This is a genomic window from Pedobacter sp. KBW06 (genome assembly GCF_003852525.1).
Taxonomy (GTDB): domain Bacteria; phylum Bacteroidota; class Bacteroidia; order Sphingobacteriales; family Sphingobacteriaceae; genus Pedobacter.
This window is the reverse complement of record NZ_QAJL01000005.1, coordinates 502,551-560,221: the sequence shown is the minus strand read 5'-3', so window position 1 is coordinate 560,221 and position 57,671 is coordinate 502,551. Positions and strand designations below refer to the sequence as shown.

Here is a 57,671-nt window from a genome sequence, read left to right as displayed (position 1 = left end):
AAAAGCTCCTTTTTAATACCGCCTTTAACAACAGTAAATCAATGTCCCTCAGTAAGACCATAAACCTGAAATCCCTGGGGATGAAACCAGGTGATGAGCTCTATTTTTTTGTAAAGGCCCTGGATAATCACGGCCAGACCAGCAGGTCAGATGTATACTTTGTTTCTATTGTAGATACGGCTGAGCTCATGAGTATGGCAGGGATGACCAATGGCATTAACCTGGTACCGGAATATTTCAGAAGTCAGCGGCAGATCATTATGGATACCGAGAAACTCCTGAATGAAAAGCCGGGGATTACGGAAGAAAGTTTCAAAAACAGGAGTAATGCATTGGGAATAGACCAAAGGCTTTTACGCCTGCGCTATGGCAAATTTCTCGGAGAAGAAACGGAAACAGCGATTGGGGCAGATCACGACCATGACCACGGGGAAGGACATGTGCATGAAGAGGGGCATGCACATGAAGAGGGCCATGAGCATGAGGGAGAAGAACATCACGAAGAAAAGGAAACGAAGGCGACCCCAAAATTTGGGGATGTAAAGGCCATTATGGACAGTTATGCCCATAAACATGACATCGCTGAAGATGCTACTTTTTTTGAACCCGAATTAAAAGCACAGCTAAAGGCCGTACTTACAGAAATGTGGAGCTCCGAATTACAGCTGAGGACTTATAAAACAAGGGAGGCTTTGCCTTTTGAATATAAAGCGCTCCGATTGCTGAAAGATCTGCAGCAAAAGTCCAGGGCTTATGTGGCCAAGACTACGGTTAAAGTGGCACAGCTAAAAGAAGAAAAGCGCCTTTCCGGAGAGTTGGATAAGATAGCTCAGCCTTTACAAAAGAGCAGTTCTGAGCCTTTGGATAAAAAAACTGCCCTGTTAAAGCGGGCACTTAGCGCATTGGAAAGCAGAAAGGCGGGCGCTGCGTTTAATACGGAAGAACTCAGTTTACTTAGAGAAACCGAAAAATATATGGTCGTTGCGGCCTCAGATAACCCGGCTGTTTTCTTACCTGCATTAAAGGGATGGAGGAAACTGATGACCGGAAGCAATAGTCCGGAAAAAGAAATCGAAAAGGTCCAGGGCGCGATTGGAAAGATAATCGGACAGGAACAGGCTGTCCCGCAACTGCCTTCAGCTCCTCCGGCATCCAACCTTTACCGGAAATATTTTAATGCGCTTAAAAAAGGAGAGGGGGCAAATGGAATTTAAATACATTGCGATCGGTTTATGCCTGATCCTGGCTGCATTTCTATCGCTGAAGGAATGGCAAAGGGCAAACAAAGCCAGAAAGATCTGGAGATTGCTGGCCAGCAGTGTCGCAGTACTTTGTTTTGCCCTATTTATATTTCCGATATCTTATCAGGTGAAAAGGCCGGAACGTCCGCATGAGATTAACCTGCTCAGTACAGGAGCAATAAAAGATAGCGTTAAAAACCTGAAGGGGCGCCTGCTGACCTCGGATGCCAGGCTTTTTCAATCCTTAAAGGTGCCAAAGCTGAACCTCATCGCCGACCTTCCTTATTTTCTGAAATCCCAACCTGAAATCAACCAGTTAAATATTTATGGCTATGGCTTAAATGCCGATGAACTTCCTGCGCTGCGGGACTATCGGCTTAGTTTTCATCCTTCAGCAATACCGGAGGGCCTGATTTCTGTAAGCTGGAATTCCCGGCTGAAAAGTTCGGAAACTTTGGTGATACAGGGAATTTACAAGCAGGAAGGGACAGTTCCGGTTAAGCTTCTGCTCCAGGGTTTAGGTGAAAATCCCGACTCCCTGATCATAAAAACAAAAGGAGAAAATACATTTTCTTTAAAGGGGAGACCGAGGCAAACCGGGCAGGCGGTGTATCATTTGATCGCATTGAGGGGGAAAGATACCCTGGCAAAAGAACCTGTGCCGGTAGAAGTACAGCCGGCAATGCCGCTAAAAATACTGCTGCTTGCAGCTCATCCCGATTTTGAATATAAGTTTCTCAAAAACTGGCTTTTTGAAAAGCAATACCCGCTGATCTTCAGGAGCAGAATCAGCAAGGATAAATACAGCACGGATTTTCTCAATAAGGAAAACACCAATGTCAGCAAGATCAACGCCAGCCTGTTAAATAAAATGGACCTCCTGCTGATCGACGAGGAAGAACTGGCCGCACTTAGTGCCGAAGAGCTGACCTCCATTCGCAGGGCAGTAGATTCCGGTCTTGGACTGGTCCTCAGGATAACGGGCTTAAAAGCCACAACAGTTATCAGTAAGCCTTTTGGACGATATGAATCACCGGAGCTTAAAAACAAGACATTAACGGTTCAACTTCCGGAACAAAATCGTCCCTTCGGGCCTTTACCTTCTGAACAAGCTGTTTTCCTGAGGACAAGCGAAGGTGCTCAGCCAGTGCTGATAGAAAAGACAGGTAAGGTGCTGGTCGATAGCCGAATTAGTGGAATGGGCAAAGTAACGGCCACAGTTGTCCCTGCCACTTATCATTGGCTGCTAAATGGTCGGAAAGAGGATTATTCAGACTTTTGGTCGACCCTGCTGACCCGTACTGCTAGAAAAGCGGCATCCGAAGCGAGCTGGAGTATAGACCCTGCCATTCCGGTGCACAGAGAAAGGATCAACATAACGGTAGATCTGCAGGACCAGCAAAAAGCACCACTCATCAGCAGGAACGGGCTCCGGTTGAGCCCTTTACAAAACATAGCACTTCCCTTCCAGTGGCAGGTAAGCAGCTGGGCAACCGAACAGGGCTGGAACAAGGTTAACCTCAATGGCAGAACAGCATCTTTCTATGTTTATGGAGATCAGGACTGGAAGCAACAAAGAAACATGGCGAAGCTGAAAGCTACTTCTGCATTTGTGAAAGGACAAGAAAACATAGCCAATCCACTGGAAACAAATGTTTTGATCACAAAGAAGGTCTCGATATGGTGGTTTTTCTTCCCTTTCCTGATGGCGGTAACTTTTTTATGGTATGAAACTAAAATGTTATAAAAGTTCTTAGCCATTCCTTTTCAGAATAGGTAAATTGGGAATATTATTAACCTAACCAACCGAACCACTTGAAAAGAAAAGACTTTCTCTACTTATCCGGAATAGGGATGGGCGCATTGATGCTTCCTGACCTCTCTGCTTTCGGAAATCCAATAGATCCCTTACAAGCACTGGAGGGAGTAGATGTAAAAATTAAAAAAGAACTGGCCGATGTGGCATTAAATGCGGCAAAATCTAAAGGTGCAACTTATGCTGATATCCGGATTGGACGTTACCTGAATCAATTTGTCGCCACGCGTGAAAAACGGGTTCAGGGGGTAGCCAATACCGAGTCTTATGGCATCGGCGTACGGGTGCTTGCCAATGGATGCTGGGGTTTTGCAGCCACGAATAAAGTGACCAAAGAGGATGTCGCAAAAGCAGCAGAACAAGCGGTAGCCGTGGCAAAGGCAAACGCTAAAATACAGGGCGAACCTGTGCAGCTGGCACCACAAAAAGGTTTTGGGGAAGTGAGCTGGAAAACGCCTATAGAAATCAATGCTTTCGAAGTTCCGGTAAAAGAAAAAGTGGACCTTTTATTGAATGTGAACGACATCGCAATGCAAAATGGCGCAAGCTTCGTCAACTCAGTCATCTTCGCGGTCAATGAACAGAAATATTTTGCCTCTACAGATGGTTCTTATATAGATCAGGACATTCATCGCATCTATCCCTCGTTTAATGTGACAAGGATAGACCGGGAATCCGGGAAATTCCAGACAAGATCGGCACTGAGCTCCCCAATGGGAATGGGGTATGAATACATGAACGCCCGTCCTCAGGACAAAGTTCAGGGGGTAGTAACCCGGTATAAAGGCCGTTACGACATGCTGGAAGATGCTAAATCTGCCGCACTTAACGCCACAGAAAAAGTGAAAGCAAAATCTGTTGAGCCTGGAAAATATGACCTGGTACTCGATCCTTCACATTTATGGCTCACGATCCATGAGTCTGTAGGTCACCCGACAGAGCTGGACAGGGTATTGGGATATGAAGCGAATTATGCAGGAACAAGTTTCCTCACCCTCGATAAATGGAAGTCTAAGAAATTTAAATTCGGTAGTGATCAGGTAAATGTAATAGCGGATAAAACCCAGGTAGGTTCATTGGGTGCAGTAGGATATGATGATGAAGGTGTGAAATGTAAAAAATGGGACATCATTAAAGATGGGGTTCTGGTGAACTATCAGGCCATCCGCGATCAGGCACACATCATTGGACTGGAAGAATCGCAGGGCTGCTGCTATGCCCAGGGCTGGGATGATGTGCAGTTTCAGCGCATGCCAAACATCTCGCTGGAAGCAGGAAAGCAAAAGCTAAGTGTAGATGATATGATCAGGAACGTCGAAAAAGGAATCTATATCATCGGAAACGGCAGCTTTTCCATTGATCAGCAACGCTATAACTTCCAGTTCGGCGGACAAACATTCTATGAGATTAAAAATGGAAAAATCGCAGGCATGCTGAATGATGTGGCCTACCAGTCGAATACCCAGGAGTTCTGGAATTCCTGCTCGGCAATATGCGATCAGAGCGATTACCGTCTGGGTGGCTCTTTCAATGATGGTAAAGGACAACCTTCACAAAGCAGTGCCGTATCGCATGGTAGTGCAACCACCCGTTTTAATGGAGTTAACGTTATTAATACAGCAAGAAAGATTTAATTATGGCGATTTTAAATAAAGAAGAAGCCCAGGCAATCCTAAAAAAAGTACTTAGCTTTTCAAAAGCAGAGTTCTGTGAAATCAGTCTGAATGGTTCAGATGGCGGAAATATCCGTTATGCCAGAAATGCAGTATCTACCGCCGGACAAATCAGCGTGATGGACCTGGCAGTAAGTTCCACTTTTGGTAAGAAAACAGGAACGGCAACGATCAATGAGTTTGATGATGCCTCCCTGCAGAAAGTAGTGAAAAGAGCGGAAGAACTGGCAATGCTGGCCCCGGAAAATCCGGAGTTTATGCCGCTGCTGGGTGCCCAGGATTTTGAAGAATCCCCAACATATAATGAAAATACAGCGGCAATGACGCCGGATACCAGAGCAGAAATGGTAGGTAAAAGCCTACAGGTCTCTAAAGCAGCTAACCTGGAAGCCGCCGGATTCCTGGAGAACTCCACACGGTTTGCTGCGGTCATGAACTCCAAAGGCCTGTTTGCCTATAATAAGAGAACAAATGTCTCTTTCTCGGTAACGGTAAGAAACCAGGCAGGGACAGGTTCAGGTTATATCGAACAGCAATTCAATGACCTGGACAAAATGGATACGCTGGCTTTAAGCAAAATTGCGGCATCAAAAGCCTTAGGCTCTGCCACAGCAAAAGCGATTGAACCAGGGAAATATACGGTGATCCTGGAACCACTGGCAGCGAGTGATATGCTGGGAAACATGTTCAGAGGATTCGATGCGCGTAGTGCTGATGAAGGCAGAAGCTTCATGAGTAAAAAAGGAGGGGGAACCCGCCTTGGCGAACAACTGTTCTCTGAAAATGTAAATATTTACTCGGATCCAATGAACCCGGATGTTCCTTCAGCAGCATGGAGCGAGGATGGGTTGAAAGTGAAAAGAACCCAATGGGTGGAAAAAGGAGTAGTGAAAAACCTGGCCTATTCCAGGTATTGGGCAGGACAAAAAGGAGTCGCACCGGTTCCGTTTAACCGAAGTATTGTGATGGAAGGTGGTACGCAGACTTTGGAAGAGCTGATAAAAAGTACGGAAAAAGGAATATTGGTCACCCGGTTTTGGTATATCCGCTCTGTGGATCCGCAGACTTTATTGCTGACCGGGCTTACCAGAGATGGTACGTTTTATATTGAGAATGGAGAGATTAAGTTTCCGGTGAAGAATTTCAGGTTCAATGAAAGTCCGGTGATTATGCTGAACAATGTTGAAGCATTGGGTAAGCCGGTTAGAACTGGAAGCGGAATGATTCCGCCAATGAAAATCAGGGACTTCACTTTTACTTCTTTGTCTGATGCGGTTTAGTTTTTGTTTTTAAACGAGCAGGATTGCAATAGTAGGGTTTCAGGAGCAGGATTGCAGGAGCAGGGTTTCAAGAACAAGATTGCAATAGTAGGATTTTAAGAGCGGGATTGCAGGCGCAGGATTGATAAAGCAGGAATGAAAAAGAAGCATTACTATTCAAAGGCTGGAATCTTTGCCCTGAAGGGGGCAAATCTTCCTAGGCCTTTTCTTAGAACGCATCTTTTTCCTGGGCGGCCCCTCGATGTTGCAAAAAATAGCATCCGATTTGGTTAGACATTCCATTTTGCTGCGCATCATTATGATTAATAATTTATAGAAATTGAGAAGAAGAGACTTTTTATACATGACCGGGGTAGGCATTGGTGCCTCTATGGTTCATTTACCGCTTTTTGGGAAAGAGATCAGTGTGGAGGAAGCATTAACGCCTGTTGATGTTCAGTTGAAAAAGAGAATGGCTGATGTGGCCCTCAACACGGCCCGTTCGAAGGGAGCAACTTATACAGATGTACGTATTGGCAGGTATTTGAATCAGGTGATCGCCACCAGGGAAAGTCAGGTGCAGAACATCGCCAATTCGGAGTCTTACGGGATGGGGGTAAGGGTCATTGCCAACGGAAGCTGGGGTTTTGCAGCAACCAATAATCTGGATGATGACAGTATCGCTAAAGCAGCGGAAATGGCGGTAGCAATTGCTAAAGGAAATGCCAGGCTTTTGGTCGAGCCGGTACAACTTGCCCCACAGAAAGGCTTTGGTGAGGTGAGCTGGAAGACACCAGTGGAAATCAATGCATTTGAGGTTCCAATTACGGATAAGGTGGCTATGTTGTTGAATGCAAACAATGAAGCCATCAAGGGAGGGGCTAAATATGTGAATTCTAATCTTTTTATGGTGAATGAACAGAAATATTTTGCTTCTACGGATGGTTCATATATTGACCAGGATATCCATCGGATCTGGCCAACATTCACCGTGACCAGGATTGATCCCGCGGGAGGGAAATTTGAAACCAGAAATGCTTTGAGTGCACCGATGGGGATGGGATTCGAATACCTTACACCTAAAGAATCAGAGAAGATTAAAGGTGGCCCGGTGACGATGTATAAGAAACGCTATGATCTGCTGGAAGACATTAAAGAGGCAACGGTTCATGTGGCAGAAAAGCTGAAAGCGAAGCCGGTACTGCCAGGTAAGTATGATTTGGTATTGGATCCAACACATTTATTTCTGACGATTCATGAATCTGTAGGTCATCCCACAGAACTGGATAGAGTACTGGGCTACGAAGCGAATTATGCAGGGACAAGCTTCCTGACGCTGGATAAATGGGAGAGTAAAAAGTTCAATTTTGGAAGTAAAGTGGTGAATGTCATTGCAGATAAAACAGAATCCGGATCGTTGGGCGCAGTAGGATACGATGATGAAGGGGTGAAATGTGGCAACTGGGATATCATCAGGGATGGAATTTTGGTGAATTATCAAACAATCAGAGATCAGGCACATATTCTTGGGCTTAAAGCTTCCCAGGCCTGCTGCTATGCAGACAGCTGGGAAAGCATTCAGTTTCAAAGGATGCCAAATGTTGCCCTTGCACCGGGAAAAGGTACTTTAAGTGCTGCCGACCTGGTGAAAAATGTTGAAAAAGGAATTTATATGTTCGGCCGCAACTCTTATTCTATCGATCAGCAACGCTATAACTTTCAATTCAGCGCGCAGCTGGCGTATGAGATCAAAGAGGGCAAAATAGTGGGCATGCTTAAAGATGCATCCTATCAGGCCAATACCCAGGAATTTTGGAATTCATGTACTCAGCTTTGCGACAAAAACGACTATCGCTTAGGTGGGACATTTGCCGATGGAAAAGGACAACCTGGTCAGGTGAGTGCCGTTTCCCACGGAAGTCCGACCACCAGATTTAATGGTGTAAATGTGATCAATACAGGAAGAAAATTAGGCTAAAAACCGGGGAGAGTTCTGGTACTTAACTTGTAACTTTTTCAGGCCATTAGCGTCTTATTGTTATTATTAATTAACCTTAAACCCACCTTAACTTGAAACGAAGAAATTTTATTTACTTAACAGGCGTTGGGGCAGCCGCAGCAATGCTTCCTGCTATTCCTGTTTGGGGGAACGAAATCTCCCCGGAAAGGGCCCTCGAATACATTGATCCGGCGGCCAAAAAGATCCTGAGCGATGTAGCCATGAATGCGGCACGTTCAAAAGGAGCAACCTATACGGATGTCCGCGTAGGCCGTTACCTGAACCAGTTTGTGATTACCAGGGAAGATAAAGTGCAGAATATTGTGAATACCGAATCCTATGGGGTTGGTATCCGGGTCATTGCCAATGGATGCTGGGGCTTTGCTGCCACAGATAAAATGGACAAAGACAGCATCGCTAAAGCGGCAGAGCTGGCAGTATCTATTGCCAAAGAAAACAGTCGCCTGCAGTCTGAGCCGGTAAAACTTGCACCGCAAAAGGGCTATGGGGAAGTCAGCTGGAAAGCACCAATCGAGAAAAATGCTTTCGAAGTGCCGATTAAAGAGAAAGTAGACTTGCTGCTCTCTGTAAATGATGCCGCCATGAAAGGTGGAGCAGATTACATCAACTCGGTCATCTTTACCGTCAACGAACAAAAGTATTTCGCCTCAACAGACGGCTCTTATATCGATCAGGACATTCACCGCATCTGGCCAACATTCTTCATCACTAAAATCAATAAGGAAACCGGAAAATTTGAAACTAGAAACTCTTTAAGTGCACCTGCAGGTAAAGGCTATGAATACCTGGATGCCAGACCGGAAGATAAAATAAAAACAGCCTCAGGAACGCTTTACAAAGGAAGGTATGACATGCTTGAAGATGCCAAACAAGCGGCCGCTCAGGTGGGTGAAAAATTAAAAGCCAAATCGGTTGAACCCGGGAAATATGACCTCGTGCTGGACCCTTCACACCTTTGGCTAACGATCCATGAATCCTGTGGACACCCTACTGAACTGGATCGCGTATTGGGCTATGAAGCCAATTTCGCAGGAACGAGCTTCCTTACGCTGGACAAATGGGAGTCTAAGAAATTCCAGTATGGAAGCAAAGAAGTGAACATTACAGCAGATAAAACTGAATTAGGCTCACTGGGTGCCGTAGGTTATGATGATGAAGGTGTAAAATGCGGTCAATGGGATGTGATCAAAGATGGGGTACTGGTAAATTATCAGGCCATCCGCGATCAGGCACACATCGTTGGCCTGGACCATTCTCAGGGATGCTGCTATGCGGATAACTGGAGTAGTGTTCAGTTCCAGCGTATGGCAAACATCTCCCTGCAGCCGGGTAAAAAAATATTGAGCATCGCAGATCAGATCAGGAATGTAGAAAAAGGAATTTATATCGTAGGGGACGGCAGCTTCTCCATTGATCAGCAACGCTACAATTTCCAGTTCGGCGGACAGCTTTATTACGAGATTAAAGCAGGTAAAATCGTGGGAATGCTTAAAGATGTCGCCTATCAGGCCAATACGCAGGAGTTCTGGAATTCCTGTGTTGCAGTTTGCGATAAAAGTGATTACCGTTTAGGTGGGTCATTCTTTGATGGCAAGGGACAACCAAGCCAGTCGAGTGCAGTATCTCATGGATCTGCCACCGCGCGTTTCAATGGAGTTAATGTAATCAATACAGCTAGAAAAATCGGATAGGAATCATGGCAATACTAACTAAAGAACAAGCGAAAGCACTTTTAACGAAAGTCCTTAGCTACTCAAAAGCAGAACAATGTGAAGTAAACCTCAGCGGATCCGATGGTGGTAACATCAGGTATGCGAGAAGTTCGGTATCTACCAGCGGTGGAATCAGCACGAACAGCCTGGTCGTGAACTCTGCCTTCGGAAAAAAATCCGGTGTAGCGACAATCAACGAGTTTGATGATGCTTCACTCGAGAAAGTAGTGAGAAGAGCGGAAGAACTGGCACAGCTGGCACCCGAAAATCCGGAATTTATGCCTTTCCTGGGTCCACAGGAGTACGGACCGGAATCGCCTACGTTTTCTGAGGCTACTGCCGCCATGGGCCCCAAAGAAAGAGCTGATGCAGTGCAGGAAAGCCTGAATCAGGCAAAGGAAAACAAACTGAATGCAGCTGGATTCCTATCCAACAGCGCCGGTTTTTCTGCCATGATGAACAGCAATGGCTTATTTGCCTATAACAAATCTACCGATGTGGCCTTTAACATTACCATCAGAACAGAGGACGGTAAAGGTTCCGGATATGCAACCAAAGGCTATAATGATTATACCAAACTCAATACAAAAGCCGATACCGCCATCGCTGCAAAGAAAGCCCTTGCATCCGTAACGGCAAAAGCCATTGAGCCGGGAAAATATACGGTTATCCTCGAACCCACGGCTGTTGCAGTAATGCTCGAAAACTTATTCTTCGATCTTGATGCCAGACAGGCAGATGAAGGTCGGAGCTCCATGAGCAAACCAGGAGGGAAAACAAAAGTGGGAGAACAGCTGCTGGACGAAAGGGTCAATATTTACTCTGACCCCTGGAATCCGGAACTTCCTACCTCTAACTGGAATGGGGATGGAAGACCTCAGGGAAAAGTCAACTGGATTGAAAAAGGAGTAGTGAAAAACCTGTATGCTTCCAGATACTGGGCACAGAAGACAGGGATAAAATCACTTCCTTCTCCGGATGGAGCAATCATGGTTGGTGGCACCAAAACGCTTGAAGAGCTGATCAAAGGCACGGAAAAGGGAATTCTGGTAACAAGGTTATGGTATATTCGCCCTGTTGATCCGCAGACTTTATTGGTCACAGGACTGACCAGGGATGGTACGTTTTATATAGAAAATGGAGAGATTAAATTCCCTGTTAAGAATTTCAGATTCAATGAAAGTCCAATCATTATGTTAAATAATCTTGACGAAATGGGACGATCGGAAAGGACAGTTAGCGCAGAGTCAAATACAAACTATCTGTTGCCTCCGTTGAAAATCAGGGATTTCACATTTACTTCTTTGTCTGATGCGGTTTAGTTTTTTATTTGTTTGTTTAAAAGATTGAACTGAAAAAGAAGCATTACTATTCAAAGGCTGGAATGTTTGCCCTGAAGGGGGCAAATCTTCCTATGCCTTTTCTTAGAACGCATCTTTTTCCTGGATGGCCCCTCATAGTTTTCATAGAAAAGTGTTTAGCTTTTTTGGAGATTAAAGATTTAGGCAGGCTCCAGGATTAGGTTTACTAAGCCTTTCTACAGGCTGTCGTTGTTTGAATTTCTCAAAAAAATCATCATTTAGGCCGACCTGACAGCGTTTGTTTTTAACTTAAAGCTATTTAAGTGGAACTCAGTTGATCTGGGTTGACCTGACACGTTTGCTTTAATTTAGAACTATTTAAGCGGAACTCATTTGATCTGGGTTGATCTGACACGTTTGCTTTAATTTAGAACTATTTAAGTGGAACTTAGGTGATCTAGGTTGATCTGACACGTTTGCTTTAATTTAGAACTATTTAAGCGGAACTCATTTGATCTGGGTTGATCTGACACATTTGCTTTAATTTAAAGCTATTTAAGCGGAACTCATTTAATCTGAGTTGATCTGACACGATTTGTTTTAGTTTAAAATATTTATGAACCCATCTAATATATCTTGACACGCCCAGTTTACTTCGATTTAAAGCTGCATAAGCCAAGCTCATCTGAATTGAGATATAATATTGATCAGATATTACTTGAAATTATTGAGCAGTATTTTTCGTGATAATTTTGAATAAAAAAGATCCCTGCTCAGAAAAGGCCTAGGAAATTTGCCCCCTTCAGGGCAAAGATTCCAGCCTTTGAAGAGTCAGGGATCTTTTTTAAATAAGAGCAATATTAAAACCAGCGCTCCATTCTAATTATTAATATTAGGATTATTATCTAATTCTGCCTGTGGCAAAGGGATCAGGTAATATGGACTATTCGGTACAAAGTTCGGTTTATCTTTATCAGCAAACTTAAGCGTAGTATGCTGTTTCGCCAATACTTCTTTAGCTTTCCCGTCAGGACCAATCACCGTCACTTTTAGTGGTTGTCCATCTGCACCCAGTGCAGGAAGTCTGACTACTGCAGATTGCGTTCTCAGGATGTCTGATAAAGAGAAACCTTCTCCCCATAATTCTTTTCTTCTTTCTATCAGAATGGTGGCAATCACTTCTTCTTTAGATTTCGAACCCAATACAAACGGACTCGCTTGTCTCGCGCTGAGTAATTCATTCAGAATTAATGCTGCTCTGGAAAGATCGCCATTTCTGGCGTAACCCTCTGCTGCGATCAGCGTCATTTCTGCCGACCTCATCAGAACAATATCACCCGTTACATCAGGGCGGAACTTGAATTTCTGATAGCGCAGGTAACCTTCTCTTCCTGGTAAACCATCCCATAAGAACAATTTAGTCCTGATATCCGTGTTATCAAAAAGCTTTAGAAAGTTTGGATCAGCCATAAAGCTGTAATAATAAGCTGCACTCGTCGCTACATCAAGATAATGAAAAGTATAACTGGCATTACTTTGATCTGCCTGTTGTCCCTGACCCCAGATCCATTCACTGTTTTTAAGGTCATTAAATCCATTGGCATATTCAGCCGCAGACATGTAATTATAGTTTTTCTTAGCTTCCAGCGCCTCTTGAGCGGCAAGATCCCATTTGCCCATGTTCAGATAAGTTCTGGCCAGCAAACCATGTACAACATCGATATTGATTTTGTATTTTGTCGTATTCGGGCGATTGTAACTCGGTAGGGCTTGTGCCGCCTGAGTTAAATCCGATACGATCAGTTTATAGATCTCTTCCAACGTTGATTTTGCTTTGGGAACTGTAGCAGGAGTGGTCGGTTCTGTATAAAGCGGAACTCCTTTTGCCAGGGGATTGACCTGGTAATTGAACTGATAATAAGTAACCAGGTTCAAATAACTATTCGCCCTTAAAGCCATGGCTTGTCCTTTGATCCTTGCTTTGTCGGCATCAGATCCGGATGCTGCATCAATTTTGGTGATGATGTTATTGCAATTGTCGATCACTTTGTACAGGATGGTCCATATCGCGCTCAGACGGCTCGTGTTCGAGGCCTGAGTAAAATTATAGGAGTCTGCATATCCATATTTATTTTGAATAATGGCCACATCATCGCCCATGGCATCACTCATTCTCAGGATCGTGGAATAGCCTGGATTTGCATAAGTGAAAAAAGTTTCGTGCATGTAGGCCCATGTGCCATTCAGAACCGTCTCAATGTTTGCCGTGTTGGCATAAATTACGGAGGATTCTACTGCATTTGTCGGACTGGTATTCAGGTCCTTCTTGCAACCCAGGAAGGGTACCAGAAAGGCTGCAGCAGTGATATAGGTGAATTTCTTTAAGTTCATTGTCGTAAGATTAAATTAGAAAGTAAGGTTAAGTCCTGCAGAGAAGGTCTTCATAGAAGGATACCTGAAATAGGTTGTTCCTTCGATCGTTTGCTCCGGATCCATTCCCTGGTGTCCATAAAAAGTAAGCAGGTTTTCTCCCGTTAGCGTCAGCTTCAGGTTGTACAATCCCCATTTACTCGCTAAAGACTTAGGCAAATTGTAACCTACAGTCAGGTTTTTAAGACGTGCATAAGTTGCACTGTATAAAAATCTTGTGGAAGCCTGTGCCCATCCTGCGTCGTCGGTAATTAATCGCGGTACATCTGTATTGCGGTTTTCAGGAGTCCAGTGTGTAAGAATTTCTTTAGACCATGGCCGGCCGATAGACCTTCCCGCATGCATCAATCCCATATAATCACCATCAAGGACCTTCCCGCCAATGCTGTAGGACAATAGGGCAGAAACCTCAAATTCCTTATAGTTGAAAGTATTTGAAATACCACCCGTAAGAACCGGCAAAGAGGTTTTCTGAACATATTGAGTTGCGCTGGAATAAACATTGGTCAACACTTTATTTCCGGCAGCGTCTGTTCTGTACCACTGCGGATCTCCATTTTCGGGATTCACACCAGCCCATTCTCTCAGGAAGAAATCAGAAGTCGTACCACCTACACGCATGATTTTGGTGGCAGTTTTAATCTCCTTTTGCGGAAGGGCAGTGATCGTGTTTTTATAATGGGTAGCATTCAGACTGATCGTCCATCTGAAGTCTGTAGTCCGTACAGGAACTGCGTTTAACTGAACTTCAATACCCGTATTTTTTAAGGCACCAATATTATCATCTATAGCGCTAAATCCTAATGATGGCGCTTTAGGGCGACTAAACAGCAAATCCTTAGACCTTCTGTCGAAATATTCTATCGTACCACTGATGCGGTCATTGAACAAACCAAAATCAAGACCAATATTCAGGTTCAGGTTGGATTCCCATTTCAGGGATGGAGTTTCCAGTCTGGAAGTCACCAATCCATTTTCTCCGAGGTTACTCTTAATAGAGTAAAGACCTTTGTAAGCATAATAGGTTCCGATATTGTCATTACCCTGTGCACCATAACTGCTTCTTAGGGTCAATGTGCTCAACCATGGTGTTTCTTTCAGGAAAGCCTCTTCCGAAATTTTCCAGGAAGCTCCCAGCGACCAGAATGTACCCCATCGTTGTGCAGGAGAGAACCTTGAAGTACCATCTGACCTTAGGGATGCTGAAAAGAAATAACGTTTCTTATAATCATATTCTGCTCTTCCAAGGAAACTTAACAGCGTATAATCAATGGAGTTTCCACTGAAACCCGTAAGTTGTGCCGCGGCATCGGGTTCGTCAAAACCCGGAAGAACAAAACGTTGTCTTGAACCGGAAATGATCCTGTAATTGAACTTATAAAGCTCCTGACCGGCCAATAAATTCAGGTGATGGTCGTTGAAGGTTTTATCATAAGTCAGGATGTTGTTCCAGGTCCAGGAATAAGTCCTGGCGTTGCTTTTAGATACCTCACCCTGGGTAGATACACCATCTCCCAATAGCGGGTTCGTATAATTATGGATGTTGCTGTTTAAATAATCACCACTATAACTTGTTTTAAGTTTAAGTTCAGGAATAATGGTGGCTTCAAGAAAGGCCCTTGCCGAAACATTGTCCTTCATGATTTGAGATTTATCCAGGCCTACTGTTGCCGGAAGGTTACTTCTTGGAATGGCCGAGGCAGGGCGGTAAGCACCAAAATCAGGTACTTTATTTCCATTTCCATCAAGCTTAAAGGATCCGTCAGGATTGCGTTCAAAAATAGGGTAGAAGCTTGGAATCGCTCTTGAATACTGAATAACGTTAGCGGTATTGCTGTCTTCGGAAGTTGGATAATCCTGCAATGAGTTTGCGCCCGAAACATTTAACCCTGCGGTAAGCCATTTTTTTGCCTGCGTAGTCAGGTTGATTCTTGCATTGTAACGTTGAAATCCTGAAGCCAGTGCAATCCCTTTATCATTAAGGTATCCTCCGGAGATGTAATACTGACTTTTCTCGGAGCCTCCGTTAAAGCTGAGATCTGCCTGGGTTCTTCTCGCCGTCTGCTGGGTAGCTTTCCCCCAGTCATCGTTCCATAAAGGAGTTGCTCCAGGAACAATCTTTCCATCTAAGCCTACCGGGTTAGGATAATTAGAACCATAAGGGTTGATGCCCAGATCGGTAATCAGCTGCCGGCCTGCTGCAAGTCCCAGTGCATCCTCTGTGAAAGTCGGATTTGAGACCCTTAATTTATTCTTTGCTGCTAACCAATAGCTTTCAAAGTACTCATTTGTAGTTACCTGCTCGTAATCTTTTACTGCACGCTTAGACACCCCCTGACTAATACTGGCATTGATTTGTGTGTCTCCACCTTTTTTTCCTGTTTTCGTAGTGATGATAATTACACCATTCGCACCTCTGGAGCCATACAATGCACTGGAAGCAGCATCCTTCAACACACTGATCGATTCTATGTCGCTCGGATTGATCGAGCTTAAGTCGCCGGAAAAAGGGTTTCCATCTACCACATATAAAGGAGCACTGGAAGCATTAATGGAACCGATTCCGCGGATCCGGATCGTGGCCGAAGTTCCGGGTTGTCCGCTGGCGGATACCGCCTGAACTCCTGGTGCCAGACCTTGTAAAGCTTTAGTAATATTAGATACCTGCCTGTTTTGAAGCTGATCCCCACCAATTCTTGATACAGATCCGGTAATGTCCCTTCTTTTTGCGGTACCATAAGCCACTACCACCACTTCATCCAGTTCATTTGAAGCGTCGGTCAGTACTATATTCAGGCTTTCACCAGCTGTAGCAATGACGTCCTGACTGGCAAAACCCAGAAATGAAAACGTCAGTGTTTCCTTTGGATTATTGAGCTTTAATTTAAAATTACCCGACTGATCGGATGTAGTCCCGGATTTAGATCCTTTGATCAGGATGCTGACCCCTGGGAGGGGAAGTTTGGTTCCTTTTTCAATTACTTTACCTGTGACCTGATATACGTCCTGGGCTTTTGTAAATTGAATGAAGAACAAAAGAAATAAAATAGATAATCTTGTTTTCATCAGAAAATTTGTTCGTTAATTAATGATTGTTGTTTCCCTGAAAACTTCCCGTATGGAAAATTTTAGGCAATAGTCTCCCTCAGCCTGATAAAAGGCTGGATGGACTTGTTAATAAATTAGATTAATGTAGGATTAGGCCATGCAACAACACATTCGGAGTGCCGGCTTACGGTTAAGAATTAAGCTTGCTGTGAAGTCAGCAACTTGATAGAGATAAAGTAGAAAATTGTTCATAATGTGTCTTTACTTATACGGATTACGCGTTACGGCTGCAAATATAGATAAAAACACTACTAAATCGATAGACTTTAAATGAATTCTATCAGGGAATTGTCAAAAGAGCTGATTAATCGCTTATTTTAGGGCTGGGAGGGGGGATAGTAAGTTTAAATTCCTGAAGATTGATTGGTTATTGTTTCATAAAAAACAGTCAAAGCATTTTTTTTGGAACAAATGGATAGTAGAATAGAGGGGTTAATAACCGGGGCATGGACGAGTACCTAAGCGGACTCAGATAGATTAAGTATGATTTCTGCGCAAACGATTGATTTTTTAGCCGGTTTTTTAATCTGAGCAATTCCTCCTCCATTTTACATTAATGAAATAAAAAGTTCTGTTAACCTTGATTTTGCCCTCCATGTATCGATAAAGGCCTAAAATCAGCTCTTTTGGGCTGGAGAATAAGTGGCTCGTCTCAGCTATTTTTCAGGCTCAAACTGACAATATTTACGCAACCGTTTGCATGAAGAAGGCACGGGAGCTAAACACCCTTTTTGAGGCTCTAGAGGCCGAAATTCGGCTTTTTGCTTAAAATATTTTACTGCTCCAAAGCCGATCACCTTTGGAATAAATCACTCTGGGAGGCAAAACAACGAATTTATGCCTGCAGATCGGTCTGTAGCATGGGCACCTGAGATAGATTTATACCCATAATTCCTATATTCGGCAGCTACAACACACAAACACCTGGGATGACCAATAGAATGCCAACAGGTATCTGTCAGCATGAAATCTCAGAAAAACCTATTCTAAGAATGATGAAAAAATTATTTGGAGATGCTAACCCAAAAAACGCTGTTCTGCTTGCGCTTGCCTTCCCATTGCTGGTTTCCTATATCCCAGCATCGGCAATGCCAAAAATGAACATCGTAAAACAAGCCATGATGCGCAGTCAGAAAGTGATCAGCGCAAAAAAGATCAATTCTACTTCCGTGGAATTATTGTTTTCCGACAACCAGCGGTTAACGCTCGATTTCTACGGCGGAAACATGTTCAGACTCTTTCAGGACAATTCAGGAGGATTTATCCGTGATCCTGAAGCCAAACCGGAAGCTAAAATATTAGTAGAGAATCCGAGAAGAGCAGTTTCAAAACTGGAGCTTAGTGATGATAACCAGCAAATTACCATTTCAACAGATAAGATTACGGTACTTATCGATAAAAACACTTCCCTGCTAAAGGTGATTAATCAGGCCACCAAAGCAATTGTTCTGGAAGAAGCAGCGCCCATTAATTTTGAAAAAGGAAAGGTAACTCTAACCTTAAAAGAGCAGCCTCAGGAATATTTTTATGGTGGTGGTGTGCAAAATGGCCGTTTTTCGCATAAAGGAAAAGCGATCTCCATAGAAAACCAGAACAGCTGGACGGATGGAGGTGTAGCTTCTCCAACACCTTTTTACTGGTCTTCAAATGGCTATGGCATGATGTGGCATACCTTCAAAAAAGGTAAGTACGACTTTGGAGCCAAAGAAAAAGGCCTGGTAAAGCTTTCCCATGATTCAGATTACCTGGATGCATTTTTTATGGTCAGCGATGGTGCTTCCGCTTTGTTAAATGATTTTTATCAGCTGACCGGAAACCCCATCTTGCTCCCAAAATTCGGTTTCTATCAGGGACACCTGAATGCCTACAACCGCGACTTCTGGAAAGAAGATGAAAAAGGGACTTTGTTTGAAGATGGCAAACGATATAAAGAAGGCCAGAAAGACAATGGAGGAATAAAAGAATCCCTCAACGGAGAGAAGAACAATTACCAGTTCTCTGCACGTGCGGTGATCGACAGGTATAAGAAGAACGACATGCCATTTGGCTGGTTATTGCCCAATGATGGTTACGGCGCTGGCTACGGACAGACCGAAACTTTAGATGGAAATATACAAAACCTGAAAAGTTTAGGAGATTATGCCCGCAAGAATGGTGTAGAAATTGGTTTATGGACACAATCCGACCTTCATCCAAAACCGGAAGTCAGTGCTTTACTTCAAAGGGACATCATCAAAGAAGTAAGAGATGCCGGTGTTCGTGTTTTAAAAACGGATGTGGCCTGGGTAGGTGCCGGGTATTCATTCGGACTTAACGGTGTCGCAGATGTCGCACAAATCATCCCATATTACGGGAATAGCAGCAGGCCTTTTATCATCTCTCTGGATGGCTGGGCAGGTACGCAGCGTTATGCAGGTGTATGGTCTGGCGATCAGACCGGAGGAGTTTGGGAATACATCCGTTTCCATATCCCTACCTATATAGGTTCAGGTTTATCCGGTCAACCGAACATCACTTCAGACATGGACGGCATCTTTGGCGGCAAAAATCCGGCAATCAATGCCAGGGACTTCCAATGGAAAACTTTCACGCCAATGGAGCTGAATATGGATGGCTGGGGAGCAAATGAGAAATATCCACATGCATTGGCAGAACCGGTGACTTCGATTAACCGCAATTATCTGAAGCTAAAATCAGAATTAATGCCTTATGCTTACAGCATTTCCAAAGCTGCAGTGACCGGCTTACCGATGATCAGGGCCATGTTCCTGGAATATCCTAATGCCTATACCCAGGGAACAGCTACCCAGTATCAATTCCTGTACGGACCTTCCTTCCTGGTTGCGCCGATTTATCAGGCTACAAAATCAGACGATAAAGGAAACGATATCCGCAATGGCATTTACCTGCCAGAAGGCTTATGGATCGATTACTTCTCAGGAGAAAGGTATGCCGGAAACAGCATCCTTAATACTTTTGATGCACCACTCTGGAAATTACCGCTCTTTGTCAAAAGCGGTGCAATCATCCCGATGACAAATCCGAACAATAATGTGGCGGAGATCAATAAAAGCAAGCGGATTTATGAGCTTTATCCTGCCGGAAAAACGACTTTCACGGAATACGACGATGACGGGGTAACCGAAGCCTATAAACTGGGCAAAGGGACTTCGAGTTTAATCGAGTCAGATCAGGAGAAAAACAAGGTAACAGTGACCATCCACCCCGCCAAAGGCGATTTCGATGGCTTTGTAAAGGACAAGGCAACTGAGCTCAGAATAAACGTTACAGAAAAACCAAAGAAACTCTCCGCTAAAATCGGAAACGATAAAATCAGATTAACGGAAGTCAACACCATTGACGAGTTCCAAAAACAGGAGAATGTATATTTCTATGAGGCCAAACCGAGTCTCAATAAATATGCGACCAAAGGGACTGAGTTTGAAAAAGTGATCATCACCAAAAATCCGCAACTGCTGGTAAAACTGGCGAGCACTGACATTGCCTTAAATGAGGTTTCTGTGGTAGTAGAAGGTTTTAAATTTGAACCTGCTGATCAGCACCGCATTTCATCCGGAACATTAACCGCTCCGGCAAATGCCCGCATTACAGAGAAAAACACCGAGGCATACACCTTAAAACCAACCTGGAACAAAGTTGATCATGCCGATTTCTATGAAATAGATTTCAATGGCATGCACTATACCACGATTAAGGATACCACCTTGTTATTTGATGGGTTATTGGCAGAAACGCCCTATTCCTTTAAATTACGTGCGGTAAATAAAGATGGTTTCTCAGACTGGACGGAATTGAAGGCAACTACAAAATCTAATCCGCTGGAATTTGCCATTTCCGGAATCGTAGCAGAAACCACTGCCGAAAATCAGGAAGAATCAGAAATTGATAAATTGTTCGATTATGACGAAGGAAACATGTGGCATACCAAATGGGGCGTAAAATCTGTTCCTTTTGACATCATCATGGACCTGAAATCAATTAACCAGCTGGACAAATTCCATTATCTGCCACGCAGAGGAAGAGGAAACGGAATATTGCTAAAAGGCAAGGTATTCTATAGCAACAATAAGGAAAACTGGACAGAAGCAGGTTCATTTGAATGGAAAAACGCAGAGGATGTAAAAATCTTCAACTTCGCCAATCACCCAACCGCCCGTTTCATCAAAATTGCTGTCGCCGATGGTGTTGGTGGTTTCGGTTCAGGTCGTGAATTGTATGTATTCAAAGTTCCCGGAACAGAGAGTTACCTTCCAGGCGATATCAACAACGATCGTCTGATTGACATGAATGATTTCACCTCTTACACCAATTACACCGGTTTGAAAAAAGGTGATGCGGATTTCGAGGGATACATCAGCAATGGTGACATCAATAAAAACGACCGTATCGATGCCTACGACATCTCAGTTGTAGCGACACAACTCAATGGCGGAGCAGAAGCTGCTAAAACAGAAAAAGTATCCGGTAAGATCGAAATCAGTACTGCAAAACCTGGCTATAACAAAGACGAAATCGTCGAGATTAAAGTAAAAGGGGTAAACCTGAAATCGGTAAATGCGCTCAGCTTCTCATTGCCATACCTTTCAGCGGATTACGAATTTATAGGCGTACAAAACCTGAGTGTAAAACAAATGGAAAACCTGACCAACGACAGGTTGCACACGAACGGCGAGAAAGTTTTATACCCAACTTTCGTTAACATCGGTAACAAAGAGACTTTAAATGGCAGCACAGAACTTTTCGTGCTAAAATTAAAAGCAAAACGTAAACTAAACTTTAGCCTTAAAGCTATTGAAGGAATTTTGGTAGACAAAAATCTCAATACCGTCAAATTCTAAAATTTCAATCCGATAAAGAAAACCCCGCAAATCTGATTTGCGGGGTTTTCTTTTTTAATCATGCTTTAAATAATGAGAAGTGTCGTATTTCCGCAGTAATTTTTAAAAAAATGAAAGTATGGATGAAGGCATAGAAAGATTTGCCCCTTCAGGCAAAGATTTCAGCCTGAAAACAGCTTTCATTTTTTAAATCTTCAGCGTAAAATTCCGGCACGGCACCTTACAAGTCAATCTGCGCTGTAAAAACCTGACCAAACCTGTCTTTGGCAACAACCTCAACCTGCCTGGCAGTTGCAGAGGGAGTCACATAAAACAAATGATCCGTAAGAATCGGTTCTACCCAAGGCTGTTCCTGAGGCTTAACCGCACCCTCATACAAATCAATCGCCATCGGATCTTTCCCTGAAAACTGCGTCATCGCACCTTTCAATACCCCATCTTCTTTCCAGTTAACCTCCCACGAAGCATCCCAGTTCCATACATTGGCCACCACCTGTCCCGGTTTAGCTTTGTTACTCCGGTCATAAACCCTGATCTGATGGTCCTTATCTTTACCAATAGACTTATAATACCAGCTCAGCTGATTTCCCTTTACTTCATATACGCCATATCCTTTAGGCGTACCATCATAACAAACTGGTCCGCTCCACCAGGCACCACAAATTGCACCATGCACAATCTCATGCCTGTTTCCTTCTACAATGTGTTCATTAAAATGCGTATGACCGGATAAAATATAACTCTGATAAGGTTTCAGTATTTTATACAATTGCTCCCGGTTAGACACCACATTGGCAATGTCATCTTCTTTCAGCTCATACCGCCTTTTTTGCCCCGTATTTGTAGGAATATGAAGGGTAAGCACTACCGTTGTCCCCAGCGGTACATGTGATAAATCCTGCTCCAGCCAATGGAGTTGATTTTCGGTCAGGTAACCGATATAGCGTCTTCCTGTTCCAAGAAAAAACACATCATCCAGAGCTACATAATGAATCTTGCCCCGGTTATAAGCATAATAAGAAGGGCCAAAATTCTGTTTAAAAGTCCTGGCAGACAAATCATCTGTACGGACGTCAAGGTCCATATCGTGATTTCCGATCACCTGAAAAAAGGGAATGCCCGACTGACCAATGCTGCTTTTATAATCTTTAAATAAGCGGAACTGGTCCCATACGATATCTCCGGCACAAATGCCATGGATCAACGTTCCTTCAGGATAACCCGACTTTAGCTTTACCAGATCCGGGCCGGCCTGAGTCAGTATATTTTGTGCATCTGCATCGGTTTGGATCTGCGGATCTGCCCATACCACAAATATATGCTCATTGTCGTCTTTAGCGAGCCTTTTAAGGCTAAAGTTAAAATCGCCGGCTGCAATCGGTTTATAGAATTGCGCAATTCCTGATTCATGATTGAATTCATATCCGGCAGGTATAGTGATGTAAATAAATTCGCTGCGCGGATCTGCCTGCAACGAAAATGAGCCCTGATGATCCGTGGTTACGATGTTAAAACCATCAGTAACGGGAACACCCTTGATTCCTTTCCCCTGGTCGAGCACTTTTCCGCTAATCAAAGAATCTTTAAGAACCGGGCTCACAAAAGCTTTACCGCTGGCAAAGAGTGTTGCCGGAGCACTAAGTGCGGTGCCTAATAAGGCAATATTTTTAAGAAATGACCTTCTTTTTTCCATAGAAATCGATTTTTCAGGAGAAATCCCGAATGCTGCAAAACTAGAATTATTCCAATACCATTGGCGTTAGCTATAGGTTAACAATTTATTAAGCATCATTAAAAATCAGGCAGAATCCCGGAAAGGATATAATAATTTGATAATGATGACTAAACCTCCGGCGGACCTGATCTGAATAATTTTGACAAAAATTTACGGCGGGATCCATGGAATTATTTACAGACGACAGGCATGCAGCTCAGGAACTCAAAGATGGAAACGTCGAGGCACTGGGATATTTCTATCGTTTATATGAGCGTCAGCTCTATCATTTCCTATATGCTTATTGCCGGGACCAGGACCTGGCAGAGGAGATGATCCAGTGTACTTTTATCAAAGTTTGGGAGAAGAGAACGCATCTGGACCTTTCCAAAAGTGCAAAGAACTGGATTTATACCATGGCCAAAAATCTGCTCATCGATTCCTTACGTCAAACAAAACGTCAGGAAAAAATCTGGAGCCTTCATCCGGTAATTCCTGAACAGGACGACAGTACCCACAACCAGATTATCTACGCCGACTACCAGCGCATGATTTCATCGGTTTTAATGAAATTACCCAAAAGAAACCAGGAAGTCTTTGACCTGAGCCGCGGACAGCAGTTCTCCAACAAGGAAATCGCTGATCAGTTGAACATCTCTATTAAGGCTGTAGAAAAGCACCTGACCAAGACCCTGCGCTTTTTAAGGGGTGTTCTCAAAAACGAGCAGTTGCTGGTATTCCTCATTCTGCTGAACCTTTAATTTTTTTTTATCTGCAGGGTAGGGTTGTCTGCTCCTTCATCCGTATAGCTTCATATCGACATGAAGAATACTCCTTTTACAAAAGAAACGATGACCCGCTTTTTCCAGAATACACTGGGGGAAACACAGCATCAGCAGATTTTAGACTGGCTCAGCAGCTGTACTGAAGAAGAACAGGAAAACTTTTTCAAAGCACACCTGGATTACCTCGATCAGCAACCCATCTCAGAAGAAAGCATGGATGAATCTGGTTTTGAAGAACTGAAGGCAACCATCCTGCGAAGGGAAAGCGTGAAGAAGAACTTTAAAACCTGGTCGCTCCGTATTGCGGCAGTGCTTTTCCCTTTCCTGATGGTATGGGCTTTATTTCTGCAACCTAAGCCGGAATTCAAAACCGCACCGCAAACCGCAAAGGCTTCCGCAGCTAAGCCTGTAGAAGTGAGCAATGAGGGAAGGATAAACAGGGAAATCACCTTACCTGATTCTTCCATAGTTACCCTGTATCCAGGTGCATCTTTGCGATATGCTGCTCATTTTGTCCAGCAAAAGAGAGAATTAAACCTTAGTGGAAAGGCATTTTTTAAAGTGAAACATGATGCCAATAGACCATTTATTGTCTATAGCGGACAAGTTCAGACCGTAGTTCTTGGAACTTCATTCTGGGTTGATGCACAGCCTTCTGGAGCCAGGGTCAGGGTGACCGTAAAAACAGGAAAGGTAGGGGTAAAAACAGCCCTGAATTCAACGGTATTCCTGTTGCCGGACGAACAGGCTGTGTTTATAAAAAACGAAGGAACATTAGCCAAAATTACCCCTTCCAAACAAGTTCAGAAACCAGCAGCCCCACATTTAATAACATCGGATAAACCAGCCTTAGCCTTCAACGAAACCCCTTTAAGTCAGGTGGTGACCTTGCTTAAAGAGCAGTTTAAACTGGAGATCTACCTGGACGACGAAAGCCTTGCTGCTCTCCGCATCACCTTGAATACCAGAGGTAAATCACTGGAAAGCATCCTTGAAGAAATTAAGGCCCAGGCCCCGGTTCAGTACGAACGAAAGGCTCAGGAAATCCATATAAAAGAGAATAAAACCACAAAATAACACCACAGACAAATTATTCAAACATGAAACACAGATCAGGATTACGACATTGTTTATTGCCCTTTGCATTGGCATTATTGGTATTCAGCACTTTATTGTTCAGTCAGATTTCGGCGCAGGCACAGGGGGCAACCTCTTCCGGAATAAAGGGTTCCGTATTTGACAATTCCAACATACCACTTTCCGGCGCAGGTATTATCGTTACTTATCTCCCGGCAAACTCCCGTTTTGAAAGCAAAACTTCAGATAAAGGGGCTTTTAATCTGCAAAATTTACCCGTAGGAGGACCTTACAGAATTGAAGTACGCCATATCGGAAACCGCAACTATACGGAAAACAACGTGTTTCTTTCCCTCGGACAGGTCTATACCTTAAAAGTATACATGAGTTCTGAAAATCAGGAACTTCAGGCAGTAGAAGTCACCGCACAAAGGGCCGGGTCTTCAAGAAACCTGGCAAAAACCGGGGCTTCGACCAACATCAGCAGAACAGACATCGATCGTTATCCTTCATTAAACAGGTCCCTGGCTGATTATACCAGGTTTACACCGCAATCCTCCGGATTGTCATTTGGAGGACGTAACAACAGGTACAATAACATCCAGATTGATGGTTCCCAGAACAACGACATCATGGGCTATGGTGTAGGCGGGGGAACAACTACAGGTTCACCAGGCGGACAGGCGGGAACACAACCCATCAGCTTAGATGCAATTGATGAAATTCAGGTAGTACTGGCCCCATTTGACGTAAAACAAGGCAGTTTTACAGGTGCCGGAATTAACGCCGTTACCCGTCGCGGAACGAACACTTTCTCCGGTTCTGCCTATACCTTTGGCAAGAACCAAAATCTGGTGGGCAAAAGTCCGGACGATAAAAGAACAAAATTCAATGACTTTACCGACTATCAGTATGGTTTCCGTTTAGGTGGACCTGTGGTTAAAGACAAACTGTTTTTCTTTGTCAATGCGGAGATCAGTCGTCGTGACGAACCGCTATTGTACCAGGCCAACAGGGGCAAAGGAGCTTCAAACGAAGCCCAGATTCCATTGGAAACAGCGCAAAGTTTCTACAATACCCTAAAAAATACCTATAACTATGATCCTGGAAAGTTTGAAGACATCAGCAAAAAGACCAATAGCGAGAAATTCTTTCTTCGCTTTGATTACCTGATCAATGCTAAAAACAGACTTACCCTGCGTCATAATTATGTGAACGGAAAGCGCGATGACATCAGCAATGGCATCAATTCACTGCGTTTTGAGAACAATAAATACATTCAGACAAATAAAACGAACATTACAGTTGCAGAGTTAAATACCTATTTTTCAAATAATGTGGTGAACAACCTGATCGTCGGCTATTCCAATGTAAGAGATAACAGGGAAATTCCGGGCAGCCCCTTTCCACAGGTAACGATTCAGCTGGATGCGACAAAAACGATGGTTGCGGGAACAGAAGGGTATTCGCCTTCCGCACGACAAAAGCAACATCTTTTCCAGCTGACAGACAACCTGGACATCATTCATAATGACCATCATTTCACCATTGGTACACAGAATGAGTTTTTTAAATTCGACAACCTTTTTATCCAGAACATCTGGGGAAATTATACCTATGCCAGTCTTGATGCTTTTGCCAAAGCACAAGCACCAACCATTTACCAGCTCACTTACTCAAAAATCCCGGATGTAAAGATTCCGACTTCCGTTTTCAGGGCCATGCAGCTTGGATTTTATGCACAGGATGAATATACCGCTATGGAAGGCCTGAAATTAACGGGTGGCCTTCGCGTCGACATCCCGGTATTCCTGGATAAACCACTGGAGAATGAGCAATTCGCAAATTCTTTCAAAGCAGAAGGATACCGCACCAGTAGACAACCGAAAACAAAATTACTTTTCTCCCCGAGGTTAGGCTTTAACTACGACATCAACAATGATGGCAACACCATTATTCGCGGAGGAACCGGGATTTTTACCGGAAGGCTCCCATATGTTTGGCTGGGAAATGCTTATAACAATTCGGGTGTAGATTTAGGCAGAATCAATGCCACCGCTGCTGCTGCATCGGGAATCAAATTTAATCCTGATGTGGACAATCAGCCAAGAACGGCCAATGTAGCCACTTCAGAGATCGACCTGACAGATCCAAACTTTAAAATGCCGCAGGTATGGCGCTCAAATCTGGCGATAGATCAGAAACTTCCTTTCGGTTTCAGCGCAACACTGGAAGGAATCTATGGCAAAGAAATGAATGCCCCTTATATCAAAGACCTCAATCTTGTGGAGCCAAACGTTAAATTGGCAAGAGAAGACAGGGATGTTTATCCTGCCGGTTCAGGGCGACTAAAATACCCTGAATATACCAACGTATTTCTGTTGACCAATACAAGCAAAGGGTATCAATATAGCCTCACCGCCCAGCTGCAACGCAATGTGTCACAAGGCGTATCAGGAAGCATCGCCTATACCTATGCACAATCGGAAGACATTTCAAGCATGAATTCTACGATTGCCTCCACAAATTTCAGGAACAATACCATTGCCAATAACCCCAATAACCCAACTTTAACTTCCTCAGACTGGAACCTGAACCACCGCATCATCGGAACCTTATCTTACCGTTTCGAATACCTGAAGAACTTTGCAACCACCATAGGATTGGTCTACAACGGACAGTCTGGCCTTCCTTATACCTACCGTCTGAATTCCGACATCAACAACGACGGACAGGCACAGAATGATGCCATGTACATCCCCGCTACTTCAAAAGACATTACTTTAGTACCAAACAACGCATCGGACAAACGTACGCCTGCTGAGATCTGGGAGCAGTTAAATGCCTTCATAGAACAGGATCCTTACCTGAGCAAACACCGCGGACAATTTGCAGAAAGAAATGGCGCAAGAACACCATGGTCACATATTTTTGACCTGCACCTTGCACAGGATTTCCTGATCAATACCGGAGGAGGGAAAAAACATAACCTTCAAATCACCTTCGATGTATTTAACGTAGGAAATCTGCTCAACAAAAACTGGGGATTGGTGAAACTGCCATCCATCACAACGGCACAATTGCCTGCCACACTGAGCGGCTCCATTCTTAGCTACAAAGGACTCGATCCACTGGCCTTTAGCGCTGGAAATCCAATCCCAACTTATAGCTACAGCCCGGTAAACGGATCCTTTATCAATGCACCTTTTGATTCCAGATGGAGAGGCCAGCTGGGACTAAGGTATAGTTTTTAATCCCGTGGATAACCATAAGAACACCTGCACGTTACCCTAATAATGTTCTCCTGAAAAATCGCCGGTTCTAAAAACAATCTTGAAGATCCTGCGCATTAAAGGTGACCTCCCGGGTTAAGGCGGTAGAAAAAAAAGAGAGATGGGATGAAGGCATAGAAAAATTTGCCCCTTCAGGCAAAGGTTTCCGCCTGAAACCATCTCTCTTTTTTTTAAACTAATTTCTTACTGAAATATTTAGGAAACTCAACATATCCCTGTCGCTCATAAAAGCGATGCGCCGCCGTTCTGCGAATACTGGAATGCAGTTCGATCCGGTTACAGTTCCTTTCTTTTGCCAGTTCCACACAACGCTCTTCCATTTCCTTTCCTAAACCACGGCTTCTTAGCTGATCGTCAACGGCAAAATAACTCACCATCGCAAAATCCCCTGCATAAGCAATCTGAGGAAGAAAATGAATCGACATGAAAGCAACGACCTGATCATCCAGCTCATAGACAATCAATTCATGGTCCGGATGTCCGATCAGTAACGCCAGCTTTTCTGCGACCAGGCTTTCTGCTGTCGGATGTTCCATTTGCGCTAATAAAGACCCTATGGCCTGCGTATCTTCTTGTTTTGCCCTTCTTATACTCATATTAAAAACTGGATTCATTAATAAAGGTAAAAGTATCATTTCTTTAGGATCAATTCCAGCCGCCACCCAGCGCACGGTATAAATTGACGATGGCATGTAATTTCTGACTCTGGTCACTGATCCCTTTTAACTGCGCTGTCAGCAGGTTTTGCTCTGCGGCCAGAACATCTGTATAATTGGTATTCTTGCTGTTGTTCAGCAGTTCTTTATTGAATACCAGGGCCTGTTCCAGGGCTTTTAACTGTTTACCACGTTTTTCTTCTTTTTGCGCAGCATACTCATAAGAAGATAAAGCATCTGAAACCTCCTGGGCAGCTTTTAAAAGGGAGTTTTCAAAGCCATACAATGCCTGTTGCTGTTTTGCTTCTGCAGTGCTGAGCCTGGCTTTATTGATTCCCTTATTAAAAACAGGCTGTACGAGGCCGGCGGCGATGTTGCCAAATAGCCCGGCACTGCTAAACCAGTTACTCAGCCCGAGACTAGAAAATCCGGCTGCAGCGGTAATGCTAAGCGAAGGGTAGAAGGAAGCCCTTGCGAGATTTGTATTTTCAAATGCGGCGCGGAACTGATATTCTGCCTGTTGAACATCCGGTCTGTAGGCCAGCAATTGCGCCGGTATTCCGGGTTTTAAATCATAGGTCAGTCGCTGCAGGGCGAGAGAAGTCCTGCTGATTTTCGAAGGAGCACGGGCGAGCAGTACACATAAGGCATGTTCTGTTTCTTTGATCCGCTGCTGTATATCTGGAATAGCGAGATCTGCCTCGTAATAATTGGCTTCACTTTGTACCACTGCCACGCCGTTTAAGATGGAACTTTCAAAAAGCAATTTGATCGCATCCGCATCCGCAGCCCTGTTTTCTGCGGTTTTCTGAGTCACCAGTAATTGCTGGTCCAGGGCGAGTAATTCAAAATAATGATTGGCAATATCTGCGATCAGCTGAGTTTGAACGGCTCGTTTTGCGGCATCACTGGCCAGAAGGCCGGCAAATGCAGCGCGTTTTGCGCTGCTTAGTTTACCCCAGATGTCAAGCTCCCAGTTGCTGCTGATGCCAAAGTCATATTGAGTGGAGTTGCTGATCATTCCAAAACCCTGCGGAAAGGCCAGTCTGCTTTGCTTTACAGAGACATTCCCATTTAGCCCCGGTAAAAACGCGGCTTTACTCAGGCGCAAGCCTGCCTGAGCTTCGTTAATGCGTGCAATGGCAATCTTCAGGTCTGGGTTGGCATCCAGTCCTTGTAAGATCAGCTGATTTAAAACGGTGTCGGTAAATATTTCTGACCATTTCATACCTGCCATGTTGCTGGTATCGGAAATCTTAACGTCCCTGTAAGCGGAAGCCACTGACAGGTCCGGTTTCTGATAAGGTTTGGTTACTTTACATGAAGCCCATAATCCAATGGAAATCAGCAAAAAGAAAGATGTTTTATATGTATTCATTACGGTAGGTTAAATGTTTTCTTCTAAAGGGCGTGGGGGATGATTCGGTGTTGCTATTCCTGAAATCTTTTCCTGTGCGGACTGGAAAATGATAAAGAGCACAGGGATCACAAAAACGCCAAAGAGGGTTCCAATCAGCATTCCGCCAACAGCGGCTGTACCGATAGAACGGTTACTGAGGGCTCCGGCGCCGGTAGCCATCATCAGGGGAACGAGCCCGAAGATAAAGGCAAAGGAAGTCATCAGAATCGGCCTTAATCTTGCTTTTGCCCCATAAATTGCAGACTGTACAATGCTTCTTCCGCTCAGACGGTGCATCAAGGCAAACTCGACAATCAGAATGGCATTTTTTGCGAGTAAGCCAATCAGCATGATCAGACTGATCTGAAGGAAGATGTTGTTGTCGATGTTAAAGAGATTCGCGAAGATAAAGGCACCTGCCAAACCAATTGGAAGGGAAAGCAATACGGAAAAGGGCAGGATATAGCTCTTGTATTGTGCACTCAATAAAAAATAAATGAACACCAGACAAAGGGCGAAGATCATCACGGTCTGACTGCCACTGGACAGCTCTTCCCTTGTTAAACCGGAAAACTCATAGGTATAACCCCGGCTTAAAGTCTGTGCAGCAACTTCTTCTATGGCTTTGATCGCATCTCCGGAACTGTAACCTTTATTTGGAGAGCCAGTTACAGTGGTTGAAGTAAACAGATTGAACCGGTTAATAAACTCCGGGCCATAGGTTTTCTTCAAGGTCACGAACTCCGAAATTGGCGCCATCATTCCCTGTTCTGTCCGGACATAAACCTTATTGAGGTCTGCTTCTTTAGCCCTGAAATCAGGATGACTTTGCATCATGACCCGGTACTGTTTCCCAAATTTATTGAAGTCTGAGGCGTAAACCCCTCCAAAATATCCCTGTAAGGTATTGAGTACGGTATTGACGCTTACTCCTGCATCTTTACATTTCTCTATGTTCACATTGACCTGCAGTTCCGGAAATCCGATATTGAACGGACTTGTGGCATACATGATCTCCGGACGCTGGTTGATGGCCGTCATGAATTTACCGATAGATTTAGCGAATTCTTTATAATCTCCTCCGGTTCTGTCCTGCAGCTGAACTTCAAAACCATTATTGTTTCCGAAGCCCTGCAGCGTTGGGGCTGCAAAGAAAATCACCTTAGCGCCTTTTAGGTGCGCTGTTTTTGCGAACAACTGATTTACGATCGCACTGACATCCTGATCTTTTCCTTTTCTCTCTTTCCAGGGCTTCAAACGGATAAATAAAGCGCCATAGGAGCCACCAAATCCATTGATCAGGTCCATTCCTGCCAGTCTGGAGGAGAGTTCAACCTCAGGAATGCTTCGGGCAATGCTGTCCACCTGGTTAATGATTTGCTCTGTTCGTTCCAGCGTAGCGGAGGGAGGAAGGATCACATCTCCATAAATAGCGCCGCCATCCTCATTCGGTACAAATCCTGTTGGCGTCGTTTTCAATAGGGTATAGAAAATAAAACCGAACAACAGAATCCCCACAATGGAAATCCATTTTCTGCGGATCAGGAACCGGACTGCCCGCATATATTTGCCGGTCACCGCTTCAAATGCCGTATTAAACCCGGCGTAGAAAGTGGGTAGAAATCCTTTAGGCTGATGTTGCTGATCCGGGTTATGGGGCTTTAAAAAGATGGCACAAAGCGCCGGACTTAGCGTCAGCGCATTCACTGCTGAAATTACAATCGCAACAGCGAGGGTTAGCCCAAATTGCTTATAAAACACTCCTGCAGAACCGGTAATAAAGGTTACCGGAACAAATACAGCAGACATGATCAGCGTAATCGACACGATGGCCCCGCTGATTTCACTCATCGCATGAATGGTAGCTTTCTTTGCAGATTTGGCGCCCTGATCCAGTTTTGCATGAACCGCTTCGACCACCACGATGGCATCATCCACCACAATTCCAATCGCCAGCACGAGTGCAAACAAGGTCAGCAGGTTGATGGTAAAGCCAAAAAGTTTCAGGAAGAAAAAGGTACCGATGATGGCCACCGGAACCGCAATTGCGGGAATGAGGGTAGAGCGGAAATCCTGCAGAAAGATAAATACTACAATAAAAACAAGGATAAAAGCTTCTGCGATGGTGTAGATCACCTTTTCTATGGAGGCATCCAGAAATTCATTGGCATTCAGGAAAGTATGGTACTCTACGCCGGGAGGGAAATCTTTGGATGCTTCTTTCAGGATGTTTTCACAGGCAATGATCAGTTCTCTGGCATTTGATCCCGACGACTGGCTTACGGCTCCTCCGGAGGAGACCTTTCCCTGTGTCAGCAGTGAAGTGGTATAATCCAGGGCCCCGAATTCAACTTTGGCTACATCTTTAAGCCGGATCAAACCACCCTGGCGCGCACTGCGAAGCACAATGTTTTCAAATTGATGCGCTTCATGCAGTCGCCCGGTATATTTCAAAGCATATTGAACCGATTGCCTGCTGTTTTCACCTATTTTACCCGGTGCAGCTTCAATGTTCTGCTCTTTTAAGGCAGCAATCACATCGTCGGGAACCATTCCATGGCTGGCCATGGCCTCAGGCTTCAGCCAGATTCTCATGGAGTATTCCTGGTTTCCGTAAATGATGGCCTCACCAACACCTTCCACACGTTTCATCTGCGGCATGATATTGATGCGCAGGTAATTGTCCAGGAATTTCTGGTCATAGGCTTTGTCTTTACTATACAGGAGAAAGCTAAAAGCTGTACTGCTCAGCTTCTTGCTCGTGGTAATCCCTGCCTTGATCACTTCTGTAGGGAGCAGGCTTGTGGCTTTGGTTACCCTGTTCTGGACATTTACTGCCGCCTGATCCGGATCCGTGCCCTGCTTAAAGAAAATAGTGATGGTGGCACTTCCGTTGTTACTGGCAGTAGAAGTCATGTAAGTCATGTTTTCTACACCATTGATTTGCTCTTCAAGTGGAACAATGACACTTTTCATCACTACGTCTGCATTGGCCCCCTGGTAGGCTGCGGTTACCGCAACAGTTGGGGGAGCGATCTCCGGATATTGGGAGATGGGCAGGGACAAAAGCCCGAGAAGCCCTAGGATGACGATAATCACCGATATGACCGTAGATAGTACCGGATTTTCTATAAATTTTCTTAACATGTCTTTTTCTTATTTCGCTGAGGATGGGGTTGTTTTGATTTTCATTCCATCTTTTAAATTCTCCAGTCCCTGGGTAACGATCCTGTCGCCGGATTTTACCCCACTGGTCACGACATAATCTTTCTCTGTCACGGCATCCATGATGTCTATTGGGGTATTGTGAACCGCATTTCCGGCATCCACTTTAAATACAAAGTGTTTGCCCTGCAATTCGAAAGTTGCGCTCTTGGGGATGAGGATTGCGTCATTCACAGCGGTAGGAATGTTCAGTACCGCACTGGCACCACTCCAGAGTTTCGCTTCCGGATTGGGGAATACGGCTTTAAAATTGGCGGCCCCCGTGCTGGCATTGAGTACACCACTTAAAGTTTCAATCTTTCCTTTAGCCGCATAGACCGTTCCATCGGCGAGGGTTAGGGAGACGTCCGGCATGTTTCTGAATTTGTCCTTTACCTGCTGTCCATCGTATTTATTGAGAAAAGAAGCCAGTTGCTGCTGGCTCAGGGAAAAATACGCGTAGATCTGCTTTGTATTGGCTATGGTAGTGAGTGCCGTTTCGGAAGTGCTGCTTACCAAACTGCCGATTTTATAGGGAAGACTGCCTACAACACCATCAATCGGGCTTACGATATTCGTATAAGCGAGCTTGGATTTCGCGGCAGACAGGTCGGCATTTGCCTGATTTAATTCCGCCCTTTTTACACGCTCGGTGTTCCTCGCCGAGGTGAGTTCAAAAGTGTTTACAATCTTCCGTTCTACCAGCACGGCTGTTCTCTGGCTCTGAATGGTTGCCGTTTCCAGATTGGCTTCAGCAGCCAATACTGCGGCCTTCCTGCTGTTGACTTCCTGTTGATAGCTATTGGCATCAATTTTAAAGAGCGGCTGCCCTCTGCGTACCGTGCTACCTTCGTTTACATAAACCTGCTCGACGTAGCCATCCACCTTGGACCTGATTTCCACTGTTTGTTCTCCCTGTAGTGTAGCGGGATATTCTACGGAAAGTGCTGTTTTTTGAGGCTCCAGCAAGAGGGTTGGTAATTCGGGAAGTGCATCTTGCTGCCCCTGGTTTTGAGCAGGTTTGCAGGAAGTCAGAATAGCGGTCAGCAAGAGCGGGTATAGTAATGTTGTTGTTTTCATTTATATGGTTTTTTTTCTTTTGTAAATCATTAGAGGGGAGCCGGCTTCTCCCCACATCAGGGTTTGAACCTGTTCCATTAATCGTCCTGTTGCAGCTACATATAGCGTTTCAGGCACCTCGGATCTGGCCTTAAGCACCACTTTCATGTCTTTGTAAGCGGAGTAATCCAGGTTTTTTATTCTTTCCAGCCAGATCAGCTGCTGATGCTCTTCCAGCTTTCCAAAACAGACAAAGGCAGCATGAGGCTGAAGAAGGGAAGCGATAAAGACATAGGCCCAGTAAGGGACAATCGCATCGTTTGAACAATAAATGACAACTTCCTTATTTCGGTACTGATGCCAGTCGATGAGGCTCATCTCAGCTCTGAATAGTTTTTCCTGGAGCAGGTAGCCATGAAAGAGGTAAGGGACCATGTCGAAGGCGAAATAGTCAGTTTTTGCAGGTTTATAAGACAACAGGTCGACTGTAACGATTCCTGATTGTGCTACTTTATTTATTATCGGATCCATTGGCGGATATTTAAATGGTGTTTCAGCAGGATTAATTTATAGGCATAGGGATTCCAGCCCGGTTGAATTCCTTTACCGGAACCGGGTAATTCTGGCGCATTTTATGCGCTTAACTGTACATGTGAATTTTGGAGAAGAACCTTAAATCAGGTACTTCTTTCCGGAGCTGCGCCTGAAAAGTACGTTCCAGTAAGGAACAACGTATATGGGAAGGGCTTCGGTTGAAGCAAAAGGAGAAGTTTTTCTATTTTTTTGTAGTTTAATTGGCATAATCCTTTGTTTAATACGTGAATAGTTGTTTGTACTCCTCAAAGCTTTTATCTGAAAAATCCAATAAATCGGGTCTTCAGCCTTGATAAGTTCGGCAAAGTTAGTACTTTTGTGAATAAAACAACTAAACACTTGTTTTATTAGATTATGAAGACAAACAGATTTTTAATGTTATTGAAGACCAGGGGGGCTTTAACGGCCGCTTCAATTGCTCAGGAGCTTGGAATAACTAATGAAGGTGCAAGATTACAGTTGTTAAAATTTACGGAAGAGGGCCTCGTGAGTTCTTACAATGAATCTCAGGGCGTAGGGCGGCCCAAGCAGTTTTTTAACTTAACGGCATTGGGTAATGCCAAATTCCCGGATACCCATGCAGAACTTACGGTAAAGCTGATCGAAATCATGAGGGATACCTTAGGTGCAGAAGCCCTGCAGACGGTAATTAACGTCAGTGAAGCTTCGGGAAAAACACGTTACCTGAACGAACTGGAACCACTTTCCAACCTGGAAGACCGGATTGCAAAACTGACGGAAATCAGGAGCCGGGAGGGATATATGGCAGAATATACGAGGGATAAGGAAGGTTACCTGCTCATAGAAAACCATTGCCCCATTTGTGCAGCTGCAAAAAGCTGCCAGGGTTTCTGTGCTGCCGAACTCAATATTTTTAAACATGTGCTGGGTGATGATGTAGCGATCAGCCGCCTGGACCATATTGTAAGCGGAGACCGGAGATGTGCCTATCGGATAGCCGAAATCAGTAAATAATATTTGTATATGGACACTGCTGCCTACCTGAAAAGAATCAATTATGAGGGAGACCTGCAGGTTTCCCCCGACTTGCTGAAAAAGCTGCAGTACTTACATTTGCTCCATATCCCCTTTGAAAACCTGGACATCCATCAGGGCGTAGAAATTAAAATGGAAAATGCTTTCTCCAAGTTAATAGAAAGGGGCAGAGGTGGATTTTGCTATGAATTGAACGGCGCCTTCTTTGGCTTATTGAAGGATATTGGCTTTCAGGTCAGACTCATTTCCGGGAGGGTAGCCAATAAGGAGGGAGGCTTCGGGCAGGAGTTCGACCATATGGCCATTCTTGCGGAAATTGATGGAAGCCGGTATCTGGTAGATGTCGGATTTGGAGATTTCAGCGCTGAACCTTTAAAAATCATGCTGGATATCCTGCAGCATGACCGGTATGGTGATTTTCAAATAGAAAAGTTCGATGGCAGGTACCTGATCGTCAAAAAGCGGATAGCCGATGTTTTTGTTCCGGAATATATCTTTACGGAAACCGCCAGAGTTCCTGAGGATTTTAAGGAAATGGCGATCTACCACCAAACGAGTGAAAAATCCAGTTTCACAAAGAAAAAAATCTGCTCAATTGCTACAGAAAACGGCAGAATTACCATTACCGGAGAACGCTTAAAAATCCGGGAAGCTGAAGAGCTGATGGAGAAAAAATTTGAGGAGGAATCAGAATTTCATCATTATCTCCGGAAGTATTTTAACATACAATTGAGCAGCCGCTAAAGACCCCGGTTCAGCTATTTTTCTACTCCATAAATCTTCAGTTTAAACTCAATTACAACTTGCTCCGTATGGCGCTCAGGATGCGGTCGTACTGAGTCAGGATCTAGTTCATATTTACTCCACGTTGAGTCCACATCTTTCCTTCAAAAACGTGGACTCAATGTGGACTCACTGTGGACGTAACGTGGACTCAGTACGAAGGTATCCCGAACCAAATATGGACAATGATCAGGTGTCAACATGGAGCTTGTTTTAGGAAATCCGGGCTGATTTTAACGTTTTTTATCTACGCTTTTTATGATGTTCCTGTATCGATTTTACAAGGCTAAACAATATCGCTGTTTTGTCCGGCTTACGCTAACGATTGCGTAGTTTTTTCCCGCTCATTTGTTTCATTAGCTGTCAAATCTTTGTAGACTTGTGTCAGCCCGGAACAGGGCCCTAACCAAATCTTCAAAAGAATTAACCAGGATATGAGCAAAAGTTCCATTTTCCCTGTTTTGTTTACCTTGCTCTGCACAGGAGCGGGATATGCCCAATCAGCACCTCAGCTAGGCGGGAAACCTCTGGTATTGCTGGACTCTTATTTCAACAATGAAATCAAAAACGATGCAAATGGCATCCCACAGTCCTGGCATTACAAATGGGAGGAAAACAGCGGTGTAGGCTTTTCCTTATTTGCGGGAGTACTTAAGGATAAAGGATTCAGGACAGAAACATTAAGGGCTGCGCCAACAAAGGCCGCTTTAAAACAAGCCTCTGTATACATCATTGTTGATCCTGATATTGAAAAAGAAAATCCAAACCCCAGCTTTGTAAACGACCAGGACATTTCTGCCATCACCTCATGGCTCAAATCCGGTGGGGTATTGCTGCTGATGGCAAACGACACCGGAAATGCAGAGCTGGAACATTTTAACCGGCTCGCCGGGCAATTTGGCATCCAGTTCAACACGAACAGTAAGGGGAGGGTGGTTAAAAACCAGTTTGAAATGGGGCGGATAGACGTTGATCCCGGAAATCCTTTCTTTAAAACCGCAAGGCAGCTGTTCATCAAAGAATATAGTACGCTGACATTAAGTGGCGCAGCAACATCCATTTTGAAGGATAAGGACGGGGACCAGGTCATCGCCATTGCGAAATACGGCAAAGGAGCGGTTTTCGCCATTGGTGATCCATGGCTTTACAATGAATACGTGGACGGAAAGAAACTTCCTGTGGCCTTTGACAATTTAAACGCGGCCAGGGACCTGGCAGACTGGATCAAAAGCTGCCTATAACGATTGCGCAAATAATTCCGGATGAAGCCTGTTAATCCTTATAATAATTATGTAGAATTGTTTTTGAGGTATAACTTTTTGCCGCTTTATCTATAAAAATTAATACATTTAAAAATATTATTGTGAAGAACTTTTTAGACGACAATTTCTTATTACAGACCAAAACAGCGCAAACGCTATATCATAATTTTGCAAAACAGATGCCGGTTATTGATTACCATAATCATTTAATGCCGGATCAAATTGCAAACGATTTCATGTTTGAAAATATTACCCAGGTTTGGCTCTATGGCGATCATTATAAATGGCGTGCAATGCGTGCAAACGGCATCGATGAACATTACATTACCGGTAATGCCACGGACCTGGAGAAGTTTAAAAAGTGGGCGGAAACTGTACCCTATACACTGAGAAATCCTTTATACCACTGGACGCACCTGGAGTTACAACGTTACTTTGATGTACACGAGGTACTTTGCCCTGCAAATGCGGAGCGGATTTATGAAGAATGTACTGCTAAACTCCGGACACCTGAATATTCCGTGCAAAACCTGTTGCGGAAAATGAAGGTAAAAACCTTATGCACCACCGATGATCCGCTGGATTCCCTGGAACACCATCAAAAAATAAAGAACGATGGGCTGGACATCAAAGTGCTTCCTGCATTCCGTCCGGATAAAGCAATGAACGCAGATGATCAGCAGGCACTGAATACCTATATCGATCAGCTGTCGGCTTTAACAGGCAGGGAACTAAATGACCTGGATGCTTACCTGTCTGCGCTTAAATCAAGACATGATTACTTCGCCGAAAACGGCTGTTCCGTTTCAGACCATGGACTGGAACAGATCTATGCGGAGGATTATACCGAGGAGGATATCAAAGATATTTATGGAAAAATCAGAAATGAAGTTCCTTTAACCATCGAAGAAAAAACTCAGTTCAAATCAGCCTTATTGTTTCAGTTTGCCTTATGGGACCATGAAAAAGGATGGGTCCAGCAATACCATTTGGGCGCTTTAAGAAACAACAATGACAGGTTGCTGACCCAGTTGGGCCCGGATACCGGATTTGATTCGATTGGAGATTTACCACAGGGAAAGGCATTGTCTAAGTTCTTAAATAAACTGGATGCCCAAAATTGCCTGACAAAGACGATTTTGTACAACCTAAATCCTGCCGACAATGAGTTGATGGCTACGATGATTGGCAATTACAATGATGGAACAGTTGCCGGAAAGGTTCAATGGGGCTCTGCATGGTGGTTTCTGGATCAGAAAGAAGGAATGATCAAACAGATCAATACCTTATCGAACATGGGCTTACTGAGTCGTTTTGTAGGCATGCTCACCGACAGCAGAAGCTTTTTATCGTATCCCCGTCATGAGTATTTCAGAAGGATTTTATGCAACCTTTTTGGTGATGATGTAGAAAATGGAGAATTGCCTGATGATCAGGAATGGCTTGGAAAAGTGATTCAGGACATCTGCTATAACAATGCAAAAGAATATTTTAATTTTTAATGATATATGGGCAAGGTTTTAAACTTTGGTGAACTGTTATTGAGGATCTCCCCGGATGTAGAGGGAGCCTGGCTGAAAGAAAATAACCTTCCTTTTTACGTAGGTGGGGCAGAAGCCAACGTTGCGGCCGCTTTGGCACTTTGGGGTGTTCCTTCCGCGTACCTCTCTGCGGTACCGGATAATTTTTTGAGCAGACAGGTGGTTGCTCACCTGGATGAGCTGCATATAGACACCAGCCGGATGCAATACCTGGGAGAACGCATTGGTTTATATTACCTGGCTAACGGGAAAGACCTCAAAAACTCCGGGGTAATTTACGACCGCAATTATTCTTCTTTCTCTACCTTAAAAACGGGAGTAATTGATTGGGATGCCGTTTTCGAAGGGATTGGCTGGTTTCATTTCAGCGCGATTTGTCCGGCATTAAATGCGGACGTTGCTGCGGTATGTGAAGAAGCGCTAAAGGCGGCTTCTGAAAGGAATATCCGCATTTCACTGGACCTGAATTTCAGAAGTAAGTTATGGAAATACGGAAAAGATCCTATAGATGTGATGCCAATATTGGCCCCGTATTGTGACCTCATCATGGGAAACATCTGGGCAGCAGAAAATATGCTGGGCATTCCTGTGCCTGCCGGCCTGGTGGAAGCAGACCTGAAAGAAAATTACCTGGAGCAGGCGGCAATAACCTCCAGGGCGATTATCGCAAGCTTTCCTAAATGTACTGCGGTAGCCAATACCTTCAGGTTTGACTTTAAAACGGGTGTTAAATATTACAGCACCTTGTTTACGGAAAATGAATTGTTTGTTTCCAAAGAGTACCGAGCAGAAAAGATCGGCGGAAAAATAGGAAGTGGCGACTGCTATATGGCAGGCCTGATCTATGGTTTTTACCATCAGTTGCCTCCCGCAGAAATTCTTGGATTTGCCACCAGCGCGGCCTTTGCCAAGCTCTTTACGACCACTGATTTCAATACGACAAAAACAGAAGACATCCAATCGGTGGTTCAGGCTTATGAAACCACCTTTTAAACAGAATAACAAATAACAGTTCAGGTAGAAATGAAGCAATCAACAGGACAATGTTGCTTTGTAACCGCTAAAAAAACATAAACAAATGAAAACAAAAGAAAGTTCTTTAAAAGCCATCACAGATCAGGGGATCCTGCCATTATTTTATTTTGAGGATGCTCAGGTGAGCCTGGACATCATCAGGACATTGTATAAAGCCGGAATCAGGGTGTTGGAATATACCAATCGTGGCCCTGCAGCTTTGGCCAATTTCAGCATGCTTACAGAGACCCTGAAAACTGAAATGCAAGACCTGCACCTGGGAATTGGCACGATTAAAACAGTTAAGGAAGCGGAAGATTTTATCGCCGCCGGCGCCCATTTTATCGTTTGTCCGATTGTAAACCCTGAAGTAGGCGAATTGGTTCATTCCAAAGGTTTACTATGGATTCCGGGATGTTTTACACCTACAGAGATCAATACTGCTCATCAGCTGAAAGCCGGACTGATCAAATTGTTTCCTGCAAACATTCTCGGCCCATCTTACATGTCTGCGGTTAAAGATCTTTTTCCAGGACAGTTGTTCATCCCTACAGGTGGAGTGGAGATCGAACAGCGCAACATCAGCGATTGGTTCAAATCAGGTGTATGCGCAGTAGGCATGGGCAGCAAGCTGATCAGTAAAGAGATATTAGAAAACAAAGATTATAACGAATTAGATACCTTAACCAGAAAGACAATTGATCTGGTAAAATCGGGCAGATAACGCCCGGCCAATTGACCTAACCAACCAAAGCCAAATATAATGAAAGAGACTAAAATGGGTAATTACAGATGGACAATCTGTGCATTATTGTTTTTTGCAACCACAGTCAATTACCTTGACCGTCAGGTGTTGAGCCTCCTGCATCCCATGCTGGAGAAAGAATTTAACTGGACCAATAGTGACTATGCCAATATCACAGCGGCATTTCAATTTGTATATGCCATCTCCATGCTCTTTGCAGGAAGGTTTGTAGACCGTCTGGGCACGAAATGGGGATACATCATCGCCCTCATCATCTGGTCCATAGGTGCGATCATGCATGCGGTTGCCGTCCCTATTGGCCTGAGTGCAGCAGCCCTGATCAGTTGGGTTGGATTAGGAATGGTACCGGTTTCTGTAATCGGTTTTATCCTGGCAAGGGCCGTCCTGGCTTTTGGTGAATCGGCAAATTTTCCGGCCGCGATTAAGGCCACTGCGGAGTATTTCCCAAAGAAAGAACGTTCTTTTGCCACTGGAATCTTTAACTCCGGAGCCAATGTTGGTGCCATTTTAGCGCCGCTAACGGTGCCATGGATCGCAAAAGTCTGGGGATGGGAATCTGCTTTTATCATTGTAGGTGCCGTTGGCTTTATCTGGCTGGGCTTCTGGTACGTCTTTTATGATAAACCGGAAAATCAGAAAAGGATGAACGCAGCTGAACTGGCTTATATCAATAGTGACCAGCAGGAGGAAACTCCGGTAGCGGAGCTCGCACCAACAGAAAAGGTAGCCTGGTTTAAATTATTAGGGTACAAACAAACCTGGGCATTTGCCTTCGGCAAATTCATGACCGACGGGGTTTGGTGGTTCTTCCTCTTCTGGCTGCCTTCTTACCTTAAAGTACAATACAGCTTAACAGGAACAGATATTATGATGCCTTTAACCGTATTGTATAGCATGACCATGATCGGAAGTATTGGCGGGGGATGGTTCCCGATGTACTTCATAAAAAAAGGATATTCGCCTTATGATGGCCGTATGCGTGCAATGTTTGTCATTGCCTTATTTCCATTACTGGTACTGGCGGCACAGCCGCTTGGGCACATCAGCTTCTGGATCCCGGTAGTCCTGATTGGAATTGGCGCATCTGCACACCAGGCATGGTCGGCAAATATTTTCACCACCGTTTCTGATATGTTTCCTAAGAAAAGCATTGCTTCGGTGATTGGAATTGGTGGCATGGCCGGTGGCTTGGGCGGTGTGGTGATGTCGAAATTAGGCGGTGCGCTGTTCGACCATTACAAATTGCTGGGGCATACTCAGACAGGCTATACCATTATGTTTGCGATTTGTGCAGTGGCTTATCTACTGGCATGGGTGGTGATGAAATCACTTGTTCCCAAATATACACCGATCACTGATTTATAAATCTCTAAGATTAACCTAACCGACCATATGACTATGAATTTTAATGAACAGCTCCAGGCCATCTTTGTGGAAGCACATGGGATTCCGGAGGAATTTAAATTAGAAGAGGAGGTTCACCAGCGGGAATACCTGAGCAATGGTGAACTACGTGCATGGGATGGAGAAGTACACGAGGTATTGTCGCCAATCTGTCTGAAAACCCCGGAGGGTTTGAAGCGTAAAGTGATTGGGACGTATCCTTTATGTAGTGAAAAGGAAGCGGCCGAAGCTTTGGATGCCGCCGTTACGGCTTACAACAATGGAAGAGGCGAATGGCCAACCATGAGCGTCGGCGACAGGATCAGCTGTGTAGAAAAATTTACCGGGCGGATTATAGAGAAGAAGGCAATTGTCGTAAAACTGCTGATGTGGGAGATTGGTAAATCTTATGCCGACTCTGTCAAAGAGTTTGACCGGACGGTAGAGTACATTCATGCCACGATAGATGCCCTTAAAGACCTGGACCGCCAGTCTTCGAGGTTCAGTATTGAGCAGGGAATCGTGGCCCAGATCAGACGTTCTCCTTTGGGTGTGGTATTGTGTATGGGGCCTTTCAATTACCCCCTGAATGAAACCTTTACGACCTTGATTCCGGCATTGATCATGGGAAACACCTTGTTGTTTAAACCACCTAAACACGGAACTTTATTGCACTATCCGTTACTGGAAGCCTTTAGGGATTGTTTTCCGAAAGGCGTGGTCAATACGATCTATGGACGTGGAAATAAAATCATTCCTGACCTGATGAAATCCGGTCAGATCAATGTGCTGACTTTGATTGGTTCCAGTAAGGTCGCAAATGAACTGAAAAAATTACATCCAAAAGTAAACCGTTTGAGGGCGATCCTCGGTCTGGATGCCAAAAATGCGGCCATCATCACGGCTAAAGCAGATGTTCATCTGGCGGTGCAGGAAACTGTTCTGGGTGCCTTGTCCTTTAACGGGCAGCGTTGTACGGCCTTAAAAATTATTTTTATTCACCGGACACTGGCGGATGTTTTTCTAAAGGAACTGACCAAAGCAGTGGAACAACTGAAATTTGGAATGCCCTGGGAAAACGGTGTTTCTTTAACACCTCTGCCAGAGCCACATAAACCTGCTTACCTGCAGGAATGTATCGCCGATGCGATTGCAAATGGCGCTGCGGTAATCAATGAGCATGGGGGAGCAGTGAATGAATCTTTTGTATATCCGGCAATTGTTTATCCGGTAAACAAAGAAATGAAGCTGTATACGGAGGAGCAGTTTGGGCCGGTAATTCCGGTTGTCCCTTTCGATGATCTGGAAGAAACGATCGATTATCTGATCGAATCTACTCATGGTCAGCAGGTCAGCATTTTTAGCAATGACGAAGAAGAGATTGCGGCATTAATCGATCCCCTGGTGAATCAGGTGAGCCGTGTAAACATCAATTGCCAGTGTCAGCGCGGGCCGGATGTATTTCCGTTCACAGGAAGAAAAGACAGTGCTGAAGGTACTTTATCAGTGGTTGATGCCTTGCGGTCGTTCTCGATCCGCTCCCTGGTGGCAACGAAATTAAATGAAAACAACAAACACCTGATCAATGAAATAGTGGAAGGAAACAGTTCCAATTTCTTAAGCACCAGGTATCTGTTTTAAGATAAGGGGCATCTGTTTTTAAATGCCTGTTTTAAAAATCTGCATTTGCAGGGATCAGTTGGCTTACTCCAATCTGATTCCTGCATCTTTATAAGCTTTCAGGCTTTCATGGTCCGGATCAATATCAGTGATAATGGTATCGATATCGCTCATACTGGTGATGTAATACGGCTCTGTGGTACCTAGTTTTTCTACCGTCGCAAGTGCGATAATCTGCTTGGATGTTTCTACCATTGCCTTTTTTACCTGGCAATCTTCATAACTGATTCCGGTAACGCCGGAAATCAGGTCAATGCTGCAAATGCCTAAAAAACAAATGTCCGGCCGGATGCCTCTGATCGTCTGGATCACTTCAAAACCAGAAGTAGAGAACGAAGATTTGTTTAATCTTCCGCCAAGGAAAATCACTTCTATGCAGGGATGGTCTTCCAGAACAGAGGCAACAGGGAAACTATTGGTAATCACAGTAATTTGCAGATCCAACGGCAGGAGCGTGGCAATTGCAAGCACAGAAGTTCCGGAATCAAACAAAACAACCTGTCCGTTTTTGATGAGCTTGACAGCCTTTTCTGCAATGATACCTTTATGGCTCACGTCATAATGTTCACGTTCACGAAAATGTCGTGGAATAGGAGAGCGGGAAATTGCACCACCACGAACGGCTTTCAGCAAACCCTGGTCTGATAACTCTTTAATGTCACGTCTAACGGTATCCTCAGAAACTCCTAATAACGTGCTTAAATCACCCAATAGAACTTTTCGCTCTTTGCGGATATGTTCTATGATCAGTTGTAATCGTTCTTCCTTTATCATATTGTTGCAAATATAAGGATTTAAATCACCTTATATATTGCAATATACTGCAAATTATTGCTATATTTGTTGCAATAATTTACGAAAAACACATGAATAAGATAAAAAAGACAATTGGAATTGACATGGATGGGGTTCTTGCAGATATAGAACAACAATTTATGGACTGGTACGAAAATGAATTTGGCATCAGGGTACCAAGGGAAGAAAGACTCGGCGTTTTAGAACCTGAAGGTTTCCCCGATAAAACCGCCATCAAAAGGTATGTGTACACCCCCGGCTTCTTCAGGACGATTCCCGTAATGGAAGGTGCAGTGGCAGCAGTAAAAAAGCTAATGGAAGATTATGAGGTTTACATTGTATCTGCTGCAATGGAATTTCCACAATGTTTATTCGAAAAGCACCAATGGCTGGCAGAACATTTTCCATTCATCAGCTGGACGAATATCATTTTCTGCGGAGATAAGAGCATCATCGATACCGACTACCTGATTGATGATCACTGTAAGAACCTGGACTTCTGCAAAGGGAAAGCAATTATGTTTGATGCTTCACATAATGTGAACCAACATCACCATGTGCGTGTTAAAAGCTGGAGCGAAGTTTTGACCTTGCTGGAAAAAGAAAACTTAATCGACGCTTAAACTTAAAACAAGCGCTATTTTCTCTGCTATTTTACTATCTTCTGCCCTGGTAGTAAATACCATTAAACCAAATCCCCTTTAGCAATGATAGAAGAAATCAGACAAGCCTACCCGGAGGCCTACGTGGCCATTAATGAAGCAACCATAGATTCGGAATTTTCCATGGCCTCTGATGTGCTGACCTGCTCCCTGCTTAAAACACTGGCTGGTTCAAAACCAGGCGGTGATTTTCTGGAGCTGGGTACAGGAACAGGATTATCAACCTCCTGGATCCTGGATGGGATGGATGCCGCATCTTCCCTGATTTCTATTGACAATGACGAGCGGTTTTTAGCCATTGCCAGAGATTTTTTAGGTACTGACCAGCGGCTAAAGCTGGAATGTATGGATGGAGGGGAATGGCTGGAGAAAAACAGCACCAAAAAATTCGACTATATTTTTGCCGATACCTGGCATGGAAAATACCTGATGCTCGACGAAGCGATCAACCTGCTTAAACCGGGTGCATTCTACATTATTGACGACATGCTGCCACAGGACAACTGGCCGGAAGGTCATGCAGAGAAAGCAACAAAACTCCTGGAAACATTGGAAAAACGGGATGACCTGCTGATTACCAAGCAATGCTGGGCAACCGGACTGGTTATTGCAACAAAAAGAAACAGATAGTCAGCTTAAATTCTTTTTCTCCTTACCTTTAGCATCTGGAACTGCCGCAGGAAATGGATGTTAGAAAAGAATACATTTTAAGAGATTTTGATTTTTCGGAATTAACCACCTTATTTATATTAAAACACGTCAATGAGCAACCGGATACGGGGGCGAGGGGGTATTACGACCTGCTTCCCGAGGACATCCGCATTGATGCTGTTTTTTTTAGTCATCCTGGCAGCAGCATTCCTTTTCCGGGAGTTGGCCTGACGCAAAGCGGAAACACAACGGTCCTGACCTGCAACTGTACAGACACCAGCAACAAATTGTGCACACACCAGACACAGGCTTTGTATAACCTGATGGAACGCCCGGCAATCCGTCTTTTCTTTGATGCAAAGTTGCGCGGGGAAAGGATGAGGCTGCAGGCCAAAGATTATGGCCTGGAAAAAGAAGAAAACCTTGCCAGCTTTTTTGAGCTGGAATACGAAAACGGAAACACCAAAATCAAAACCGTTAGAAAAGAACTTTTTCCGTTAAACGGCCAAATTAAGCAGGAGCTTAAAAATACCCTGCTGCCAAAACAAGGCTTGCAATTGCCGGTTTCCATGGCAGCTAAAAACAACCATAAAATGGGACTGGTCTTTGGGCAGCACCGCTTTTACAGTCACCTTACACTGGAGCTGATAGAGGCGCAAACCACCCTTGAGGGCAAGTTTAAAAACCCAATAAACACCATAAGCCCCTCAGACCTGCTCTGGAAGACAGAAAGCAAGGAGGAATTGAAATTCTATAGCGGGGTACTGAAGTTTCAAAACAACTACAATTCAGAACGTACGAGCTCGGACCTGGACGCCCTAAAAGCACTGGCAAAGAATCCCTTAAAGCTGAACATATTTCTTCATGATGCCAAAGTATCGGGCAACCTCACTGCAAGCTCCATTGTACCCATACAGTTAAAAAGCGGAACCGCAGACATGAGTTTACATGTAAGTCAGCGGCAGGAGTTTTATGAAGTATCCGGAAAACTGACACTGGATGGGACGGATTATGCCCTGGATCAGATTCAGTTGAAGTATCATTATTTTATTCAGATGAACCGGGACCTTCACCTGATTGACAATCCTGATTTTTTAAGGGTGATTGATTTCTTCAAACAGCACCATGACCGGATGCTGATCCACCATTCTAAATTTGAAGCTTTCCAGGACGACATCCTCTCCAAGCTTGAAAACAGGGTTAAAGTAACCTACGACTACCTGAAGGCCGCGACAAAAAAACAGATCGAAGAAAAAGGCTTTGACCTGGAAAATGAGCAGCTCATTTACCTTTCTGAATCTGAAGATTTTGTATTGCTCACTCCGGTGATGCGGTATGGCGATCTGGAAATCCCCATCTTATCCAGGAAACAAATCCGCTCCAGAGACCGTAACGGCAATCTTTTCACCTTATCCAGGGATACAGCCGCAGAGCTTCAGTTTACCTCCAATGTGGTCAGGCAACATCCTTATTTTGAGGAACAGCTGGAAAGCAACGATTGCTTTTACCTGCACAAGACCCGCCTTTTAGAAAACAGCTGGTTTCTCCATGCTTTTGAAGAGTGGCGGAACAAGGGCATTACGATATTGGGTTTCAATCAGCTAAAGAACAATAACCTGAACCAGCATAAGGCCAATATTTCCATCAATGTGATGAGCGGAATTGATTGGTTTAAAACAGCTGTAAAACTTAAATACGGAAATCAGGTCGTTTCATTAAGGCACCTGCATCAGTCTATCCGCAATAAGAACAAATTCGTAAAGCTGGATGATGGCACAATGGGAATCCTTCCCGATGAATGGATCGCGAAGTTTACCAAATATTTCAATGCCGGGGAAGTGGTAGAGGAACACATCCAGACCCCCAAGATCAGTTTTACAGCCATTGAAGAGATGTACGAAGATCAGCTCCTTGATGAATCGGTGAAAGATCAGCTTGCCATTTATAAAAAAAGGCTTTCCGGCTCAGATACCATTACCGAGGTTGCCATACCGGAAGGATTGAATGCGACCTTAAGGGAGTATCAGAAACAGGGCTTAAACTGGCTGAACTTCCTCGATGAATTTAATTTTGGTGCCTGCCTTGCAGATGATATGGGATTAGGGAAGACCATACAGATCATCGCCTTCATTTTGTCGCAAAGAGCAAAACTCGGACATAATACCAATCTGATCGTCGTTCCTGCATCCCTGATTTTTAACTGGCAGCAGGAAATTGCCAAATTTTCGCCTTCCATAAAAGTACTGACCATTTATGGGACAGACCGGATTAAAGACCACCGTGATTTTGATCAGTATGAAGTACTGATCACTTCTTACGGCACACTGCTTACCGATGTCAGGTTCCTGAAAGAATATCGTTTCAACTATATCTTTCTTGATGAATCACAAACCATTAAGAATCCGGAATCCCAACGTTATAAATCCGTTCGCCTGCTGCAATCCAGGAACAAGGTGGTGCTGACAGGAACACCGATTGAAAACAACACCTTTGATCTTTACGGGCAACTGTCTTTTGCCTGTCCGGGTCTGCTTGGGAGCAAGCAATACTTCAGAGAGATTTACTCTACCCCGATAGACCAGTTTAAGGACCGCAGGGCGGCTACACAATTGCAAAACAGGATCAACCCTTTCCTCTTAAGGAGAACAAAAGAGCAGGTGGCCAAAGAACTGCCCGATAAAACAGAAATGGTCATTTATTGTGAAATGGAAGCAGATCAACGCAAAGTTTACGATGGTTATGAAAAGGAAATCCGCGATTACCTGACCAACCAAACGGATGCAGAGGTGGCAAGTAATACCATGAACGTCTTAAAAGGCATCACCAAACTAAGGCAGATTTGTAATTCTCCGGCATTATTGAGTGAAGATGAGTTCTATGGCAGTTCTTCCGCCAAGATGGAGGTATTGCTGGAGCAGATAGAGAATAAGTCCAGGCAGCACAAGATCCTCGTTTTCTCCCAGTTCGTTGGCATGCTGGACCTGATAAAAAAAGAACTGCAGGACAGGGGGATTCCTTTTGCTTACCTGACAGGACAGACCAAAAACCGGGAAGCGGTGGTCGCTTCTTTCCAGGAGAATCCGGACATCCGGGTCTTCCTGATCAGCCTGAAAGCGGGAGGAGTGGGGCTAAACCTGACACAGGCAGATTATGTATACCTTGTCGATCCCTGGTGGAACCCCGCAGTAGAGAACCAGGCCATTGACCGTACTTACCGTATCGGGCAACAGAAAAATGTAATTGCGGTCCGCCTGATTTGTCCGGATACGATTGAAGAAAAAATCATGAAACTACAAGCTTCTAAAAAGGACCTCGTCAGGGACCTGATCAAAACAGATGCTTCCATTTATAAGTCCTTAACCAAAAAAGAATTGCTCGCATTATTCAGTTAATAAGACATAAATATTACATTAATTTAAGGTAAATTTTATGTATATTTAATGTTAAGCGAAGCTATTCTTATGGACCGTCTTTTCAAAATTTTCGGGACGCTATTTCTGATGCTTACTTTGACAACCGCTTATGGTCAGGGTAAACAGGGGATTGCTTTTGAATTTTATCAGGGGACCTTTAACACAGAAATCGATACTTCTGTGATTGTCCCTGCACCGGAGCTTTCGGAAAGATCAATCAAATCGGCTTACGAACGCCTGAATTCCGGTGATTACCAGCCGATCATAGATTCCCTGATGGCTTACCGGAAAAGATATGAACTGAACGACTGGCTGTATTATCAGCTGATCCGCAGAACAGCACAGCAAATTAGTCCTAAAGGAGACAATTATAGCCGGTATACCTTATATAAATGGTTCTTTTTAGCGAAGTCAGGCTATGATGCCAGACTCGCCATCAGCAAAGACAGGATCATTTTCTACATTTTCAATGATGAAGACATTTCGGATATCCCATTCTTTATGGTAGACCAGAAGAAGTTCATGTGCCTCAATTATCACGACTATCCCAAAGCAGACCTGAACCAGGACCCGCCCGTTCCGGTAACGATTGCCGTTGCAGGAGCTACAAAATCCTTTTCTTATAAAGTGACTAAACTGCCGGATTTTAAACCTGACAATTACTTTGAAAAGAAACTGGAATTTGTCTATAAACATAAAGCTTATCATTTTAACATCAAGCTGAGCAAGGATGTGGAGGCCATATTTGCCAATTATCCGGGGGTAGATTTCGAAAGTTATTTCAACATTCCATTGAGCAAAGAAACCTATGGATCGCTGATCCCATTGCTTAAAAAAAATGTAGCGGGAATGAATCAGAAAAAAGGGGTAGACTATTTAATGCGTTTCACGCGTTATGCTTTTTTATATGAGGATGATCAGGCCAATTTTGGCGTAGAAAAACGTCTTTCTCCTGAAGAGACCTTATTTGCCAGCCATAGTGACTGCGACGACCGGGTCGCCTTGTTCTTTTACCTTGTCAAAGAGATCTATAACCTGCCCATGATTGCGATGTTATATCCTACGCACATCACCATGGGCGTTCAGTTTGATAAGCCCATCGGCGATGCCATCGTTTACAAAGGAAAATTGTATTCGGTTTGCGAACCTACGCCACAAAAAGAAGACCTTCCCATTGGTGCAATCTCTGCAAAATTGAGAAATACACCTTATCAAATCGTATATCAATACGACCCAAATCATTAAAATAACTATATTTAGTTGCCTTAATTTAATAGGGCTAATCCTGTTTATGACCAAGAGACTATTGTTGTTTTTTTCCGTATTGTTATACTTTGTAAATGCTGTTGAAGGGCAGGTTTCTCCCTTAGACAACCGTAATTATATCTCCTCCAGAAAAGGGCTACCGGATGCTTTCCGGGTTTTTAACAGTCAGAAAAAGGCTACTGTAGCTTTTCTTGGCGGATCGATCAGCACTGCACCCGGCTGGCGGGATTCTGTTTGTGTCAGCTTACAGCGCCGGTTCCCCAATACTTCCTTTCACTTTATTGCCGCCGGTATTCCCTCACTGGGCAGCTTACCGCATGCTTTCCGCCTGCAAAGGGATGTCCTGGATTCCGGAAAAGTAGATCTTTTGTTTCTGGAAGCCGCGGTAAATGACGAGGTCAATGAGACGGATAGCCTGATACAGTTGCGTGCACTGGAAGGGATTGTCAGGCATGCAAGACTGGCGCAACCCAATATGGACATCGTACTGATGTCTTTCGCTGATCCGGATAAAACCAGGGCTTATAATGAAGGGAAAATACCGGTTTCGATTGTCAACCATGAACTCATAGCTGCCCATTACGGATTGCCGTCTGTTAACCTTGCAAAGGAGGTCAGGGACAGGATGGAAAACAAGGAGTTTAGCTGGGAGAAAGATTTTAAAGACCTGCATCCTTCCCCATTCGGACAGGGGCTGTATGCGAAAACCATCAGGGCCCTGCTGGCTGTTAATTTTGAGGATGCCGCATTAACCGGCGACAAAAAAAGGGGAGTTCGCCAATTGCCTAAGCCGCTGATCAAAGGTAATTTTGAACGTGGACATTATCAGAAAATCACAGCAGCTAACTATTCAAATGGATGGAAGCTCATCGAGGACTGGAATCCATCTGATGGATTAGGAACACGCAAGGGCTTTGTTCATGTTCCTATGCTGGTAGCTACGCATCCGGAAGCGACATTAACGCTGAACTTTAAAGGTACTGCGGTAGGAATGTCGGTCGTGTCTGGTGCAGATGCCGGAACGGTGCTTTATTCGATAGACAACGGTCCGGAAAAAGAACTGGATTTATACACCAAATGGAGCAGGTCGCTGCACTTACCCTGGTATGTCCTGTTCGGCAGTAACCTCAAGGAGGGGAGCCATATTTTAAAGCTCAGGATCACGGAACGTAAAAATGAAAAAAGTACCGGAAATGCTTGTCGTATTGCGCATTTTCTAGTCAACTAACCAGCGGTTTTCTCTATCTTAGGCGCTTCAAGGCCACAAATTGAAATTAAATTGAGTATTACTGGGAGGATTTTCTTATTTCTTATTGTCGTATTATGCTCCGGGCTCAAACTGAGCGCCCAGGTGAAGCGCCTTGTGAAGGGGAGTGTAAGGGACAGTACAGCGCAAGCCATTCCAGGTGCAAATATCAGGATGATTGCCGGCAAAGATACCCTGAGTACCAATACGGATCAGGATGGAAAGTTTTCATTTGATCAGGTTCAGTCGCCGGATTTTTCCCTGCTCATCAGGAGCATCGGTTATCGCGCTGCTTCCAGTACCCATACCTTTAAATCCGGAGAAAGCATACTTCAGCTGAAACCAATTCTGTTAAGGCCGGACACCCAAATGCTGAAAGAAGTGGTGATCGAAGGGAAGGTTGTGGCCATGAAGATCAAAAAAGACACCCTGGAGTACAATACTGCAGCCTATAAGGTTCGCGATGGAGACCATGTGGATCAATTGCTGAAACAGCTACCAGGAATGGAAGTGGATGAGAAAGGAAAGGTGACTTCGATGGGAAAAGAGATGACCAGGATCAGGGTCAATGGAAAGGATTTTTTTACGGGTAATGTCAAGGAATTCATCAAGCAGCTGCCTGCAGAAATGTTCTCTCATATACAGGTGGTTGATGACTATGGAGATGAAGCGAAGCTCACCGGGATAAAGATGGGAGAACCGAGGAAGATCCTCAACCTGGTTACCAAACCGGGAAGGAACAGGGGGACCTTTGGCAATGCCGGCATCGATGGAGGAACAAATAACCGATATGGCTTTCAGACCTCCGGAAATGTATGGAAGGATGATAAACAAATCGGCCTGAATGGGAACCTGAACAATGCCAATAACAGCGCAGGGTCAACACGCGGACTTTATGCTTCAGGAAACTACCGCAACCACCTCAGCAAAAGAACAGTCGGCTCTGCCAATTATGCGTTTAACAATAACCTTAATGAAAACAACCAGTTCAATTATATAGAACGCGTTAATCCGCTGGGAACACTGTATACGACGAACGAGAACGCCTCGAAGTCGAGGTCTAACGGCCATAATTTCGACATGAACCTGCAGGGGAATTATGATAAAGAATACCTGACCGCCTCTTTAAACGGCAGTTTTTCTAACGGGCGGTCAAACAGCAGCTCCGGGAATATTCAGAAAGGAGCCATCCGCCAGGACTTGTACAACAGCAGCAATTCCAGTCAGTACAACCCCAGTCTGAACGCTAACTTTGGCTGGGGAAAAAGCTTTGCAAAAAAAGGAAGGACCATGTATGTGAACCTCTCCGGAGTTTTGGGAAGCTCAAAAAGCGACCAGGATATGATGAACAAAATAGGCTACTATGATCAGAAAACCGGGGCTTTTATCAAGGACAGCTTATTAAACCGCCTGGTGGACACCAAGAGCTCCAATGATCAGTTTACCGCCAGTGTCAGCTATAGCGAACCGCTCAGTCGCCCGGACGATACGGTGAGCACAAAAAATCTCGACTTTAACTATGTGCTCTCCTTGTCTTCCACCAATAACAGCTTACAGACCCGGGTGAGGGCTCCGAATGGACAGATCAGTTTTGTGGATTCACTGAGTAATGTATACCATTCTACATTTCTCAATAATAATTTTCGGATCAGCTACAGGTATGGCTCTAAACGCCTGAATTATACCGCCGGAATTTCTTTGCAGCCCAGTTCTTTAAAGGGAAGCTATGAAGGCCGGACCGACCGGATCAGGCAGAATACCGTCAATTTCTCGCCCTCAGGAAACCTCAACTTCGTGATTTCGCCCTCACAGGCCCTCAGTGGAAACTACAACGGTTCCAGTAATGCACCTGATTTTCAGCAATTACAACCCGTAGCGGACACCAGAGACCTGCAGAATGTGATTATTGGAAACCCGGACCTCAAGACTTCCTTTAACCACAATGCAAATATAGATTACCGCCTGTTTGATCCTGAAGGCGGACTTTCCTTCCAGGTTGGACTCAACACCAGTCTGATCCAAAACCAGGTGGTCGCGAATGTGGTCCTGGTGGGCGACAGCTTAAACAGCCTGAAACAGGAAACGCGGTATGTAAACGCAAACGGGAACTATAACATCGGAACTTCTTATACCTTATCTTATCCTTTTTCGAAAAGAAGGTTTGCTTTTACCCTGAATGGAAACCTGGACCGCGCCAATGATGTGTTGTTTACCGATGGCAGGAAGAGTTTCAGCAAGAGATTTAATTACAACCAGCAATTCAGTTTTTCCGCAAACACCGATAAGCTGAGCCTGACCGCACAGGCGAGCTATGGCCTCAATGCCAATACCTATTCATTGAGCAGTGCCGGCCAGACCAGAAATGTAGAAACCTGGACCTTTAATATTTATTCCAGGCTGATCCTCAGCAAGTCCTGGACCCTGAATTTCAACAGCTCCAAAAGGATCAACAGCGGATATTCCATTGCGGCAAACAATCCCTTGCTGATCAACGCAGGAATAGAAAAAACCATTTTCAAAAAGAGGACGGGAATGATCACTTTTGCGGTAAACGACCTCCTGAATCAGGGCAATGGCCTGAACAGAACTTTTTCCGATAATGCGGTCACAGAAAGCCGGACAGACAGGGTGACCCGGTTTTTCTTACTTGGTTTTTCTATGAGACTTCAGGATTTTGGATTACATTAGCAGACACACGATTAACCAATGAACAGACGTTTAGCCATAAAACAAGTATTGATATTTGCAGGGGGCATGGCCCTGCTACCTTCCTGTTTAAGAGAGGAAGGCAAAGTTTCCATTCAACTGAAGCACCTGGACATTTCTGCCACTCAGGAAAAATTACTGGCAGAGATCGCAGAATTGATCATTCCCAAAACAGATACCCCCGGTGCCAAAGAGCTGAAACTCCACCTTTTTGTATTAAAAATGCTGGACGACTGCTACGAAAAACAGGAACAGGAATCTTTTATAAAAGGCATGAATACTTTTGAAGGATTGGCAGGAGCAGAGCTGAAGCAAAAACTCATGGAGGTGAATGCAGGGAAACCAGGTCTCCCGAAAGAAACCGGCGATTTTTACGCCATCATGAAATCACGTACCATTGGTGGCTACCTGAATTCCAAATATGTAATGAGCAACCTGGTCATCTGGGAACTGGTTCCGGGAAGATACAACGGTTATTTCCCTGTTAAAACCGCTTAATCAAAAGAGAACATGTCAAACAAACAACATACTTATGATGCCATCGTCATTGGCTCCGGCATTAGTGGTGGATGGGCCGCCAAAGAATTTACTGAAAAAGGATTAAAAACATTGGTGCTGGAAAGGGGCAGGGATGTAAAACACCTGATCGATTATCCGACCACCAATAAATATCCATACGAATTTGAACACCGCGGAGAGTTGACACTTGCGATTCGCAAGGAAAACCCTGTGGTGAGTAAGTGTTATGCTTTCCGGGAAGATGCCATGCACTTTTTTGTGAAAGATAAGGAACACCCTTATGTTCAGGAAAAGCCCTTCGACTGGATCCGTGGTTACCAGGTAGGCGGAAAGTCCTTACTATGGGCCCGGCAGACACAGCGCTGGAGTGACCTTGATTTTGAAGGTCCTTTGAGAGATGATTTTGCGGTAGACTGGCCAATCAGGTACAAAGACCTGGCTTCCTGGTATAGTTATGTAGAGCAGTTTGCAGGGATTTCGGGCAATAAAGATGGCCTGGCAGAATTGCCTGACGGCGATTTTTTGCCTGCTTTTCCATTAAATGCGGTGGAAGATTATTTTAAGAAAACCCTGAAAGAAAAATATACCGGACGACATGTGATCAGTTCACGCTGTGCACATTTGTCGCAACCCCGTCAGGTTCATTTTGACCAGGGCAGAGGGAAATGCCAGAACAGGAATTTATGTCAGCGTGGCTGTCCTTTTGGTGGCTATTTCAGCAGCAATGCTTCCACTTTACCATGGGCAGCAAAAACCGGAAACCTGACCTTAAAACCTTTCTCCGTGGTCGAGTCCGTGATCTATGATGAAAAACTTGGAAAGGCTTCCGGTGTAAGGGTGGTGGATGCCAATACCAAAGAGGTGACAGAATATTTTGCAAAGGTCATTTTTGTGAACGCTGCTGCCATCAATACCAATCTGATCCTGTTGAATTCTACTTCTTCCCGCTTTCCAAATGGCTTGGGGAACGACAGCGGGGTCTTGGGCAAGTATGTGGCTTTTCACAACTACAGCGCAAGGATCAGTGCAGAATACGAAGGCTTAAAAGAATTCACCACCGACGGCAGAAATCCTTCGGATGGCGGTTATATCCCACGCTTCAGAAACCTGCTGAAACAGGAAACGAATTTCAAACGCGGTTATGCGGCTGGCTTCTCGGCTTACAGGAGCCCGGAAAGAGATACCTCGGGCATGGGTACCGATTTAAAAGCGCAATTGCTGAACAAGAACCTTGGTCCATGGCAAGTGGGCTCTCACATGATGGGAGAAACCATTCCTAAAAAGAGCAATTATGTGAAACTGGATAAGGACCAGAAGGACGAATGGGGAATCCCGCTTTTGCGCATCTCTGTGGATTATGATGACAACGATGCAAAAATGAAAAAGGATTACCTGGAGCAACTGACGGAGATGTTTACCGAAGCAGGGTTTAAGAACATCAGGCCAAATGACGGCGCACAGGCACCCGGACTGGACATCCATGAGATGGGTGGCGCAAGAATGGGCCATGACCCTAAAACATCAGTATTGAATAAATGGAACCAGTTGCATGACTGCAAAAATGTATTCGTTACTGATGGGGCCTGCATGACTTCTACTTCCACACAAAACCCATCATTAACGTATATGGCACTTACTGCGCGTGCTGTTGATTATGCGGTTCAGCAGATGAAGAAAGGGGAGCTGTAAGCGCTGCCTCAATTTTAATATATTCTTTTAACAGGGTGATTTGATTGATTGCCCTGTTAAAATTATGATCTTCATATTTAGCACCGTAATAGATATCGT

At 44.3% G+C, this 57,671-nt stretch carries 38 protein-coding genes (2 of these 38 cut by a window edge); 27 read left to right on the top strand and 11 right to left on the bottom strand.

What is annotated here, in order from left to right; genetic code table 11:
- The 7 genes from DBR43_RS28500 to DBR43_RS28470 all read left to right on the top strand — a co-directional run.
- Positions 1-1,214, top strand: the 3' portion of a protein-coding gene (locus DBR43_RS28500) for a hypothetical protein (protein WP_124586727.1). The gene continues 1,006 nt to the left of window position 1, outside the view; 1,214 of the gene's 2,220 nt are visible here — the last part of the coding sequence; its start codon lies off the left edge, out of view; the stop codon is at positions 1,212-1,214.
- The gene (locus tag DBR43_RS28495; protein WP_124586726.1) at positions 1,204-2,988 is read left to right on the top strand and encodes a hypothetical protein; all 1,785 of its coding nucleotides are present in this window, start codon (positions 1,204-1,206) and stop codon (positions 2,986-2,988) included. The genes DBR43_RS28500 and DBR43_RS28495 overlap by 11 nt, the downstream gene beginning before the upstream one ends.
- 68 nt (positions 2,989-3,056) lie before the next feature.
- On the top strand, positions 3,057-4,691 hold the full coding sequence (locus DBR43_RS28490; RefSeq protein ID WP_124586725.1) for a TldD/PmbA family protein: 1,635 nt from the start codon (positions 3,057-3,059) through the stop codon (positions 4,689-4,691).
- Between the two features lie 2 nt (positions 4,692-4,693).
- The gene (locus DBR43_RS28485) at positions 4,694-6,010 is read left to right on the top strand and encodes a TldD/PmbA family protein (RefSeq protein ID WP_124586724.1); all 1,317 of its coding nucleotides are present in this window, start codon (positions 4,694-4,696) and stop codon (positions 6,008-6,010) included.
- A gap of 319 nt (positions 6,011-6,329) precedes the next feature.
- Entirely contained in the window at positions 6,330-7,967 is a 1,638-nt protein-coding gene (locus DBR43_RS28480; RefSeq protein WP_124586723.1) for a TldD/PmbA family protein, read from the top strand.
- A 92-nt stretch (positions 7,968-8,059) separates the two neighbouring features.
- Positions 8,060-9,700, top strand: coding sequence for a TldD/PmbA family protein (locus DBR43_RS28475; protein WP_124586722.1), 1,641 nt, complete (start codon positions 8,060-8,062; stop codon positions 9,698-9,700).
- A gap of 5 nt (positions 9,701-9,705) precedes the next feature.
- Entirely contained in the window at positions 9,706-11,043 is a 1,338-nt protein-coding gene (locus tag DBR43_RS28470) for a TldD/PmbA family protein (protein WP_199757151.1), read from the top strand.
- 858 nt (positions 11,044-11,901) lie between these two features.
- On the opposite strand, the gene DBR43_RS28465 is transcribed toward DBR43_RS28470, so the two are convergent.
- The gene (locus DBR43_RS28465; RefSeq protein WP_124586720.1) at positions 11,902-13,413 is read right to left on the bottom strand and encodes a RagB/SusD family nutrient uptake outer membrane protein; all 1,512 of its coding nucleotides are present in this window, start codon (positions 13,411-13,413) and stop codon (positions 11,902-11,904) included.
- 15 nt (positions 13,414-13,428) lie between these two features.
- Complete coding sequence (locus tag DBR43_RS28460; protein WP_124586719.1) at positions 13,429-16,518, bottom strand: SusC/RagA family TonB-linked outer membrane protein; 3,090 nt, start codon at positions 16,516-16,518, stop codon at positions 13,429-13,431.
- A gap of 1,034 nt (positions 16,519-17,552) precedes the next feature.
- Here DBR43_RS28460 and DBR43_RS28455 point away from each other — a divergent pair.
- Positions 17,553-21,419, top strand: coding sequence for a TIM-barrel domain-containing protein (locus tag DBR43_RS28455; RefSeq protein ID WP_199757150.1), 3,867 nt, complete (start codon positions 17,553-17,555; stop codon positions 21,417-21,419).
- Positions 21,420-21,639: 220 nt separating this feature from the next.
- Here the strand turns inward: DBR43_RS28455 and DBR43_RS28450 are convergent, their stop codons facing one another.
- Positions 21,640-23,112, bottom strand: a complete 1,473-nt coding sequence (locus DBR43_RS28450; RefSeq protein ID WP_124586718.1) for a calcineurin-like phosphoesterase C-terminal domain-containing protein — start codon at positions 23,110-23,112, stop codon at positions 21,640-21,642.
- Positions 23,113-23,318: 206 nt separating this feature from the next.
- Between DBR43_RS28450 and DBR43_RS28445 the strand changes: the two genes are divergently transcribed.
- From DBR43_RS28445 to DBR43_RS28435, 3 genes are read left to right on the top strand one after another with little or no spacing between them, the layout of a single operon-like run.
- On the top strand, positions 23,319-23,894 hold the full coding sequence (locus tag DBR43_RS28445) for an RNA polymerase sigma factor (protein ID WP_124586717.1): 576 nt from the start codon (positions 23,319-23,321) through the stop codon (positions 23,892-23,894).
- Positions 23,895-23,954: 60 nt separating this feature from the next.
- A complete protein-coding gene (locus tag DBR43_RS28440) occupies positions 23,955-24,995 on the top strand; it encodes a FecR family protein (RefSeq protein WP_124586716.1) in 1,041 nt (346 codons plus the stop codon).
- 23 nt (positions 24,996-25,018) lie between these two features.
- Entirely contained in the window at positions 25,019-28,249 is a 3,231-nt protein-coding gene (locus DBR43_RS28435; protein WP_124586715.1) for a carboxypeptidase regulatory-like domain-containing protein, read from the top strand.
- 209 nt (positions 28,250-28,458) lie between these two features.
- Here the strand turns inward: DBR43_RS28435 and DBR43_RS28430 are convergent, their stop codons facing one another.
- The 6 genes from DBR43_RS28430 to DBR43_RS33465 all read right to left on the bottom strand — a co-directional run bounded on the left by DBR43_RS28430 (position 28,459) and on the right by DBR43_RS33465 (position 35,407).
- Positions 28,459-28,884, bottom strand: a complete 426-nt coding sequence (locus DBR43_RS28430; protein ID WP_124586714.1) for a GNAT family N-acetyltransferase — start codon at positions 28,882-28,884, stop codon at positions 28,459-28,461.
- Positions 28,885-28,933: 49 nt separating this feature from the next.
- Positions 28,934-30,322, bottom strand: coding sequence for a TolC family protein (locus DBR43_RS28425; protein ID WP_124586713.1), 1,389 nt, complete (start codon positions 30,320-30,322; stop codon positions 28,934-28,936).
- A gap of 9 nt (positions 30,323-30,331) precedes the next feature.
- Entirely contained in the window at positions 30,332-33,490 is a 3,159-nt protein-coding gene (locus DBR43_RS28420) for an efflux RND transporter permease subunit (RefSeq protein ID WP_124586712.1), read from the bottom strand.
- Positions 33,491-33,499: 9 nt separating this feature from the next.
- Entirely contained in the window at positions 33,500-34,627 is a 1,128-nt protein-coding gene (locus DBR43_RS28415) for an efflux RND transporter periplasmic adaptor subunit (RefSeq protein WP_124586711.1), read from the bottom strand.
- Positions 34,628-35,137 carry a DUF2480 family protein gene (locus DBR43_RS28410; protein WP_124586710.1) on the bottom strand — a complete coding sequence of 170 codons (510 nt, stop codon included), beginning with the start codon at positions 35,135-35,137 and terminating at the stop codon, positions 34,628-34,630.
- Positions 35,138-35,278: 141 nt separating this feature from the next.
- Positions 35,279-35,407 carry a hypothetical protein gene (locus tag DBR43_RS33465; RefSeq protein WP_255420981.1) on the bottom strand — a complete coding sequence of 43 codons (129 nt, stop codon included), beginning with the start codon at positions 35,405-35,407 and terminating at the stop codon, positions 35,279-35,281.
- Between the two features lie 147 nt (positions 35,408-35,554).
- Here DBR43_RS33465 and DBR43_RS28405 point away from each other — a divergent pair, with 147 nt between their 5' ends.
- From DBR43_RS28405 to DBR43_RS28370, 8 genes are all read left to right on the top strand, one after another.
- On the top strand, positions 35,555-36,175 hold the full coding sequence (locus DBR43_RS28405; RefSeq protein ID WP_124586709.1) for a helix-turn-helix transcriptional regulator: 621 nt from the start codon (positions 35,555-35,557) through the stop codon (positions 36,173-36,175).
- A gap of 9 nt (positions 36,176-36,184) precedes the next feature.
- On the top strand, positions 36,185-36,940 hold the full coding sequence (locus DBR43_RS28400; RefSeq protein ID WP_124586708.1) for an arylamine N-acetyltransferase family protein: 756 nt from the start codon (positions 36,185-36,187) through the stop codon (positions 36,938-36,940).
- 473 nt (positions 36,941-37,413) lie between these two features.
- Positions 37,414-38,220, top strand: a complete 807-nt coding sequence (locus DBR43_RS28395; RefSeq protein WP_124586707.1) for a DUF4350 domain-containing protein — start codon at positions 37,414-37,416, stop codon at positions 38,218-38,220.
- 122 nt (positions 38,221-38,342) lie between these two features.
- Complete coding sequence (uxaC, locus tag DBR43_RS28390; RefSeq protein ID WP_124586706.1) at positions 38,343-39,743, top strand: glucuronate isomerase; 1,401 nt, start codon at positions 38,343-38,345, stop codon at positions 39,741-39,743.
- Positions 39,744-39,749: 6 nt separating this feature from the next.
- A complete protein-coding gene (locus tag DBR43_RS28385) occupies positions 39,750-40,775 on the top strand; it encodes a PfkB family carbohydrate kinase (RefSeq protein ID WP_124586705.1) in 1,026 nt (341 codons plus the stop codon).
- An 85-nt stretch (positions 40,776-40,860) separates the two neighbouring features.
- Complete coding sequence (locus tag DBR43_RS28380) at positions 40,861-41,520, top strand: bifunctional 4-hydroxy-2-oxoglutarate aldolase/2-dehydro-3-deoxy-phosphogluconate aldolase (protein WP_124586704.1); 660 nt, start codon at positions 40,861-40,863, stop codon at positions 41,518-41,520.
- A gap of 39 nt (positions 41,521-41,559) precedes the next feature.
- Positions 41,560-42,927, top strand: coding sequence for an MFS transporter (locus DBR43_RS28375; RefSeq protein ID WP_124586703.1), 1,368 nt, complete (start codon positions 41,560-41,562; stop codon positions 42,925-42,927).
- A gap of 33 nt (positions 42,928-42,960) precedes the next feature.
- A complete protein-coding gene (locus DBR43_RS28370) occupies positions 42,961-44,586 on the top strand; it encodes an NADP-dependent glyceraldehyde-3-phosphate dehydrogenase (protein WP_124587017.1) in 1,626 nt (541 codons plus the stop codon).
- Between the two features lie 63 nt (positions 44,587-44,649).
- Here DBR43_RS28370 and DBR43_RS28365 read toward each other — a convergent pair whose 3' ends face one another.
- Positions 44,650-45,399 (bottom strand): DeoR/GlpR family DNA-binding transcription regulator, encoded by a 750-nt coding sequence (locus DBR43_RS28365; protein WP_124586702.1) that lies wholly within the window; start codon positions 45,397-45,399, stop codon positions 44,650-44,652.
- Positions 45,400-45,491: 92 nt separating this feature from the next.
- Here DBR43_RS28365 and DBR43_RS28360 point away from each other — a divergent pair, with 92 nt between their 5' ends.
- The 8 genes from DBR43_RS28360 to DBR43_RS28325 all read left to right on the top strand — a co-directional run bounded on the left by DBR43_RS28360 (position 45,492) and on the right by DBR43_RS28325 (position 57,572).
- Complete coding sequence (locus DBR43_RS28360) at positions 45,492-46,043, top strand: 5' nucleotidase, NT5C type (protein WP_124586701.1); 552 nt, start codon at positions 45,492-45,494, stop codon at positions 46,041-46,043.
- An 84-nt stretch (positions 46,044-46,127) separates the two neighbouring features.
- Positions 46,128-46,712 (top strand): O-methyltransferase, encoded by a 585-nt coding sequence (locus DBR43_RS28355; RefSeq protein ID WP_124586700.1) that lies wholly within the window; start codon positions 46,128-46,130, stop codon positions 46,710-46,712.
- 53 nt (positions 46,713-46,765) lie between these two features.
- Complete coding sequence (locus DBR43_RS28350; protein ID WP_124586699.1) at positions 46,766-50,125, top strand: DEAD/DEAH box helicase; 3,360 nt, start codon at positions 46,766-46,768, stop codon at positions 50,123-50,125.
- A gap of 48 nt (positions 50,126-50,173) precedes the next feature.
- Positions 50,174-51,391: a hypothetical protein gene (locus DBR43_RS28345; RefSeq protein ID WP_233603250.1), complete on the top strand. Its 1,218-nt coding sequence runs from the start codon at positions 50,174-50,176 to the stop codon at positions 51,389-51,391.
- A 46-nt stretch (positions 51,392-51,437) separates the two neighbouring features.
- Positions 51,438-52,640: an SGNH/GDSL hydrolase family protein gene (locus DBR43_RS28340; RefSeq protein WP_124586698.1), complete on the top strand. Its 1,203-nt coding sequence runs from the start codon at positions 51,438-51,440 to the stop codon at positions 52,638-52,640.
- 51 nt (positions 52,641-52,691) lie between these two features.
- Positions 52,692-55,346 carry an outer membrane beta-barrel protein gene (locus DBR43_RS28335; protein WP_124586697.1) on the top strand — a complete coding sequence of 885 codons (2,655 nt, stop codon included), beginning with the start codon at positions 52,692-52,694 and terminating at the stop codon, positions 55,344-55,346.
- Between the two features lie 18 nt (positions 55,347-55,364).
- Complete coding sequence (locus DBR43_RS28330; protein ID WP_124586696.1) at positions 55,365-55,862, top strand: gluconate 2-dehydrogenase subunit 3 family protein; 498 nt, start codon at positions 55,365-55,367, stop codon at positions 55,860-55,862.
- A 12-nt stretch (positions 55,863-55,874) separates the two neighbouring features.
- The gene (locus DBR43_RS28325) at positions 55,875-57,572 is read left to right on the top strand and encodes a GMC oxidoreductase (protein ID WP_124586695.1); all 1,698 of its coding nucleotides are present in this window, start codon (positions 55,875-55,877) and stop codon (positions 57,570-57,572) included.
- Here the strand turns inward: DBR43_RS28325 and DBR43_RS28320 are convergent.
- Positions 57,517-57,671 carry the 3' end of a phosphotransferase enzyme family protein gene (locus DBR43_RS28320; RefSeq protein WP_124586694.1) on the bottom strand. 925 nt of this gene lie beyond the right edge of the window, so the window shows 155 of its 1,080 coding nt (coding positions 926-1,080); the start codon falls outside the window, past its right edge — the gene reads right to left on this strand; the stop codon is at positions 57,517-57,519. The two genes, DBR43_RS28325 and DBR43_RS28320, sit on opposite strands and share 56 nt — an antisense overlap.

What these genes read in the sequence shown, in the direction of transcription:
- DBR43_RS28495 (WP_124586726.1), top strand. Translation starts at nt 1,204, where the DNA reads ATGGAATTTAAATACATTGCGATCGGTTTATGCCTGATCCTGGCTGCA.
- DBR43_RS28485 (WP_124586724.1), top strand. Translation starts at nt 4,694, where the DNA reads ATGGCGATTTTAAATAAAGAAGAAGCCCAGGCAATCCTAAAAAAAGTA.
- DBR43_RS28470 (WP_199757151.1), top strand. Translation starts at nt 9,706, where the DNA reads ATGGCAATACTAACTAAAGAACAAGCGAAAGCACTTTTAACGAAAGTC.
- DBR43_RS28465 (WP_124586720.1), bottom strand. Translation starts at nt 13,413, where the DNA reads ATGAACTTAAAGAAATTCACCTATATCACTGCTGCAGCCTTTCTGGTA.
- DBR43_RS28460 (WP_124586719.1), bottom strand. Translation starts at nt 16,518, where the DNA reads ATGAAAACAAGATTATCTATTTTATTTCTTTTGTTCTTCATTCAATTT.
- DBR43_RS28455 (WP_199757150.1), top strand. Translation starts at nt 17,553, where the DNA reads ATGATGAAAAAATTATTTGGAGATGCTAACCCAAAAAACGCTGTTCTG.
- DBR43_RS28450 (WP_124586718.1), bottom strand. Translation starts at nt 23,112, where the DNA reads ATGGAAAAAAGAAGGTCATTTCTTAAAAATATTGCCTTATTAGGCACC.
- DBR43_RS28445 (WP_124586717.1), top strand. Translation starts at nt 23,319, where the DNA reads ATGGAATTATTTACAGACGACAGGCATGCAGCTCAGGAACTCAAAGAT.
- DBR43_RS28440 (WP_124586716.1), top strand. Translation starts at nt 23,955, where the DNA reads ATGAAGAATACTCCTTTTACAAAAGAAACGATGACCCGCTTTTTCCAG.
- DBR43_RS28435 (WP_124586715.1), top strand. Translation starts at nt 25,019, where the DNA reads ATGAAACACAGATCAGGATTACGACATTGTTTATTGCCCTTTGCATTG.
- DBR43_RS28430 (WP_124586714.1), bottom strand. Translation starts at nt 28,884, where the DNA reads ATGAGTATAAGAAGGGCAAAACAAGAAGATACGCAGGCCATAGGGTCT.
- DBR43_RS28425 (WP_124586713.1), bottom strand. Translation starts at nt 30,322, where the DNA reads ATGAATACATATAAAACATCTTTCTTTTTGCTGATTTCCATTGGATTA.
- DBR43_RS28420 (WP_124586712.1), bottom strand. Translation starts at nt 33,490, where the DNA reads ATGTTAAGAAAATTTATAGAAAATCCGGTACTATCTACGGTCATATCG.
- DBR43_RS28415 (WP_124586711.1), bottom strand. Translation starts at nt 34,627, where the DNA reads ATGAAAACAACAACATTACTATACCCGCTCTTGCTGACCGCTATTCTG.
- DBR43_RS28410 (WP_124586710.1), bottom strand. Translation starts at nt 35,137, where the DNA reads ATGGATCCGATAATAAATAAAGTAGCACAATCAGGAATCGTTACAGTC.
- DBR43_RS33465 (WP_255420981.1), bottom strand. Translation starts at nt 35,407, where the DNA reads ATGCCAATTAAACTACAAAAAAATAGAAAAACTTCTCCTTTTGCTTCA.
- DBR43_RS28405 (WP_124586709.1), top strand. Translation starts at nt 35,555, where the DNA reads ATGAAGACAAACAGATTTTTAATGTTATTGAAGACCAGGGGGGCTTTA.
- DBR43_RS28400 (WP_124586708.1), top strand. Translation starts at nt 36,185, where the DNA reads ATGGACACTGCTGCCTACCTGAAAAGAATCAATTATGAGGGAGACCTG.
- DBR43_RS28395 (WP_124586707.1), top strand. Translation starts at nt 37,414, where the DNA reads ATGAGCAAAAGTTCCATTTTCCCTGTTTTGTTTACCTTGCTCTGCACA.
- DBR43_RS28385 (WP_124586705.1), top strand. Translation starts at nt 39,750, where the DNA reads ATGGGCAAGGTTTTAAACTTTGGTGAACTGTTATTGAGGATCTCCCCG.
- DBR43_RS28380 (WP_124586704.1), top strand. Translation starts at nt 40,861, where the DNA reads ATGAAAACAAAAGAAAGTTCTTTAAAAGCCATCACAGATCAGGGGATC.
- DBR43_RS28375 (WP_124586703.1), top strand. Translation starts at nt 41,560, where the DNA reads ATGAAAGAGACTAAAATGGGTAATTACAGATGGACAATCTGTGCATTA.
- DBR43_RS28370 (WP_124587017.1), top strand. Translation starts at nt 42,961, where the DNA reads ATGAATTTTAATGAACAGCTCCAGGCCATCTTTGTGGAAGCACATGGG.
- DBR43_RS28365 (WP_124586702.1), bottom strand. Translation starts at nt 45,399, where the DNA reads ATGATAAAGGAAGAACGATTACAACTGATCATAGAACATATCCGCAAA.
- DBR43_RS28360 (WP_124586701.1), top strand. Translation starts at nt 45,492, where the DNA reads ATGAATAAGATAAAAAAGACAATTGGAATTGACATGGATGGGGTTCTT.
- DBR43_RS28355 (WP_124586700.1), top strand. Translation starts at nt 46,128, where the DNA reads ATGATAGAAGAAATCAGACAAGCCTACCCGGAGGCCTACGTGGCCATT.
- DBR43_RS28350 (WP_124586699.1), top strand. Translation starts at nt 46,766, where the DNA reads ATGGATGTTAGAAAAGAATACATTTTAAGAGATTTTGATTTTTCGGAA.
- DBR43_RS28345 (WP_233603250.1), top strand. Translation starts at nt 50,174, where the DNA reads ATGTTAAGCGAAGCTATTCTTATGGACCGTCTTTTCAAAATTTTCGGG.
- DBR43_RS28340 (WP_124586698.1), top strand. Translation starts at nt 51,438, where the DNA reads ATGACCAAGAGACTATTGTTGTTTTTTTCCGTATTGTTATACTTTGTA.
- DBR43_RS28330 (WP_124586696.1), top strand. Translation starts at nt 55,365, where the DNA reads ATGAACAGACGTTTAGCCATAAAACAAGTATTGATATTTGCAGGGGGC.
- DBR43_RS28325 (WP_124586695.1), top strand. Translation starts at nt 55,875, where the DNA reads ATGTCAAACAAACAACATACTTATGATGCCATCGTCATTGGCTCCGGC.